Genomic DNA, 55,543 nt, shown 5'->3' on the forward strand with positions numbered 1-55,543 from the left:
CGACGGACGTCGGCGACGAGCCCGCCGACCTGGCGAACCTGGCCGCCACCGGTCCCACCACCGCGGGCGGCACCCCGACCGAGGCCGTGATCGAGTCGGTCGCCGTCACCGAGGCGGGCACCGCACCCGCCCCGAGCAGCACCAACACCCCCGAGAAGAAGGCCGCCGGTCCGGCGGCGCGCAAGGCCGCCGAGGCGGCCGAAGAGGAGACGTCATGAGCGAGCCGAAGACCAACCGCATCCCCGCCCCGATCTACGCCGCCGCAGGCGCCGGTGAGTTGGCCATCGAGCAGCTTCGTAAGCTGCCCGCCGTGGTCGGCGGCCTCGGCACCCGCGTCGTCGCCGACCTGGGTGGTCGGGCCGTGCTGACCGGCTACGAGCTGCGGCAGAAGGCCAACGAGTTGGACCTGGCCAAGCTCCGCGAGTCGGCTGACCTGGCCAAGCTGCGCGAAGCCGCCGACCTGGCGAAGCTGCGCGAGGTCGCCGACCTGGACAAGCTGCGGGCCGCCGCGACCCGCAACGCCGCCATCGTCATCGCCGGAGCCCAGGTCGCCCAGGAACGGGCCTTCGCCGCGTACGGCGCGCTGGTCGCCCGTGGTGAGCGGGTCGTCGGCGCTGGTGTGCTGGAAGCCGCCGACACGGTCAACGCCGACATCGAGGCCACGCGGGCCGTGACCCCGGCGGAGACCACCCCGGCGGCCACCACCACCGCCCCGGCCGAGGTGCCGACCCCGGCCGACGTGGCCGAGATCGCCGAGGCCAAGCCGGCCGCCGTCAAGAAGGCCGCGCGCGCCCCGAAGACCGCGAAGCCGGCCGCCACCCCGTCGGCGAAGCTGCCCCGGGCCACCAAGCGGACCCGCCCGGCGGCCGAGTAACAACCCTGTCGACGACCCCGGCGGCGTCCTTGTCGGACGAAGCCGGGGTCCTCGACATAAGCTTGCCGGCATGGCCAACGCCGCGCCGATCTTCGCGTTCGAAGTCCGCTACGTGATCGAGCTGATCCTGCTCGTCTTCGCGCTGATCGTTCAGGGCGTCGCCCTGGTGCACGCGATCACGCAGCGCTCCGACGCCTTCCCCGCCATCGGGACGCTTCCCAAGGGTGGCTGGATCGCCATCCTGGCGGTCTGCCTCGTGCTGACCCTGCTCGGCTTCGGGCCGATCAGCCTCTTCGGACTGATCGGCATCGCCGCCGGTCTCATCTACCTGCTCGACGTCCGGGTCGGTCTGCGTGACCTCAGCGACGGCAAAGGGTTCTGGTGAGAGGTTTTCGCTGGCCCCCACCACCGGACAGCGGGCCCCGCACCTGGGGGCCCGGCCCGGGTGGGCCGCGCACCGGCCGCCCCGCGCTCCCGGAACCGGACACCGACCTGGTCGCCACTCCGCACGGCGTACAGCTCGAACGGCTGATCACCGGCACCGGTGATCCGGTGACCGTGTTCGCGCACGGGCTGGGCAACGGCATCGCCACCACCCGTCCGTTCGGCAGTGGGGTGACCGGCCGCAAGGTGTTCTTCCAGTTCCGTGGGCACGGCCGATCCGAGGCGCCGGACGGGCCGTGGACGTACTCCGACCTGGCCCGCGATCTCCGGGCGGTCGCCGACCTGGGCGGTGCCAGCCGCGCCTTCGGCGCGAGCCTCGGCGCCGGTGCCCTCTGCCGGTTGCTCGCGGAGAGCCCGGACCGTTTCGAGAAGCTGGTCTTCTTCCTGCCCGCGGTGCTCGACCAGCCGCGCGGCCCGGCGGCCGGTGACCGCATCACCGACCTGTTGGAGGCCGTGGAGAGCGGAGACGCCTCGGTGGTCGCCGACGTCGTCACCCTGGAGCTGCCCGCAGCGGTGCGCAACACCCCCGCCGGCTGGGCGTACCTGCGGCAGCGACTCGACCAGCTGCTCCGCGACGGACTCGCCGGCAGCCTGGCCAGCCTCGCGGACCAGACGCCGCTGCGCGCCACCAGCGACCTCGCGGCGGTCACCGCGCCGGCGCTGGTCATCGCCAACGCGGGCGACGAGCTGCACCCGGTCGACGTCGCCGAGCGGCTCGCCGCCGCACTACCCCAGGCCACCCTGCACGTGTACGACCGACCCGGCGTCCTCTGGTCGGAACGCACCGACCTGCGGGACCGGATCGCCGGCTTCCTCAACGAGTAACGTGCCCTGTCACGGGCGTAGCGCAAGGGCCGGGCCAACCGCCGGGTCCGCGTCCGCCCGGTGGACTGACAGTTCGGTAATTCGGACGGCGGTTGTCAGGTATCGCTGACAACCTCGCGGGTATGACACAACCGCTCGTAGGAAAGATCGCGCTCGTCGCCGGTGCCACGCGAGGCGCCGGACGGCAGATCGCCGTGCAACTCGGGGCGGCCGGCGCCACCGTGTACGCCACCGGCCGCAGCACCCGGGCGGGCCGCTCGGAGATGGACCGGCCGGAGACCATCGAGGAGACCGCCGAGCTGGTCACCGAGGCCGGAGGCACCGGGATCGCCGTCCAGGTCGACCACCTGGTGCCCGAGCAGGTCCGCGACCTCGTCGCCCGGATCGACGACGAGCAGGGCCGACTCGACGTGCTGGTCAACGACATCTGGGGTGGGGACCCACTGGTCACCTGGGAGAAGCCGGTCTGGGAGCAGCCGTTGGACGCCGGCTTCCGAACCCTTCGACTGGCCATCGACACCCACATCGTCACCAGCCACTTCGCCCTGCCGCTGCTGATCCGCACGCCCGGCGGCCTGGTCGTGGAAATGGGCGACGGCACCAAGGCGTACAACGACGACAACTACCGGCTGTCGCTCTTCTACGACCTGGCGAAGGTGTCGGTCAACCGGCTCGCCTTCATCCAGGCGCACGAGCTGAAGCCGCACGGCTGCACGGCCGTCGCGCTCACCCCGGGTTGGATCCGTTCCGAGGCGATGCTGGAGCACTTCGGCGTGACCGAGGACAACTGGCGCGACGGCGCCGCGACCGACCCGAACTTCCTCATCTCGGAGACCCCGGCGTTCGTCGGCCGCGCGGTGGCCGCGCTCGCCGCCGACGAGGACCGGGCCCGCTGGAACGGCCAGTCCGTCGACGCCGGCACGCTGTCCAAGGTGTACGGGTTCACCGACCTCGACGGCAGCCAACCCGAGGGCTTCCGCTACATCACCGAGGTGGTCGACGCGGGCAGACCGTCGGACGTCACCGGCTACCGGTAGAGGGCCTGGAAACGTCCGGCTGCGTCGGCGAACAGCCGACGGAGCGCGGGCGGGTCGAGGACCTCCACCTCGGGGCCGAGCCCCAGCAGTTGGTGGTACGCCACCTCGACGGACTCGACGGGCAGCCGGGCCACCACCCAACCCTGCCCGTCGGGTTCGCCGGCGGCGGCCACCACCTCGTCGTACACGAAGGGGGCATCGACCAGGTGCCGGAGCCGGCGCAGACCCGCCGGGCTGAGCCGGACGGTGGCCTCGGCCCGCAGGATGGTCCGCAGGAACGACCCGGCCTGCTCGCGCCAGTGCCCGGCCAGGTCGAAGCCCTCGTCCCGGTCGAAGCCCTCCTCGCCCACCTCGACCCCGGTGACCCGGTCCACCCGGTAGGTGCGGGTGTCGTCGCCGACCCGGCCGACCAGATACCAGGCCCCACTCTTGAGCACCAGTCCGTACGGCTGGACCCGGCGGGTCACCTCCCGGTCGCCGCGCCGGTAGCGCAACTCCACCACCCGGTCCTGCCAGACCGCGCGGGCCAGCTCGGTCAACCACGGCGGCGGGGTCGTCTCCCGGAACCAGCCCGGCACGTCCAGGTGGAACCGCTGCCCAGCGCGGGCGGGGGCGTCCCGCAGGGCCGGTGGCAGGGCGGCGAGCACCTTCAACTCGGCGGCCGCGACCGCGTCGGCGAGCCCCATGTCACCCGCCGGTCCGGGCAGCCCGGAAAGGAAGAGCGCCTCCGCCTCGTCCCGGGTCAGCCCGGTCAGTCTGGTGCGGTAACCGCCGAGCAGCCGGTATCCGCCGTCCCGGCCCCGGTCGGCGTAGACCGGCACCCCGGCGGCCGAGAGCGCCAGCACGTCCCGGTAGACGGTCCGCTCGGAGACCTCCAGCTCCCGCGCCAGCTCGCCCGCCGTCATCGAGCCGCGGGCCTGCAACAGCAGCAGCAGTGAGATCAGTCGGGAGGCGCGCACCAACCCATCCTGCCTCGTACCGCTCGCCGCCCGGCGGATTCGATCACCGGTCGATAGGCTGCTCGATCGTGGACGCCAGCAGAATCACCAGCCCGGTGACCGGGGCCGTGGGCCGCTTCCTCTCCGGGGCGGGGCTGCTCCTGCGAGGGTTCGGTCTCTATGTCCGCAGCCCGGGGTTGATGCTGCTCGGCATCGTGCCGGCGCTGATCTCCGGTGCCCTCTTCGTGGGTGCGTTCGCCACCCTGGTGTACTTCGTGGACGACCTCGCCGCGCTGGTCACCCCGTTCGCCGACGACTGGTCGAAGACCGGCCGCAGCCTGGTCCGGGTGGTCGCCGGGCTGGCCTTCCTGGGGCTCGGCGTCCTGCTCGCGGTGGTCAGCTTCACCGCCGTCACCCTGGTCATCGGGGACCCGTTCTACGAGAAGATCTCCGAGCAGGTCGAGCAGCGGTACGGCGGCACGCCCGGCGCGGTGGACGTGCCCTTCTGGTCGTCGTTGCGCCGCAGTTCCGCCGACTCGGTACGCCTGGTGGCGCTCGCGGCGCTGGTCGGGATCCCGCTCTTCCTCGCCGGCTTCATCCCGGTGGTCGGTCAGACGGTCGTCCCGGTCATCGGGGCGGCTGTCGGCGGCTGGTTCCTCGCCGTGGAGCTGGTCGGGGCACCGTTCTACCGGCGTGGGATGCGGATGCCGCAGCGCCGGACGATCCTGAAGGCCGACCGGCCCACAGCGCTCGGCTTCGGGGTGGCGGTCTTCCTCTGCTTCCTCATTCCGCTCGGCGCGGTACTGATCATGCCGGCTGCGGTCGCCGGTGCCACCCTGCTGGCCCGCCGCTCGCTCGGTCAGCCGATCGAGGAGAGCTGACATGGAGATCACCCTGGTCGAGGGCGACATCACCACCCAGCAGGTGGACGCCATCGTGAACGCCGCGAACTCGTCCCTGCTCGGTGGCGGTGGGGTCGACGGGGCCATCCACCGGCGCGGCGGGCCGGCCATCCTCGCGGAGTGCCGGGCGCTGCGGGCATCCCACTACGGCCGAGGGCTGCCGACCGGGCAGGCGGTGGCGACCACTGCCGGTGAGTTGCCGGCCCGTTGGGTGATCCACACCGTCGGGCCGGTCTGGTCGGCCAGCGAGGACCGGTCGGCGCTGCTGCGCGACTGCTACGCCAACAGCCTGCGGGTGGCCGACGAACTGGGCGCGTCAACAGTGGCGTATCCGCTGATCTCCGCCGGGATCTACGGCTGGCCGATCGACGACGCGGTCCGCCAGGCCCTCACCGTGCTGCGCTCGGCCACCCCGACCGCCGTCAGCGAGGCCCGCCTGGTGCTGTTCGGGTCGGATACCTACGCCACGGCACGGCACGTCCTCGACGCCGGCTGATCGGGTAAGGGCTGTCCATGATCATGTGATGGGAAGTAGTTGTCTGGAGGTGTTCTGAACCACTTGTCAACACATGATCTTCGAGTAGATGCGGGTGCGGCTACGCCGGGCGGGCGTCGACCGCTCAACGGCCCTTTGAGGATGACTGCTGATCAGGTCAGGTCGGCCAGGCAGGTCCACTGGGAGGCCTCCGGGCGATAGCCCAGCCGGGTGTTGATCGCCAGCATCGGCCCGTTCGCCTCGTCGTTCGAGGTGTACGCGATCCGAACCCCGTCGGCGGCGGCCTGGTGCAACGCCGCCGTCTTGGCCAGTCGGGCCAGCCCCCGCCCCCGGTACGCGGGGATGCTGCCGGTGAAGTCCGACCACATCCGGTCCCCGTCCCGCTTCACCAGACTGAAGGCCACGATCCTGCCGTCGACCTCGACCGCAGTGCTGGACGCCTTGTCCAGACCGAGGTTGTCCCAGACGTCGTACTGCCAACTCTCGTAGCTGATCGTGTCGACCGGCACATCGCTCGGCTCGTCGGCCGCCGACGCCACGTCCGCCTCGTACAGCAGTCGCGGGTCCAGGTCGGCGATCGGAAGCATCCGTACGCCCGGAGGCAACTCGGGCAGCGCCGGAGCCGTGCTCAGGTCGAGCGCTGAGTAGCGCACCTCGCGGCTCGGCTCGTACCCGTGCCGGCGGGCGAACGGCAGCGCGTCCGGCAGGGCCGTGGCGCGGACCCGGCGGATGCCCAGCGGACGGAGATGATCGGTGGCGGCGGTCAGCAGGGCCGTGCCGACGCCTCGTCGCCGGTGCTCCGGATGTACGTGCAGTGTCGAGATGTCGCCGAAGTCCGGGGTGGACGTCCAGCTGGCGCACTGCGCCGACACCCACCCGACCACCTGGGCGTCGACCTCGGCCACGAAGGCCGCCCAGCCCTCCTCGGGTGGTGGCTCGGCGAGCATCTTGCGGGTCGACTCGACCCCGCGCACCAGGTAGGGGTGGACGACCGCCCGCAGGGCCACCACGGCTGGCGCGTCGTCCGGCTGCGCCACACGGATCCGCATGTCAGGCCCCCGTCCGTACGGCCGCGACGGCCTCGACCTCGGCGAGCTGGTCGGTGTAGCCGAGCACGGCCACCCCCAGCAGGGTGCTGGGCGGATCGTGGTCGCCGAAGAAGTCCCGGACCACCTGCCCGGCGGTCACCAGGTCCTTCTGCTGCGACGACGCCACGTAGACGGTGGTCTTGACGACGTCGGTGAGGGCGGGGACGTGATGCAGCGCGACAGGATCCGGCATGCCGGCGAGGCTAGCGACGATCTCCGCCACGAGCGACGCATTAACCCGGTCAGGCGGAGGCTCGGCGGATCAACTCGGTGGGGAGCATGACCCGCTGCTCGATGGTCTCGCCGGCGGCCAGCCGGAGCAGTTGGCGGGTCATGGCGCGGCCGAGTTCCACGATCGGCTGCCGGACGGTGGTCAGCGGCGGCTCCGTGTACGCGGCGGTCTCGATGTCGTCGAAGCCGATCACCGCCACGTCCTCCGGCACCCGCCGGCCGGCCTCGCGCAGCGTGCGCAGGGCGGCGTGTGCCATCAGGTCGGAGGCGGCGAAGACGCCGTCCAGGTCGGGGTGCTCGGTGAGCAGGCGCCGCATCGCCGCCGCCCCGGACTCCCGGGTGAAGTCGCCGACGGCGATCAGCTCGGGCAACCCGGCGTCGGCGACGGTGCTGCGGTAGCCGCTGAGCCGTTCGATGCCGGCGACCATGTCCTGCGGCCCGGCGATGGTGGCGATGCGTCGGCGACCACTGTCGATGAGGTGTCGGACGGCTGCGGTCACTCCGGCCACGTGGTCGACGTCGACGTACGGCACCGGCACGTCGCCGAGCGGCCGACCGCTGACCACCACCGGGATGCCGAGGCGGGCCAGCGTGCCGGGCAGCGGGTCGGCGCCGTGCAGCGAGGCGAACAGCACCCCGTCGACGTGCCGGCCGGTCGTGTAGCGCTCGACCCGTTGATGCCCGGCGGGCGAGCCGGCGAGCATCAGCACCAGTTGCTTGTCGGCCGCCTCCAACTCCTGGCTGACGCCCCTGATGATGCCGGGGAACACCTGGTCGTCGGAGAAGACCCGGGTGGCGGCCTCCGGCATGACCAGGGCGATCGAGTCGGTGCGTTGGGTGACCAGGCTGCGGGCGGCGAGGTTGGGCACGTACCCCAACTCGGCGACGGCCCGGGTGACCGCCTCCCGGATCGGCTCGGCGACCGTGGTGGAGCCGTTGACCACCCGGGACACGGTGGCGCGGGACACCCCGGCCCGCGCCGCCACCGCCTCGAGCGTCGGCCGCTGCGCCGTCGTCATCGCGCCTTCCCCCCGCTCGTCACAGCCCGTTCCGGGAGATCACCTCCTGGTACCACCGGGCGCTGGCCTTCGGTGTGCGCCGCTGGGTCAGGTAGTCGACGTGCACGATCCCGAACCGCTTGCGGTAACCCTCCGCCCACTCGAAGTTGTCCAGTAATGACCATACGAGATAACCGCGCAGGTCTACGCCCCGGGAGATCGCCTCGTGCGCCGCGCGCAGGTGCCCGTCGAGGTAGGCGATGCGATCGGTGTCGATCACCTGGGCCGCTCCGTCGGGCGAGTCGACGCCGGGCTTGTCGGGGAACGCCCCGCCGTTCTCGGTGATCAGCAGCGGCACGCCGGGGTAGTCGGTGGCGATCCGCTCCAGCAGCCGGGTCAGCCCGGCCGGCTCGATCATCCAACCCATGTCGGTCAGTGGCCCGGTCGGCGGCACGAAGTGCACGGTGCCCTCGGTGCCCGGGTACGCGCTGTTGCCGGCGCCGTCGGGTCGACCTGCCACGTAACCCGGCGCGTAGTAGTTGATGCCGAGCAGGTCGATCGGGGCGGCGATCAGCTTCTCGTCACCGTCGCGGATGAAGGTCGGCTCGACGATCCGCGCCACATGCTCGCGGACGTCGTCCGGGTAGCCGCCGGCCAGCAGCGGGTCGAGGAAGATCCGGTTGTGCAGGCCGTCGACCAGGCGGACCGCGGCGGCGTCCACCGCGCTCTCCGGGTCGGCCGGGCGTACATCAGCGGGGTTGAGGGTGATGCCCACGGTGCGCGCGCCGGCCGCCCGCAGCGCCCGCGCCGCGAGGCCGTGCCCCAGCAGCAGATGGTGTACGGCGCTGAAGGCCGCCCCCGGGTCCTGCTCGCCGGGGGCGTGTATGCCGTTGGCGTAACCGAGGTAGGCCGAGCACCACGGCTCGTTGAGGGTGGTCCACGTGTCGATCCGGTCGCCGAGCCGGGCGTACACGGCCGTGGCGTACGTGGCGAAGTGCTCGGCGGTGTCCCGGTTGGTCCAGCCGCCCCGGTCGCCCAGGGACTGGGGCAGGTCCCAGTGGTACAGGGTGACGATCGGGTCGATTCCCCGATCGAGCAGCGCGTCGGTGAGCCGGTCGTAGAAGTCCAGGCCCCGCGGGTTGGCCGGGCCGGTGCCGTCCGGTTGGATCCGGGGCCAGGCGACCGAGAAGCGGTACGCCCGCAGGCCCAGCTCGGACATCAGCGCCACGTCGTCGGCGTACCGGTGGTAGTGGTCGCAGGCGACGTCGCCGGTGTGGCCCTGGTACACCTTTCCCGGCGTACGGCTGAAGGTGTCCCAGATGGACGGTCCGCGACCGTCGTCGCGGGCCGCGCCCTCGATCTGGTACGCGGCGGTGGCCGCGCCCCAGAGGAAATTGTCGGGAAAACGGAGTTCGTTGACGCCACCGCTTTGCTCGCTCACGCCTTGACCGCACCTTCCATGATCCCGCCGATGATCTGCCGGCCGAACAACACGAACACCAATAGCAGGGGCAACGTCGCGATGGCTGTCCCGGTGAACACCTGCGACATGTCCTGGTAGTACCCGTCCGACAGTGCCCGCAGGGAGAGTTGCACCGTTGGATTCGCCGGATCGTTCAGCACAGCGTACGGCCACAGGAAGTCGTTCCAGGTGGTCATGAACGTGAGCAGGCCGAGGACGGCGGCGGCGGGACGCAGCGCGGGCAGGACGACGTGCCACCAGATCCGGGCGGTGCCGCAGCCGTCCATCCGGGCGGCCTCGATCAGCTCGTCGCTGACCGCCTGGCCGGCGTACTGCCGCATCATGAACACCCCGAAGCCGGTGACCAGCGCCGGCACGATGACCGCGGGGAGTCGGTCGTTCCACTCCAGCTTGGTCATCAGCAGGTACAGCGTGATCACGCCGAGCTGGGTCGGCACCATCATGGTCGCGATGATGACCAGCAGCAGCGCGTTACGCCCCCCGAACCGCAGTTTGGCGAAGGCGAACCCGGCCAGGCTGGAGAACAGGACCACGGAGATGGTGACAGTGGTGGCCACGATCGTCGAGTTGATCAGGCCGGTCAGGAAGTACGCGTCGGTGTTGTCGAACAGTCGGGCGATGTTGGCCCCGAGATTCCCGCCGGGTGTCATCGGCGGTGGCAGTTGCCCCATCGCGTCGCTGGACCGGCTGGCGACCACGAACATCCACCAGATCGGAAAGACCGACAGGCCGCCGGCGACGATCAGGGCCAGGTAGGTGAGCGGGCTGGCCCGCCAGAGCCGGCTCATCGGGCCGCTCCCTTCCGGGTTCCGGGGCCCGAGTCGCCGCCGAGACGGCGGAGAACCAGGACGTTGACCGCCGCGACGATCGCGATGAGCGCGAAGAGCAGCCAGGCCACGGCCGAGCCGTACCCGAAGTTGTAGTGCGGCGCGAAGGCGTTCTCGAACATGTACATGGTCAGCGTCTGCGACTCGCGCATCGGCCCACCCCGGATCGGGTTGGTGCCGGAGTGGAACAGGCGCGGTTCGGTGAAGAGCTGCAATCCGCCGATGGTGGCGATGATGGCGCAGAAGATGATCGTCGGCTTGAGCAGTGGCACGGTGATGGACCAGAACTGCCGGGCCCGGTTCGCGCCGTCGATGGACGCCGACTCGTACAGGTCGCGGGGGATGGCCTGCATGGCGGCCAGCAGGATCAGCGCGTTGTACCCGGTCCACCGCCAGTCGACCATGGCGGAGATGGCCACCCAGGAGGCGAACCGGTTGGACTTCCAGCCGATGGCGTCCACCCCGACCATGTCGAGCAACCAGTTGACCATGCCGAAGTCGCGGCCGAAGATCACCCCGAACACGATCGCCACCGCGGCGGTGGACGTGACATTGGGGACGAGCACTGCCATCCGCCAGGCGGTACGCGCCCGCAGGCCCCGGTTGAGCAGGTTGGCCAGCCAGAGAGCGGCGAGCAACTGCGGCACCGTCGAGATGACGAAGATCCCGAGCGTGTTGACCAGCGCGTGCCAGAAGTCGACGTCGGCCAGCAGCCGGGTGTAGTTCTCCATCCCGACGAACGGGTGGTCGCTGCCCAGCAGGTCCCAGTCGTGCAGTGAGACCCAGAAGGTGTACGCCAGCGGGTAGGCCCCGAAGACGGCGAAGAGCAGGAAGAACGGGGCGATGTAGAGGTACGGCGAGAGCCGGGTGTCGAGTCGGCTGAGGCGACCCGTCGAAGGTTTCGGTGCCGGTGCGACCGGCGGACGGGCGTCGAGCTGGACGGTCATGCCCGGGAACTCCTTTCCGCCGTGCGGGCGGGACTCCGGTCGCCGGAGCCCGCCCGCACGCTGGGTTGGGCTACTTGGCGGCGGCCTTCTTCGCGTTGGTCACCGCGTCGGCCCAGCCCTGCCCCGGGTCGCGCTGGCCCAGTTCCACGGTCCGCACGGCGTTCTCCACCTCGGTGCGGACGGCCTGGTTCTTCGGGCCCATGTAGACCGGCTTGAGGCTCTTCGCGCCGGTGCCGAAGATGGTGCCGACCGGCGCCCCGGAGAAGTACGCGTTGGTCGCGCCGGCGATCGCCGGGTCGTCCAGCGCCTGCGGCGAGGAGGGCAGCGGACCCTTCGCCTTGAACGCCCCGATCTGACCCTTGGCGCTGGTCAGGAACTTCGCCAGCTCGATCGCCTCGGCCTGGTGCTTGCTCTGCTTGGGCACGGCGAGGTGTGAGCCACCCCAGTTGCCGCCGCTACCGGGCACCCGGGCGATGTCCCACTTGCCCTGGGCGGCCGGGCCGGCGTTGCCCTCGATCACCCCGGTCATCCAGGCGGGGCAGGCGATGGTGGCGAACTTCGACTGCTTGAACGCGGAGACCCACTCCTCGGACCACGAGCCGTACCTGCCGGAGAGGCCCGAGTCGACGATGTCCATCGTGGTGTCCCACGCCTGCCGTACCGCCGGGTTGCTGTCGACGACGAGGTTGCCGCTGGTGTCGTAGTAGCTGTAGCCGGTGGTGTTGCCGGCGGTCTGGAGCAGGATGGTGTTGAAGGTGTTGGTGGCCCCGTCGAGGAAGGACGGGCCGGTCTTGGCCGCGACGAACTTCTCGCCGGTGGCGATGTAGTCCTGCCAGGTCGGCCAGAGCTGGGAGACGGCGTCCCGCTCGGTGGGCAGGCCGGCCTTGGAGAAGAGGTCCTTGCGGTAGCACATGGCGATGCCGCCGACATCGGTGCCGAGGCCGATGAGTTGCTTGCCGTCGGCGGTGAGCCCGGCGTTCCACTTCCACTCGAGGAAGTTGCCCTTGAGGTCGGCGGCGCCGTGGTCGAGCAGGTTGACGAAGTTGCCGGGGTTCGCCTTGTACTCGACCAGCAGGCCCTCCTCGATGGCCACGACGTCACCGGCGCCCCGGCCGGCGGCGAGCCACTGGGTCAGCTTCGGCGAGTACTCGTCGAGGTTGGTGCCGGTGCCGCGCTCGACGATCTTCACGTCGGGGTTAGCGGCCATGTAGTCCTGGTAGAGCTGCTCGTAGCCGAACTGGCCGAAGACGTCGACGGTGAGGGTGACCGGACCGTCCCCGCCCTCTTCGCCGCCGCCGCAGCCGGCGGTGACGAGCAGGGCGGTGGTCGCGGCGAGGGCCACCGCGGCGAGGCGGCGGCGCGGGAAGACAGCCATGGGTTTCGACCTCTCTCAAGGTGGTCGGTGATGATCGATAGGCAAGAGAGCGCTCTCACGACAGGGTGGTGGGCACTCAACCCGGTGTCAAGAGAGCGCTCTCTTTGATATCCCGACGTGACCCACGACGGACGCGAGGGCGTCACCCGTCGACGGGTGACGCCCTCGCGGAGCGGTAGAGCCGGTCAGCCGGTACGCAGACCGTTCAGCAGGTTGGGATCGCCGGCCACGTCCAGCGTCTCGAAGCTCACCCGGCCCCACAGAGCCAGCAACAGGTCGCTGGCGGTGCCGCTGACCTGCGCGCGGGCATGGTGGTCGTCGTGGTCGAAGATGGTCGCCGTGTCGAGCAGCGCCACCCCCTCGCCGCGGAGCCGCAGATACCAGTCCTGGGCCGCGTCGGTCGCGGAGAGCTGCACCACGCCGTGCCAGTCACCCGGCACCTGCCGCCGGCCGGCCGGCAGCCAGGTGTCCAGCACCTCGCTCACCCCGTCGGCCGCGAGCTTCGCCTCGACCGGGTCACCCGCACCGATCGCGAGCTGAGCGTCCCACCGGTGCACGGCGGTCTCGTGCGCCATCCGACGCGGCCAGAACCCGGCCTTCTTCGGCTGCGGCGCCCAGTTCCAGGCCGGCGCCTCCGGGTCCAGGCCGTCGAACACGGCCAGCAGCCGGTCGTACCCCTGCTGCCAGAGCTGGAGAGGGCTCACGCCCGGCTCCGCCTCAAGGGGGACCCGGCGGGCCGGCTGGGTGGCCGAGCCGGAGCCGACGAACGACGAAACCCAGTGGTAGATGCCGGCGAGGTGCAGTGTGACGTCGTTGACCGTCCAGCCCGGACAGGACAGCACCGGTGTCTCCGGCGGCGCCTCGGCGACCGCCGCCGCGAAGGCCGGACCCTCCGCCCGGAGCGCTCCGATCCAAAAATCCTTGCCGCCCTGCACTCTGCTCATCGCCATCCTCCCGGGGGTGCCGGGCGACCAGTGGGTGCCACGGCTATCAGTCAGCCTAAGGTGAAGGGCGTGCCAGACGCCTCCGCCCAGCCGACAACCGCAGCCGATCGTGCCATGCCCGGTCCACTGGCCGGCTACACGACCCTAGGGACGGGTGGGACGCCCGCGCGGATCGTGGCCGCCGGCAGCGCCGACGAGATCATCCAGGCGGTCCGGGCCGCGGACGAGCCGGTCCTGATCCTGGCCGGTGGCAGCAACGTGGTGATCGGCGACGCCGGCTTCCCCGGCACCGTCGTCCTGGTGCGCTCCCGTGGCTTCCGTGTCGTCGCGGAGGACGCCGGTTCGGTCACCGTACGCGTCGACGCCGGCGAACCGTGGGACGACCTGGTGGCCGCCACCGTCGCCAACGGCTGGGCCGGTCTGGAGTGCCTCTCCGGCATCCCCGGCTCGACCGGCGCCACCCCGATCCAGAACGTCGGCGCGTACGGCCAGGAGGTCGCCGAGACGATCACCGGCGTCGAGGTGTACGACCGGGTCGACGGCACCCGCCGGATCATCCCCGCCGCCGAATGCGGGTTCGCCTACCGGGGCAGCATCTTCAAGTACGCGGACCGCTGGGTGGTGCTCTCCGTCGACTTCCAGCTCACCCGGTCTCCGCTCTCCGGGCCGGTGCGCTACGCCGAACTCGCCAGGGCCCTCGGTGTCGAGGTCGGCGACCAGGTGCCGCTGGCGGACGCCCGAGCGGCGGTGCTGCGGCTGCGGGCCGGCAAGGGCATGGTGCTCGACGCCACCGACCCGGACACTCGTTCGGTCGGCTCGTTCTTCACCAATCCGGTGCTCGACGGTGCGACGTACGAGCTGCTCCGGGAGCGCACCGCCGACCTGGGCGACCCGCCCGCCTGGCCCGGGGTCGACGGCATGGTCAAGGTCAGCGCCGCCTGGCTGATCGACAAGGCCGGCTTCACCAAGGGGCACCCCGGGCCGGGTGGCACGGCCATCTCCAGCAAGCACACCCTCGCCCTCACCAACCGCAGCGGCACCGCCCACACCGCCGACCTGCTGGCCCTGGCCCGCGACATCCGCGACGAGGTCCACGCCCGCTTCGGCGTGACCCTCCACCCCGAGCCCGTCCTCATCAACTGCACCCTCTAACCCACCCCACCCCACCCCACCCCACGCGCCCTCACGACCCCCCCTCGGCCGGTCGATCATGGAGTTGTGGTGGGGACAAACAGTGCTGCCGGGGTGAAAACGGCCACCACTACTCCATGATCGACCGGGACGGGCTGGGGGTTACTGACGCCCAGGGGAGGGTTATCTCGCCCTGACGCCAGCGGGTGGGGCTGTTCAGGATCGGCCAGCCGGTCTCGCGGAGGCGGCCCACCGCTCTCAGCCACCGTTGGCGGGGGCCGAAGGTGGCGTACGGAGCGGCGGCCTGCCAGGCGTCGTCCAGGGCGCGGATCAGGTCGTGCACCGGTTCACCGGGCACGTTGCGGTGGATCAACGCCTTCGGTAGCCGCTCGGCCAGCTCCGCCGGGCTGCCCAGCGTGGTGAGCTTCGCGGCGAGGGTCAGCGTCCGAGGGCCGTCGGAGTCGATCAGCAGCCAACTGGCGAGCCGGCCCAACTCGTCACAGGTGCCCTCCACGAGCGCGCCACCCGGGGCGAGCGCACTGGTCATCGTCTGCCAGGCGTGCTGCACCTCGCTCTCGTCGTACTGCCGCAGCACGTTGAACGCGCGGACCAGCACGGGCCGGAGCCCGGCCAGCTCGAACCCACCCCGGGCGAACGTGAGGCCGGGTGGGTCGGCGGCCGGGGCCGCCGCGGCCACCCGGGCCGGGTCGATCTCCAATCCGACCAGTCGGACGTCCGGACGGATCCCGGCCGCCAGCCGGGCGCGCAGCTCCACGGCGGTCACCGGCGTGGCACCGTAGCCCAGGTCGACCACCAGCGGATCGGGCGCCGCCCGCAGTCGATCGGCGCAGGTGGCGACGATCCAGTTGTCCACCCGACGCAGCCGGTTCGGGTTGGTCGTGCCCCGGGTGACCACGCCCAGGGGGCGGCGTCGTGGAGCCCCGCTCATGCGACCCGGTCCCGAGTCAGGAGACCCGGTGCACCTTGTGCTGGGCGGCCTGCGCCCGCGGCCGGACCACCAGCCGGTCGATGTTCACGTGCTCCGGGCGGGTCGCGCACCAGGCGATGCAGTCGGCGACGTCCTCGGCGACCAGCGGCCCCGGCACCCCGGCGTAGACGGCCGCGGCCCGCTCCGCGTCGCCCTCGAAGCGCACCAACCCGAACTCTTCGGTCTTCACCATGCCCGGGTCGATCTCGATCACCCGCAGCGGCCGGCCGCACAACTCCAGGCGGAGCGTGCCGGCGATGGCGGTCTGCGCGTGCTTCGCCGCCGTGTAGCCACCCCCGCCCTCGTAGACGGTCAGGCCGGCGGTGGAGGAGACCACCACGATGGTGCCCGAGCCGGACGCCTCCAGCGCCGGCAGCAGCGCCTGGGTGACCCGCAGGGTGCCGAGCACGTTGACGTCGTACATCCACTGCCAGTCGGCGACCGAGCCGGACTCCACCGGGTCCAGTCCGCGCGCCCCGCCGGCGTTGTTGACCAGCAGGGTGACCGGTCCGGGTGCCTGGGCGGCGGCCTCGGCCAGCCCGGCCACCGACTCGTCGGAGGTGACGTCGCAGGTCACGGCGGTGGCCTGCCCGCCGGAGGCGGTGATCTCGGCGACGAGGTCGGCGAGCCGATCGGCTCGCCGGGCGGCGGCGAGCACGTGGAAGCCCTCGGCGGCGAGCCGGCGGGCGGTGGCCGCGCCGATTCCGCTGGACGCTCCGGTGACGATGGCGACAGAGGTCATCCCCGCATTGTCCCCCCGGCCACACGGCCCGCCCCGACCGGGCGTGGGGCAGCCATCGACGGCGTCCGGTGATGAGGTCCGTCACGCGCGGAGGCCGCGCTGGGGAATTTCCGATGCCCGATGGGGAAGATGACACCCGGCGTACAGGTTGACCGAGAAGCGCCGGTCGTGCGGGGCGGCATCAACCGTGAAAAAGGAGCGGATGTGGCGGAAATGCACACCGGTGTCGGACGGCAACGAGGTGCCCGACCGTGGCCCCGGCCCCGCCGCATCGCCACCCTCTCGGTGCACACCTCCCCGCTGCACCAGCCCGGCACGGGCGACGCCGGTGGAATGAACGTCTACATCCTCGAAGTCGCCCGGCGGCTCGCCGAGGCCAACGTCGAGGTCGAGATCTTCACCCGGGCCACCTCCGGTGACCTTCCCCCGGTGGTCGAGATGGCACCCGGCGTGCAGGTCCGGCACATCACCTCCGGCCCCCTGGAGGGCCTCACCAAGGAGGAGCTACCCGGGCAGCTCTGCGCCTTCACCGCCGGGGTGCTGCGCGCCGAGGCGTCGCGCCCACCCGGGCACTACGACCTGATCCACTCCCACTACTGGCTGTCCGGCCAGGTCGGCTGGCTGGCCAAGGAGCGGTGGGGGGTGCCGCTGGTGCACACCGCGCACACCCTCGCGAAGGTCAAGAACGCCCAGCTCGCGGCCGGTGACCGGCCGGAGCCGAAGGCCCGCGTCATCGGCGAGGAGCAGGTCGTCGCCGAGGCCGACCGGCTGGTCGCCAACACCCGGGTCGAGGCCAGCGACCTCCTCGCCCGCTACGACGCCGACCCGACCCGGGTGTCCGTCGTGCAACCGGGAGTCGACCTGGACCGGTTCCGGCCCGCGCCGGGCGACCGGTCCGTGGCTGCCCGCCAGGCCCGCCGCCGGCTGGGGCTTCCCGCCGACGGGTACGTTGTCGCCTTCGTCGGTCGGATCCAGCCGCTCAAGGCCCCCGACGTGTTGATCCGCGCGGTCGCCGCCCTGCGGGAGCGTGACCCGGCACTCGCCGACCAGGTGACAGTGGTGATCTGCGGCGGGCCCAGCGGAAGTGGGCTGGACCGGCCGACCGCGCTGATCGAGCTGGCCGCCACGCTCGGGGTCGCCGACGGGGTGCGGTTCCTGCCACCGCTCACCGGTGACGACCTGCCGGCGCTGTACCGGGCGGCCGACCTGGTCGCGGTGCCGTCGCACAACGAATCGTTCGGGCTGGTCGCCCTGGAGGCGCAGGCCTGCGGTACGCCGGTGCTGGCCGCCGCCGTCGGAGGACTGGTCACCGCCGTGCGGGACCAGGTCAGCGGCGTACTCATCGACGGCCACGACCCGGTCGACTGGGCCCGTGCGCTGGGCCACCTGCTGCCGGACCGGGCCCGCCGGGCGACACTGGCCCACGGCGCCGCGCAGCACGCCCGCCACTTCTCCTGGGACCGCACCGTCACCGGTCTACTCGGTGTGTACGGCGAGGCCATCGCCGGGCACCGCGCTCGGCTCGCGGCTGACCTGGCGTGTGATCCCGCGCTCTCCTGCTCCTGGTGACCCCGGGTGCCGGTCGCCGACAGGTGCGTCGGCCAGGTCGGTCGTAGAGTGGGTCCGGTGAGCCCGAAGAGCGATCTTGCGACCCTGATCGAGTCGGTCTGCGCCGAGCGGGACCTCGCCTGGGAGTCGACCGGCCCCGACTCGTACGCGGTGACCCTGCCGGGCACCCACAAGCTCAAGACGATCTGCAACCTGATCGTCGGCGAGCACGCGCTGCGGATCGAGGCGTTCGTGATGCGCCAGCCCGACGAGCGGCGCGAGGAGTTGTGGGCCTGGCTGTTGCAGCGCAACGCGCGGATGTACGGCGTCTCTTTCTCCACCGACGCCGTCGGCGACGTCTACCTGACCGGGCGGGTCAACCCGGCCGGGGTGGACGCCGACGAGTTGGACCGGCTGCTCGGGTCGGTGCTCACGTACGCCGACGAGTCGTTCGACACGATGCTGGAGATCGGCTTCGGCAGCTCGATCCGGCGCGAGTACGAGTGGCGGGTCAAGCGCGGCGAGTCGACGGCCAACCTGGCCGCGTTCGCCCACCTCTTCGAGCCCTCCGGCGCCGGCCCCGACCCGGCCTGACGGCCCGCCCACCGACCCCCGGTGCCGCGCACCCTGGTTCGGACCGCTCCTGACGGGTATGCCGCACCGCGCGGTGCGGCAAGGGACCCCCGCGCGCCGAGGACGGAGTTCAAGGAGCGGAGCGTCCCATGGCTCAGCGGAACAGCTCAGGTCGCGGCGCGACTGCGACCAGGACCAAACGGCAGGCCGGCAACCAGACGCCGGGCACCCCGGGGGTCTCCGAGTCGGAGATCTCCCGGATGCGGGTGGAGGACATCCGCGGGCAGCTACGCAAACGCGGGGTCTCCGGGATCTCCGCGCTGCGCAAGCCCGAGTTGGTGAAACAGTTGGTCCGCTCGCTGCGGTCCGGTGCCTCTGGTGCGGCCCGGCGCAGCACCGGACCGGCTGGCCGGGCCACCGGCACCAGGGCGTCGGCCGGTCGGGCCGCCGCGACGAAGAAGTCGGCGTCGAGGGCGGCACCGAGTCGCGCGAAGGCCGCACTGGCGAACAAGAGTGCACCCGCCAAGCGGGCCGCCGCGAAGAAGACGACGGCCGCGAAGAAGACGACGGCCGCGAAGAAGACGACGGCCGCGAAGAAGACGACGGCCGCGAAGAAGACGACGGCCGCGAAGAAGACGACGTCCGCCCGGAAGGCGGCCTCCGCGCGGAAGGTGGCGGCCAAGAAGGCACCGGCCAAGAAGGCGTCGGCGCGGCCGGCGGCGAAGCGTGCGGCGCCTGCCAAGCGCACCGCGCCTCCGGCGGCCGGCGGGATCCGGACCGGGCGGGGAACCGGGCGGTCGGTCCGAAGCTCGCAGGTGATCTCGTCGACGATGGATCGGCCCGAGCGGCCCGGACGGAGTTTGATCACCGCGAATCACGAGGTGATTCAGCGGTGGGCCCGGGCTCGGGGTGCCAAGCCGGCGACCATCGCCGGCACCGAGCGGGACGGCCGGGCGGGTGTGTTGACCTTCAACATCCCCGGATACCGGGAAAGTAGCCGAATCCGGGAAATCACCTGGGATGAGTGGTTCTACACCTTCGACCTGCGCCGGTTGAACCTGATTTACCAGGAACAGTTGCGGGACGGTCGGCCGAGCAACTTCTTCCGGACCGAGTCACCCGATCGGGAAGACGGATGAGGTGTTTGCGGGAATGGCTGGCGGGTACGCGGCTGTTGCCAAAGACCGAGGCCGGAGCAGCGGATACTCGTCAGTTGTGACCGGCGAGACAGCCGTTCTGGGTTGAATCCAGAATCCGGGCGAACTAGCTTTATTGCGCCGCGTCACGCTTGGAAACGTTCGGGGGAGCGGCGGATCGATCAGATCCGTGCACCAGGCGAGACGCGAGGGGACGGGTGGATTAGCCGTTGGGGGACGGTGACCACCTGTTTGGACCGGCGGCGTGAGCGGGCGATGCTTACGGGGGTGAGTGTTGCCCGCCGCCGCCGGCCCCACCGGCGGGTGCCCACCACAACCTTCGGGTGGTGGTGGGCGCTTTGCGTTATTGCGACAGTTACGACGCCGATATCCGGTCTACGGGTGTGGGCGGCTCCGCGGCTTTCTGCAGTGCGGCGACGTGCCGTTCCCGGGGCGGCCCGGCCAGCAGGTGCCCGAGTGCGGCCAGCAGGCCCAGCCCACCCACGATCAGCCAGTGGTGGTCGCCGAGGTGTTGGAGGCTCACCCCGCCGAGGGTGGGGGCGACGAATGCCGCGGCCGGGAACGTCAGGTAGAAGACCGACTGGTAGCGCGCCCGTAGCTCAGGCGGTGCCAGGTCGGCGTTGATCTGCGCGTTGGGCGGTGCGGCGATCATCGAGCCGACCGTCCAGACCACCGCGGCGCCGAGGTAGACGGCCAGCTCGTCGGCGACGGCGAGCACCCCGAAGCCGAGCGCCAGCAGCGCGGTGGAGGTGGCCAGCACGACGTCCTTGCGGTGCCGGTCGATCAGCCGGGGTACGAACAGCTGCCCGATCACGATCAGTGCGCCGCCGAGCGCGACCACCAGCCCGTACGCCGATGGGCCCAGACCGTCCGCGCGCATGGCCAGCGGCATGATCGTCGACGTCTGCATGGTGAGTACGGCCAGGACGAAGGTGAGCCCGACGAAGACCAGGAAGGTGCGGTCGGTGAGGGCGGTGTGCAGTCCGGGCCGGCGGGTCCGGAGGGACCTCGCTGCCGGACGGGCGGTGGGTTCCTGGTCGGTTGGCGACGTGGCCAGGTGCAGGGTCTCCGGCACCTTCCAGCCGATGACGACGGCAGCGGTCAGCGTGGCGGCGGCGTCGACCAGGAACAGGGCGGTGAAGCTCGCCTCGGCCAGCACCCCGGCGAGCAGCGAGGCGACAGCCATGCCCAGGTTGAACGCCCAGAACTGGAGGTTGAACGCGCGCGAGCGACGTTCGGCGGGCACCACGTCGACGATCGCCGCGACGAAGGCCGGACCGGGCATCGAGTGGACCACGCCGACCAGCGCGGCGAGCACCGCGATGAGGAGGAGGGACTGGCTGAAGGCGAGCGCCACCATGAGTGCGGCGGTTGTCAGGTGCGCGGCGAGCAGCGTCGCCCGTCGGCCCCACCGGTCGGCCAGCACCCCGCCGAGCAGCACGCCCGCCGCGCCGCCGGCCCCGTACAGGCCGACGACGGTGCCGGCGAGCCCGACGCTCGCTTCGCGTACGTCGGTGAGGTAGAGCGAGAGGAACAGCATGGCGAAGGCGCCGGCCCGGTTGATCAGCAGGCCGACCCAGAGGTACCAGAAGGTGGCGGGGAGCCCGCCCGCGGTGTCGTGCCACCAGCGCCGCACGGCGTGCAACCGTCCTCCCGACAGTTCGGTTTCTTAACCGTTTCCTCTGCACGGTAGAAAACTCGAGCCGCGTCGCGCCAGTCCAGGTCTGATCTCTGGGCAAGTCGTCAGGCGACGGCCTCGGCCGGCTGGGCTGCCCGGTCGACCGTGACCGGCGTCAACGCCTCGCCGGAGCGACGCAGCTCGGTGGCACGCCGCTCCCGGGCCGGACCGGACACCAGGTGGGCCACCGCGGTCAGGGCGCCCAGCGCGGCGCAGCCGTACCAGAGCGCGTCGTTGCCCGCATGCTCGCGCACCAGGCCGCCGAGGATCGGCGCGCTGGCTCCGGCGATCTGCCAGGAGAGGGAGAACACGCCCTGGTAGCGACCGCGTAGCTCGGCCGGGGACAGCTCGGCGATCAGCGTGGAGTTGGACGGCGAGTTCAGCATCTCGCCGACCGTCCAGATCAGCACCGTCAGCCCGTAGAACCAGGCGGTGCCGGCGAACGCCGTCAGCCCGAACCCGACGCCCATCACCACGGACGCCAGGGCCAGCACGTGTGAGCGGCTCCGACCCCGGATCAGTCGGGGTACGAAGAGCTGGCCGACCACGATGAGGATGCCGTTGAGCGCGATGACCGAGCCGTAGGTGGCGGGGCTCAGGCCGTCGTCGCCCATGGCGATCGGCAGCATCGAGATGTGCTGGAGGAAGACCAGCGCGGCGAACAGGTTGAGTGCCACGAAGCCGAGGTAGACCCGGTCGGTGAGGATCGTGCGCAGGGCCCCGCGCGAAACCTTCGCGGCGGTGGCGGTGGACGCGCCGGACTGCCGGGTCTCCGGCACCTTGACGAAGATGATCAGCGCGGTGACCAGCATGGTGCCGGCGTCGACCACGAACAGCAGCAGGTAGTCCGCCTGCGCGGCGAGACCGGCGAGGATGGCGGCGCAGGCGAAGCCCAGGTTGAGGGCCCAGTAGTTGAGCGAGAACGCGCGCAGCCGGTCCTTCGCCGGCACCACGTCGATCATCATCGCGCCGAACGCGGGCCGGGCCGCCTCGGCGAACATGCCGAGCAACAGGGCGCCCAGCGCCACGGCCCAGAGGTCCCGGGCCAGCCCGAGCGCGAGCATCATGGCGGCGGCGCCAACGTGTGCGGTGAGCAGCGTCGGTCGCCGACCCCACCGGTCGGCGAGGGTGCCACCCGCTGTGGTGCCGAACGCCCCGCCGACGCCCCACAGGCCGATCACGACACCGGCCTGGGAGGCGGAGAAGCCGCGTTCCTGGGTCAGGTAGATGGCGAGGAACACGAGGACGAACGAGCCGAGTCGGTTGATCAGGGTCCCTGACCACAGGTACCAGAAGCTGGTCGGTAGGCCGCCGGTGGTGTCCCGGAACCAACTCCGCATCGTCCGCATATGAAGCCCCGTTTGTATGTAATGACCGATGTGACTGTCGTGCCTTACAACCCTAGTGGCGGGCGGAGTCGCTGGTCATCCGCATTTTCACGTGGTGGTCGTCACGACGGGTGCCCGCGTGTCCACCCGGCGGTTGAGGCAGGATGATCCGCATGACTGCGAGCGAAGGGCCCACCGTCGGGACGCTGGTCCTGCTGCGACACGGTGAGAGCGACTGGAATGCCAAGAACCTCTTCACCGGCTGGGTGGACGTCGACCTGACCGAGAAGGGCGAGGGCGAGGCGAGGCGTGGCGGCGAGCTGCTGCGCGAGCACAGCCTGCTGCCGGACGTCGTACACACCAGCGTGATGCGCCGGGCGATCCGCACCGCCGAGCTGGCGCTCAACGCCGCCGACCGGCACTGGATCGCCGTGCGCCGGTCGTGGCGGCTCAATGAGCGGCACTACGGCGCCCTGCAGGGCAAGAACAAGAAGCAGACCCTCGACGAGTACGGCGAGGAGCAGTTCATGCTCTGGCGCCGGTCGTACGACACGCCGCCGCCGCCGATCGACGACAACGACGAGTGGTCGCAGGTGGGCGACCCGCGCTACGCGCTGCTGCCGACCGAGCTGATGCCCCGGACGGAGTGCCTCAAGGACGTCGTCGACCGGATGCTGCCCTACTGGTACGACTCGATCGTGCCGGACATCCTGGCCGGCCGTACGGTGCTGGTGGCCGCGCACGGCAACTCGCTGCGTGCTCTGGTCAAGCACCTCGACCAGATCTCCGACGAGGCGATCGCCAAGCTGAACATTCCGACGGGCATCCCGCTGCGCTACGACCTCGACCCGCAGCTGCGTCCGCTCAGCCTCGGCGGCACGTACCTCGACCCGACGGCGGCGAAGGAAGCCGCCGCCGCGGTCGCCAACCAGGGCCGCTGACCAAGAAGAAGGGCCCCCGCGCCGCGGGGGCCCTTCTTCTTCGCCTCAGTTGGTGCTGGTGGGGCTGTTCTCTCCGGTGATCAGGTAGACCACGTGCTCGCCGGCGTTGACCGCGTGGTCGGCGAAGCGCTCGTAGAAGCGGCCCAGCAGGGTGGCGTCGATGGCGGTCTCCACCCCGTACGGCCAGTCGTCACCGAGCAGCACCGCGAACAGGTTCTTGTGCAGCTCGTCCATGGCGTCGTCGTCACCGTCCAGCTCGCCGGCGAGGTCCGCGTCGGGCTTCGCCAGCACCGAGCCGATCTTCACGGCCATCCGGTCGGCGATCTCGGACATCTCGGTGAAGACCGACCGAAGCTCGGCCGGGACGGCGGGCGAGGGGTGCCGGCGCAGCGCGGTCTTCGCCACGTGCTCGGCCAGGTCGCCCATCCGCTCCAGGTCAGCGGCCACGTGTAGCGCGGTGATCATCGCGCGGAGGTCGGAGGCGACCGGCGCCTGCCGGGCGAGCAGGTCGCAGACCCGCTCCTCGATGTGCCGGTAGAGGTCGTCGATCTCGGCGTCCCGCTCGATGACCGTCTCGGCGGACTGCCGGTCGGCGGTGAGCAGGGCCCGGGTGGCCTGGCGCATGGCGGCGCGGACGCCCTCCGCCATGTCCACCAGCAGTTGGCTGACGATCTGGAGGTCGGCCCGGAACTCGTCGCGCATCATCACGTCCTGTGGTCGGTCGCCGCCGACGGGTGCCGGCGCAGGGGGTTGAGCAGGTGTGACGCCAACGGTAGGTCGCGCGGACGGACCCCCGATGAACCACGGTGAACGACGCTGGACGTGGGGGTGAACACTTTCGGAAGCGAGGGTAGTTCGTCCCGATCTGTGTGGTAGCCAGGTTAACAATGCCCCTACGATCGCCGGGTGGAGTGGGCGGTGGCGGTCGTGGTGGCCGTGGCGTTGGTGGCCGGAGTGGCCGCCGGTTTTCTGCTGCCCCGGATCATGGGGAGGCCCGCGATAGCCGACGAGCAGCAGACCGGGCTCGGCCGCCGGACGATCGACTCGCTCCGTGCCGGTGTCGTGGTGCTCGACAACGACGACGTCCCCGTGCTGATCAATCCGGCTGCCCGCGCGATGGGGCTGCTCCGTACCGGCAGCACCCCCGGCTCGATCGCCGCGCACCCGCTGATCCGTACCCTCGCCGGCCAGGTGCGACGCACCGGCGTGCGGCGCGAGATCGAGCTGGACCTGCCCCGGGGCCGCGACGGCGCGGGGGAGAATCCGCTGGGCGTGCACCTGCGGGCGATGGGCATCGGCAACGGTTTCATCGCGGTCGAGGCGGTCGACGTGACCGAGGCACACCGGCTGACCCGGGTACGCCGCGACTTCGTGGCCAACGTCAGTCACGAGCTCAAGACCCCGATCGGGGCGCTGCAACTACTCGCCGAGGCGTTGCTGGACGCGACCGAGCCGGCCGACGCCGCGGCACCCGACCTCTCCGAGGACCTGGTCGCCGCCCGCCGGTTCGCCGAGCGGATCCAGCACGAGTCGACCCGGCTGGGCCGCCTGGTGCAGGAGTTGCTGGAGCTGACCCGCCTGCAGGGCGCCGAACCGCAGCCGCCACCGGAGCCGGTCGCGCTGGACTGGGTGATCGCCGAGGTGGTCGACCGGACCCGCACCACGGCCTCCGCCCGGGGGGTCGAGGTGACCGTCGACGGTGAGCGCGGCCTCACCGCGTACGGCAGCGACTCCCAACTCGCCACGGCGGTGGCGAACCTGGTCGAGAACGCCATCAACTACTCGGGTGAGGACACCACGGTCCGGGTCACCCTCCGCGGCGACGACGAGCACGTCGAGGTTGCCGTCGCTGACCAGGGCATCGGCATCGCCCCGACGGACGTGGACCGGATCTTCGAGCGGTTCTACCGAGCCGACCAGGCCCGCTCCCGTGCCACCGGCGGCACCGGGCTCGGACTGGCGATCGTGAAACACATCGCGAGCAACCATGGCGGACGGGTCGAGGTGTCAAGCACTCTTGGTGGTGGGTCGACGTTCACCCTCCGGTTGCCTGCCAGTCCACCGGACGACCTTCTGGCGACACTGCCGCCGGTTGGGATCGACTCCGGTCCGGCTGGGCTACGGCAGGTCTGACAGCAATGGAAAGGAAATCCCCGTTGAGCCGCGTTCTGGTGGTCGAGGACGAGGAGTCGTTCTCCGACGCCTTGTCGTACATGCTCCGTAAGGAGGGTTTCGAGGTTTCGGTCGCCGCGACCGGGACCGACGCCCTCACCGAGTTCGACCGGACCGGCGCCGACATCGTGCTGCTCGACCTGATGTTGCCCGAGATGTCGGGCACCGAGGTCTGCCGGCAACTGCGGCAGCGGTCGGCCGTGCCGATCATCATGGTCACCGCCCGGGACAGCGAGATCGACAAGGTGGTCGGGCTGGAGATCGGCGCCGACGACTACGTCACCAAGCCGTACTCGCCGCGCGAGCTGGTCGCCCGGATCCGGGCGGTGCTGCGCCGGCAGAGCCCGGAGGTGGCCGAGGCAGGTGCTCCCACCCTGGCCGCCGGGCCGGTGCGGATGGACATCGAGCGGCACGTGGTGACCGTCGACGGTGGGGCCGTGCAGCTGCCGTTGAAGGAGTTCGAGCTGCTGGAGCTGCTACTGCGCAACGCGGGCCGGGTGCTCACCCGGGGGCAGCTCATCGACCGGGTCTGGGGTGCCGACTACGTCGGTGACACCAAGACGCTTGACGTGCACGTCAAGCGCCTGCGCTCCAAGATCGAGCCGGAGCCGTCCGCGCCCCGCTTCATCGTCACCGTCCGGGGGCTGGGCTACAAGTTCGAGCCGTGATCGGCGTACGCGAAGGGGGTCTGCGCCCGGCGCGGGCCCCCTTCGGCGTGTGCGCTCCCGCTCTTCGGGCCGGCTGTCGAGAGCTGAACGGCTGCGCGGCGGGGGGACGGACGTCTGTCGGTGCTCCTTTGGAGCTGATGTCGCAGACGAATCACCGGCGGACGGCGGAGAGCCGGCGTCTGTGGAGCCGACGTGATCGAGCCGAGTTCGTAGTGGGGGATACAAACCCACCGCTCCGGCCGGCACCCGCGCTGCCGAAATCCCCTCAACCAACGACGGGCATCGCCTCGATCCACTCCGGTTCGCCGATATCGCGGTATCCGAGCGATGGGGATACCCCGAGTTCGGCGAACTGGAGTGGATCAACTTGCAAGCGAGGCAGGCTCTGTTTCGTACGCCCCAGAGCGCCCTGGGTGTGCGCGAACTCCCGCAGCACGTGTGCGGTTCGCCCTGATTGGTCCCGATGGAATCGAACGCCCACGCCTCGACTCGGGGCCACCTCGACCCGCCGACGGAACCGTCCATCTGCCGATGTCACAAACGAGCCGATGTCGCAAACGAGCCGATGTCACAAACGAGTCAGCTCCAAAGGCGTCTCGTCACATGTGTCCGGCTCCTCTGTGGCTGTTCTGGCGTCGCTCTCCAGGCGGGCGGCAGCGTCGCCGCCGCAGTGGTTGCTGCCGGGGCCGCTAGAGCTCGTCGGCGGGGTGCGGGGCGACCATGCCCTGCCGGGTCCGGGCCGCGCACAGCTCGGCCAGCCGCTCGTATGCGGCAATGCCGATCAGCGCGGTCAGCTCCGGCCCATACGACAGGTACATCGGCTCGGCGCCGACGTGCGCGTCCGTCGAGGAGGTGCACCACCAGTCCAGGTCGTGCCCGCCGGCTCCCCAACCCCGCCGGTCGAACTCCGACAGGGTGGAGACCAGCACCTTGGAGTTGTCCGGCCGCGTGACCCAGTCCTGATCTCGGCGGATGGGCAGTTGCCAGCAGACGTCCGGCTTGTATTCCAGCGGGTGGACGCCGTCGCGCAACGCCTGGGCGTGCAGGGCGCAGCCACCACCGCCGGCGAAGTCGGCGTCGTTGAGGAACACGCACGGACCCTCGGTGCCCTGGGTGGCGGTGCGGCGGGCCGGGTTCTTGCCGTCGATGGTGTCCTCGTCGGTCCAGTTCTTGAACCCGCGCCGGAAGTGCTGCCAGGTCGCCGGGGTGAGCCGCTTGACGGCGCTGCGGACGCGCTTCTCGTCGTCCGAGTCGGTGAAGAACGCCCCGTGTGAGCAGCAGCCGTCGGCGGCACGGCCGGCGATGATGCCGTGGCAGCCCTTGCCGAAGATGCAGGTCCAGCGGGACAGCAGCCAGGTCAGGTCGGCCCGGATCAGGTGCGTTGGGTCAGCCGGGTCGGCGAACTCGATCCACTCCCGGGGGAAGTCCAGTGGCACCTCGCGGCTACGGGGATCGCCCGGGTCGTCCACCAGCACACGGAGCTCCATCGTCACCCGGCCCAGCGTACGCGCGGTGTGGTCGGCAGGCCGGCGAGCCGCGCAAACGTGTTGCGCCTAGGGTCTTCATCATGCGACTGGGTGTCCTCGACGTCGGATCCAACACGGTTCACCTCCTCGTGGTGGACGCGCATCACGGCGCGCACCCGTGGCCCGCGCACTCGGAGAAGGTGGTGCTCCGGCTGGCCGAGCAGATCGGCCCCGACGGCGCGCTGACCGAGGCGGGGGCGGACGGCCTGGTCAAGGCCGTTGGCATGGCCAAGGCGGCGTCCGCCGGGTTGGAGGCCGACGACCTGATCGCGTTCGCCACGTCCGCGGTGCGGGACGCCACCAACGCGGCCAACGTGCTGGCCCGGGTCCGCGACGAGACCGGCGTACGCCTGGCGGTGCTCTCCGGGGCGGACGAGGCGCGCATGACGTTCCTGGCGGTCCGGCGTTGGTTCGGCTGGTCGGCGGGGCGGCTGCTGGTGCTGGACATCGGCGGCGGCTCCCTGGAGATCGCGGCCGGGATCGACGAGGACCCGGACGTCGCGATCTCGCTGCCGCTCGGCGCCGGCCGGCTGACCCGGGAGCGGCTGCGGGTCGACCCGGCCAGCGCGGTGCCGCCGTCGGCGGAGGCCGTCGAGAAGCTCCGGGAGTACGTCGAGGGTCGGTTGGACAAGGTGGCCGACCAGATCACCCAGGTCGGCTGGGACCGCACCGTGGCCACGTCGAAGACGTTCCGCACCCTGGCCCGGCTGGCCGGGGCGGCGCCGTCCGGTGCCGGGCTGTGGGTGCGGCGCAGCCTGACCCGCGCCGGGTTGCGGCAGGTGATCGGGTTCATCCGGCACATCCCACCGGCGCAGCTCATGGAGTTGGAGGGGGTCAGCGCCGCGCGGGCCCACCAGTTGCTGGCCGGTGCGGTGGTCGCCGAGGCGGTGATGCGCCGGCTGGACATGGACTCGCTGGACATCTGCCCGTGGGCCCTGCGGGAGGGGGTCATCCTCCGCCGGCTCGATCAACTCGAACCGATCTGATCGAAGTTCCGGTTTCGGGCGGTTTGCCGGCGCTCGTCACGATGTCCTGAGCGCCCCCGGGCTACGCTGGCTGATGTGACTTCCCGCGTTCCCGTGCTTCTGTCCAGCTCGTCGGTCTTTCCCGAGCCGACCGCGGCGGCGTTCCAACTGGCTGCGGCGCTCGGGTACGACGGCGTCGAGGTGATGGTCTGGACCGACGTGGTCAGCCAGGACGCGGGCGCGTTGCGCGGCCTGTCGGAGCACTACGGTGTGCCGGTGCTCTCGGTGCACGCGCCCTGCCTGCTGGTCACCCAGCGGGTGTGGAGTCCGGACCCGTGGGAGCGGCTGCGCAAGGCCGCCGAGCTGGCCGAGACGTTGGAGGCGCCGACCGTCGTGGTGCACCCTCCGTTCACCTGGCAACGGGACTACGCCCGCAACTTCGCCGAGGGGTTGGCAGGCGTCGGGGACCGGTTCCCCGGGCTGCGGTTCGCGGTGGAGAACATGTACCCGGTGCGGATGGCGGGACGGCAGTTCGTCCCGTACGTCCCCGGCTGGGATCCCACCGACACCGGCTACCCGGCGTACACCCTGGATCTTTCGCACTGCGCGGCCTCGCACAGCGACCCGCTGGAGATGGCCGACCGGATGGGCGCCGGGCTGGCGCACGTGCATCTCGGTGACGGCACCGGCGAGGGCCGCGACGAGCACCTGGTGCCCGGTCGGGGCACCCAGCCCTGCGGTGAGCTGCTCTCCTCGCTGGCCGGGCGTGGCTTCACCGGGGCGGTCGCGGTGGAGGTGGCCACCCGGGGCGCGAAGAGCCGCGCGGTACGCGAGGCGGACCTGCGTGCCGCGCTGGAGTTCGCCCGCCAACACCTGACCGCGTCGTCCCCGGTCGACGCCTGACCGGTCCGCCCGAAAAGGGTGGTGTCAGCTGACCGGCGAGAGCGACTCGACGCCGCCGGTCGGCTGCGGCGCGACGGTCACCTGCTCACCGACCGCCGCCCGCTTGCGGGCCCGGTGCGCCGCCACGTGCGAGCGGGTGGCGCAGCGCTCGGAGCAGAACCGTCGGCAGCAGTTGGACGACGTGTCCAGGTAGACGTTGCCGCAGCGCTCGTCGGCGCAGACCCCGAAGCGGGCGCTGCCGTACTCGCAGAGCCACACCGACAACCCCCAGGCCGCGCCGGCCAGGTATTCCGCGCTGACCGACGCGCCCCGGCTGGTCACGTGCATGTGCCAGTCGCTGGAGTCGTGCCCGGAGATGCGCGGCTGCACCGGGAACGCCTCCAGCAGCGCGTTCAGCTCGGTCACCGCCTCGGCGTCGCGCCCCGAGGTGCCGTACTCGAAGACGTCCCGCAGGCGCTTCTGCGCCCGCCGGAAAATCGCCACATCACGTTCCACGACCTCGTCGCTCATCCAGGAGTGGTCCTCGGTGAAGAGGGCACGCAGGTCGTCGAGGTCGTCCAGGCGGGCGTTGACCAGGTCAACACCGGTCCGGGCGTACGCGTCGAAGTTCACGCCCCCAACGGTAGACGACTCACGGGGCGCGTGGCGCGTCGATGTAGTGCGGTAGGAACCGCGCGTAGCCGTCGGTGATCAGGCTGGCGCTCTCCCGCACCCCGACCCCTGCCGACTCGCCGTCGACGATCCAGCTGCCCAGCACCACCCGGTTGCCGGCGAACTGCGGCAACGCCCGGAACTCCTGGTAGCACCAGCCCTCGTCACCGTAGATCCCCGGATTGTGGATCTCCTCGTCGGCGGTGACGATGCGTACCGAACCGCCCTCCCGGCCCAGCAGCGGCTTGGCCACGTACTCGGGCATGCCGCGCGGCGAGTCGAGGTAGGCCGGGAGCAGGTACTCGTGGTCGGGGTAGAGCTCCCAGAGGACGGCGAGCAACGCCTTGTTGGACAGCAGCAGCTTCCAGGCCGGCTCGATCCAGGTGGTCGGGGTGCCCGGGGCCAGCGCCGCCGGCCCGTACGGCTCGGCCAGCATCCACTCCCACGGGTAGAGCTTGAAGCACGTGGTCACCGGTTGGTCGTCGGCGTCGACGAAGCGCCGGCCGTCCCAGCCGATCTCCTGGATGGGCTGCAACGTGACGCTCAGGCCGGCCTGTCGGGCCGTCTCGGCGAGGTAACCGGCGGTCATGTGGTCCTCGCCGGACTCCTCCTCGTTCGACCAGAGCACGTGCACCCGGGGCTCGTGCAGACCGGCACCGATCTTCGCCCAGGTGCCGACCAGCCGCTCGTGCAGGCTGTTCCACTGGTCCAGTTCCGGCCGGCTCTGCTCCAGCCAGTACCACTGGATGATGCTCGCCTCGACCAGCGCGGTCGGGGTGTCCGCGTTGTACTCCAGCATCTTCGGGGGCCAGGTGCCGTCGTACGCCAGGTCGAAGCGCCCGTAGAGGGTGGGTGGCGCCTCGCGCAGCGACCGGGCCACCGCGTCGGCCGCCCAGGCCGGGATGCCGAACTCGGCGTACCGGCGGTGGGCCACCACGTGTTCGGCGGCGGCCACCGACATGCGGTGCAGCTCCTCGGTGGCCTCCTCCAGCCGCAGCACCTCGTCCAGGTCGAAGGCGTAAGCGGCGGTCTCGTCCCAGTACGACATGATCCCGCCGTCGGGCAGTTCGGTGTCGACGTAGATCAGGCCCTGCTCCCGGATGCTGGTGCTCCAGTCGGGTCGCGGGGTGACGGTCTCGCGGCGCATCTCAGCCGCCGCAGGCGGCGAGGTGGGTGCCGAACCCGCCGCGATCGGGCAGGGCGGCGGTGGTCGGCTCCGGGGCGGCGCGACCGGCGGCCGGGTCGGGGACGCGCATCGCCAGCGCGACGGTGTCGCCGCCACCGACCGGCCCGAGGGCGCAGTCGTCGTCATCGTCGTCGTCCGAGGTCATGTTGCAGCCGGAGAGGGCGAGCGCGAGAGCGGTGAGCGCGCCGAGCTGCACGGAGGCCGACCGGAGCCGGCGGCGGGGGCGTTGTTCCACGGCATCGTTGTAGCTGATGCGCGCCAGCGCCGCAGCCCCGGCCGCCCCTCGGCGGGGGGCCCGGCAGGGGCGTTACGCTCGGCTCATGCTCCGTTCCCTCATCCTCGCCGCCTCCCGGTCATCCCAGGTCGAGCGGCTCGTCGCGACCGCCCCGTACACCCGGGACGTCGTTCGCCGGTTCGTCGCCGGCGCTGCCACCGACGACGCGTTGCGCGCGACCCGCGGGCTCGTCGACGACGGTCTCGCGGTCACCCTCGACCACCTCGGCGAGGACACCGTCACCCCCGAACAGGCCATCGCCACCCGTGACGAATACCTGAAGTTGCTGAAGTTGCTCGCCGCTGCCGGGCTCACCCCGGCCGCCGAGGTCAGCGTGAAGTTGTCCGCCCTCGGCCAGATGTTCGACGAGCAGTTGGCGTACGACAACGCGCGGGCGATCTGCGCGGCGGCCGACGCGGCGGGCACCACCGTCACCCTGGACATGGAGGACCACACCACCACGGACTCGACCCTGGAGGTGCTGAGCCGGTTGCGCAAGGACTTCCCGTCGACGGGCGCGGTGCTCCAGGCGTACCTGCGTCGGACCGAGTCGGACTGCCGGGAGCTGTCCTCGGCCGGGTCGCGGGTGCGGCTGTGCAAGGGCGCCTACAAGGAGCCGGAGTCGGTGGCGTACCAGTCGGCCCGTGAGGTGGACAAGTCGTACGTGCGGTGCATGAACATCCTGATGTCCGGAGACGGTTATCCGATGCTGGCGACCCACGACCCGCGGATGATCGCCATCGGTGAGGACCGGGCCCGCTGGTTCGACCGGGGGCCGGAGCGCTTCGAGTTCCAGATGCTCTACGGCATCCGCCCGGAGGAGCAGGCGCGCCTGGCCGGCGAGGGTTACACGGTGCGCACCTACGTCCCGTACGGCGACGAGTGGTACGGCTACCTGATGCGCCGGCTCGCCGAGCGCCCGGCCAACCTGGTCTTCTTCGGCCGGGCTCTGATCTCCAAGAAGTAACCCGGATCCGGTCGACGGGCCGGCGGTGACCCCTGTGGTCCCGCCGGCCCGTTCGCGTCTGCGGGTTGACGATGTTGGCTAAGTGGGTTAGCTTTACGGCTATGACAGCTAGCCAGGTTCGCCGCGACGGCGGACACATCGCGTACGAGGTACACGGCGAGGGCCCTCTGGTCGTCCTCGCGCACGGCATGGGCGAGAACCGGGCGAGCTACCGGCACCTCGTGCCGCTGCTGGTCGCGGCCGGTCACCGGGTCGCCTCGGTCGACGTACGGGGCCACGGCGAGTCGAGCGTCGGCTGGCCGACGTACGCACCGGCCGAGGTCGGCGCGGACCTGCTGGCCGTGGTCCGTGACATCGACGCCGGCCCGGCCGTGCTGGTGGGCAGCTCGTCCAGCGCGGCGGCGGTGGTCTTCGCCGCGACCGACGCGCCCGAGTTGGTCAGCGGCATCGTGCAGGTCGGCGCGTTCGTCGGTCAGCCCAAGCTCAACCCGTTGGTGCGGATGGCGATGTGGTCGGTGCTGCACAGCCCTCGACTGTTCGGGATGTTCCACAGGACACTGTTCCCGGTGCACCGCCCCGCCGACGACGCCGCGTACCGCAGGTCGATGGTGACCAACCTGCGCGAGCCCGGCCGGATGGCCGCGGTGCGCGGTGTGATCGTGCCGGTCGAGCCGCACTGGACGGCCCGTGCCCCGCAGGTGCGGCAGCCGGTGCTGGTGCTAATGGGCGCCAAGGACCCGGACTTCCCCAACCCGGGGGCCGAGGCGCGAGCCGCCCGGCGGCTCTTCCGCACCGCCGAGGCCCGGATGATCGAGGAATCCGGCCACTACCCGCACGCCGACCGGCCGCAGCGCATGGCCGACGAGCTGCTCGGCTTCCTGGCGGTGTGCACCCGTGCCTAGGGTCGGTCTCAACCAGCAGACGGTGGTGCGGGAGGCCGCCCGGCTGGCCGACGAGGTCGGCTACCAGCAGCTCACCCTGGCCGCGCTCGCCGGCCGGCTCGGGGTGGCGCTGCCCAGCCTCTACAAACACGTGCGGGGTGCGGACGCACTGGCCCAGAAGCTGTCCGCCCTGGCCACCGCCGAGCTGGCCACCGAGCTGACCACCGCCGCCGTCGGTCGCTCGGGTGGGGACGCGTTGCGGGCGATGGCCGACGCCTACCGCGCCTACGCCCACCGGCATCCCGGCCGCTACCCGGCGACCCAGCAGGTGCCCGACCCGACCGATCCGGAGCACGTCGAGGCGGGCGAGCGGGCGGTCGGCGCGATCTTCGCGGTGCTGCGCGGGTACGGGCTCACCGGCGACGACGCCGTGGACGCGACCCGTGCCCTGCGCAGCGCCCTGCACGGCTTCGTCGCCCTGGAGGCCGCGGGCGGCTTCGGCCTGCCCCGTGAACTCGACCGCTCGTACCACCAACTGGTCGCCAGCATGGACATCTCGTTCCGCTCCTGGCCGGTCACGGACGCGTGAACGGACCGGCACCGGGGCGGCCTCGCCCCGCTCAGGTAATGGTCGTACCCTTCGGCGGGTGACTGACGGGGTGCAGCAACGGCCAGCACCACGGCGGCTCTGGCCGCTGTGGACGGTGTTCCTGGTGGTCGTCGTGCTGCTGGGCTGTGGCGTGCCGGCGGTGCTCGTCGTCGGGGTGATCCGGGAGAACGGCCCCCGAGCCACGTTCAGTCGGGCCGGCGTCTCGACGGCCGACGATCCCGCCACCGTGGCGGCCCGGGCGCTCGCCGACCGGATGACCGCTCAACTCAACCGGCAGTCCACCGCGCTGCTCGGCGGGGACCGCGCCGGTTTCCTCGCCGTCGCCGACCCCGTGGCACACGGTGACCTGCGCCGACGCTTCGCCGCGCTCCGCGAGCTCAAGGTGACCGTCTGGCGGGCCGAACCGAGCGGTCTGCCCGCACCGGTCGTCGGCAAGCCGGGGGAGTGGCGGCTCCTCGTGCGCTTCCAGTACTGCTTCGTCGCGCCGGACTGCCGGCCCAGCCCGGTGCTGATCGGCACCCGGTGGCGGGACAACGGCGACCAGCCCCGCCTGGTCGCCGTTGAGGAATCCAAGTCGGTGGAGACCGGCACCCGACCGTGGGAGATCAGCGATCTGGCCGTGGCGGTCGGCGCGCGGACCATCGTCGCCACCACCCCCGCGTTGCGCGGCAAACTGCCCGGCCTGCTCACCCAGGCCGAGGCGGCGGCCAAGGTCGCCGACGGGTACGCGCTGACCGGGTCGCCGCCGGACCGCTACCGGATCTTCTACGCCGGTCCCGCCGAGTGGCAGCGGTGGTACGGCGGCGACCGGCCGGAGTGGACCGGCGGGTATGCGGTGACAGTCGGCGGCGGTCACCACGAGGTGGTGCTCAACGCCGAAGGGCTCTCCAGCAGTGGCACCGACGACCTGCTCCGGCACGAGCTGACCCACGCGGCGTCGTTGCCCGAGCGCGGCTACCCGGGCAAGACGACCTGGTGGCTGGTGGAGGGGCTGGCCGAGCTGGCGGGTGCCGGTGGTCAGGCGGTCGACAGGTACGAGGGCATCCCCGAGGTGCGCAAACTGGTCCGGGGCGGTTGGGACGGTCAGTTGGCGGGCGTCAACCCCGCCGACGACGCCTCGGCCGAGCGGGTCGCCGGCAGTTACGGCGTCGGCTACCTCGCCGTCCGACACCTCGTCGACAGGTACGGGCCGCAGTCGTTGCTCGCCTTCTTCAAGGCGGTGGTGCACGAGCGCGACACCCTCGACGTGGCCGCCGAGCAGGCGTTCGGCGAGAAGTGGTCGACGCTGCACGACGAGTGCGTCGCGTACGTCCGCGCTGCCAGCGCCTGACGGTCCCGGTGGGCGGTGTGACGGTCGGTCGTACCATCGATGGGTGCGCCGCCCCCAGTTGCCGCAGCCGGTCGGCACCACGCGGCCCCGCCTGCTCGTCGCCCTGACCGCCGTCGCCGTCCTCACCGCCACCACCGCCGCCTCCTGCGGCGACGACGCCCCGGACCTCGCGTTGGCGTCGGCGGCCCGCAACCCGGTCAGCGAGGTGGTCGACGCGCCGGCGACGGTGACCGCCCGGGCCGCCGCCACCCTCACCGCTCCCGCCGACGGCACGCTGGCGAGCCTGCGCGTCCAGCCCGGCCAGTCGGTGCAGCGCGGCCAGGTCCTCGCCGTGGTCGACTCGCCGTCGGCCCAGCAGCGGCTGCGGCAGGCGAAGGAGGCCCTGGACGCGGCGAAGCGCGCCGGGCGAGGTGTCTCCACGGGTGACCTGACCAGCAGTCGCCGCGGCACCGACCGGGCCGCGAACGAGGCGTTCGACGCCGCCCGCGAGGCCGCCGAGAAGATCGCCGACCCCGAGGTGCGCGATGCGCTGCTGACCCAGGTGACGTCCGCCCAGCGGCAGTACACTGCCGCCGCGCGCAGCGCCGACCAGGCGGTCCGCGCCGTCCAACGCGGCATCAACGGGTTGAGCTCCGCCGTCGGCGCGCTCTCCGCGGCGCAGCGGCTCCAGGCCCAGCAGGGGTACGACCTGGCGAGGTCGACAGTGGACGCGTTGACCCTGCGGGCTCCGATCGCCGGTGTGGTGCAGCCGGGCGGCACCCGGGCCGGCAGCAGCCCGACCGGTGGTTTCGCCGGGCTCTTGGAGCAGGCCGGTGTCGCCCAGGCCGCCGGCCTCGACCCGTCCGCGCTGGCCTCCGGTCAGGGCGGGCCGCCGGCCGGGGTGGACGACGCGGTGGCGGTCGGCGGTCGGGTCACCGCCGGCACACCGGTTCTGACCGTTGTCGACACCGGGCAGCTGGGGCTGCTCGCCGAGGTGGACGAGACCGACGTGCTGCTGGTCAAGGCCGGCGTGACCGCCACCGTCGAGTTGGACGCCGTCACCGGGGCCAGCTACGACGCCACCGTCCGCTCGGTCGACGTGCTGCCCACCAACTCCGCCCAGGGCGGGGTCACCTACCGGGTGCGCCTCACCCTGGGCGCCGGGAAGCTGGCCGAGGACGAGCCGGCGCCCACGCCCCGCCCCGGCATGAACGCGATAGTCCACCTGCGGGTACGCGAGGCGGCCGACGCGGTGACGGTCCCCGCCTCGGCGGTGTTCTCCGCCGACGGCCGGGACGCGGTGTGGGTGGTCCGCGACGGCAGGGCCGGGCGGGCGGCGGTGACGGTGGGCGTCCAGGGGGCCGATCTCGTCCAGATCCTCAACGGTGTCCAACCCGGTGACCGGGTCGTGGTGCGCGGCACCGACCAGGTCCGCGACGGCCAGGAGGTGCGGTGACCGCCGCCCCGCCGGCGATCGAGGCGCTGGACGTGTCCCGGACGTACCACCTCGACGGGGTGTCCGTCGAGGCGCTACGCGGGGTGTCGCTGGTCGTGCGGCCGGGGGACTACGTGGCCCTGGTCGGCCCGTCCGGCTCGGGTAAGTCCACGCTCATGCACCTCCTCGGCGGGTTGGACCGCCCCACCGGTGGCCGTCTGGTCATCGGGGGGCGGGACGTCAACACCCTGGCCCCGCCGGAGATGGCCACCCTGCGCAACGAGACGATCGGTTTCGTCTTCCAGGCGTTCCACCTGCTACCGCGTACGTCGGCGGTGGAGAACGTGGCGCTGCCGCTGGTCTACCGGGGTGTGTCGGCCCGGCGACGCCGGGAGCGGGCGGCGGCGGTGCTCGGCCGGGTCGGTCTCGGGCACCGCCTGGACCACCGGCCCAACCAGATGTCCGGTGGCGAGCAGCAACGGGTCGCGATCGCCCGCGCGCTGGTCACCGAGCCGACCGTGCTGCTGGCCGACGAGCCCACCGGCAACCTGGACAGCGTCACCGGCGCGGCCGTGCTCGAACTGCTGGAGCGGTTGAACGCCGAGTCCGGGGTGGCGCTGGTGATGGTCACCCACGACCAGGAGGTCGCGGCGCGTGCCCGCCGCCGGATCACCATGCGCGACGGGGTGGTGGTGGCGGACAGCGACGACACGCTCTCCGCCCATGATCGACCGCCGTCCGTCGACCACGGTCGACCTGCGACACTGGTCCCCGCTCCCAGCGCGGAGCCCCGGTCCGCGTCCGGAAGCGGCCCGGGGCACCCACCCGGTGGCTCCGGTGGCGCCGCCGGAGCCACCGGGTGCCTTCCGCGCGAGGTCGAGCAACGTGACGCCGCCGCTGGTCAGCCCGACACCGAGCGGCCGGGCGGCGCGGCATGAGGGTCGCCGAGGCGTGGCGGGTCGCGCTGGACGCCCTCCGCGCCAACCGACTTCGCAGCGCCCTCACCATGCTCGGGGTGATCATCGGGGTGGCCTCGGTCGTCCTGCTGGTGGCCATCGGCACCGGCACCAAACAGAAGGTCGAGCAACAGGTCGAGGGCCTCGGCTCCAACCTGCTGCTGGTCGTCCCCGGCCGGATCGAGGTGGGCAACGCTCCGGTGGTGTCGCCGCTGACCCTGCGCGACGTGGACGCCGTCACCCGGGTGGTCGGCGACCCGGACCGGGTGGCGGTCACCGTCGCCTCCGGGGCGACCGCCCGAGCTGGCAACCGCTCCGACTTCACCACCGTGCAGGGGGTGCTGGAGACCAGCCCCGCGGTGTTCGCCCGATCGCTGGCCCGTGGTCGCTACCTCACCGGCACCGACGTGGACACCAGCCGACGCGTCGCGGTGCTCGGCGACTCGGTCGCCCGGGCGCTCTTCCCCGACCGGGACCCGCTCGGCCAGCAGGTGACGCTGGCCGGGGTGCGGTTCCGGGTGATCGGCGTCTTCGCGCCCCTGGGGCAGAGCCTCGGCGTCGACCGGGACGCCGAGGTGCACGTGCCGGTGACCGCCGCGCAGCGACTCTGGGGCACCCAGCGGGTGGACGGCATCGCGGTGAAGGCACCCGACCGGGAGCGGATCGACGAACTGGGCGAGCGAATCGTCGCCGAGCTGAACCGCCGCCACCCCGACACCGAGTTCAGCGCTGTCACCCAGCAGCAGATCCTCGGTGTGCTCGGCGACATCCTCGGCGTCCTCACCGGCGTACTGGCCGCCATCGCCGGCATCTCCCTGCTCGTCGGCGGCGTGGGTGTCTCCAACATCATGCTGGTCAGCGTCCGGGAACGGACCCGGGAGATCGGTCTGCGCAAGGCGGTCGGCGCGCGTCCCCGCGACATCGGTGTGCAGTTCCTGCTGGAGGCGGTGCTGCTCACCACGATCGGCGGGCTGACCGGAATGGCGTTGGGAGTGGGGACCGCCCTGCTGGTCGACGCCCTGTCGCCGATCCCCGCCGCGATCACCTGGTGGTCGCTGGCGCTCGCGTTCGGCGTGTCAGCTGTGGTCGGCATCGTCTTCGGGGTTGTTCCCGCGCAGCGCGCCGGCCGCCTCGATCCGGTGGTGGCGCTGCGCGCCGAGTGAGCAGCGGCGGAACAGACCGGACGGCGGCCCCAGGTGGGCGGAGACCGGGAGCGCGGACCGGGTGAACGGCGAGGAGAAACATGATCAGTTGCACGAAGGGATCGCGCCGGTCACAACCGCCCCGCTACCGTACTGGTAACACGCGCGTCGTCGGCCCGGCCCGGAGCATCCGTCGGGTTGGCACGCGCCGGGCATGGGATGGGTCGGTGAGCCATGGCCGGGTCGCAGTCCGACGGACGGCTGTCGGAGGTCAAGTTCCTGACCGTTGCCGAGGTGGCGACGGTCATGCGGGTGTCGAAGATGACGGTCTATCGCCTGGTGCACAGCGGTGAGCTCACCGCGGTCCGGGTCGGCCGCTCATTCCGGGTGCCGGAGCATGCGGTGCACGAATATCTCCGGGGTGCTTTTCAGGAGACCGCCTGAGCCACCGCCCCGCCCTCCGAGTGCCACCTGATCGGCATCGGTGAGCGCGAGGAGTGAGCTTGCGAGCCCCGCAGTCGCGAGCGAAGGGCGGCTCCGACGGGGGCGCGTTGGTCCGGCTGACGCTGTCCAGCTACCCTGGAGTCCGACCGAGACCCCACCGGTGCGCCCCGCCGCCCAGACTGGTCCGGTCCGTTGTCCGCAAGCGGTCGCCGTCGCCACCTGCGTGGTGTCATCCGGTCCGCCCCGCACGTTGTATCGAAAGGCTGTCGTATGGGCTCGGTGGTCAAGAAGCGCCGTAAGCGCATGGCTAAGAAGAAGCACCGCAAGCTGCTGCGCAAGACCCGCGTCCAGCGTCGCCGTCTCGGCAAGTGATCGCCGCCGGGCTCAATGCCCGGCGCTCGGCGTCACTTGCCTAACTGTCGATCCCCGGAGGCTCAGGTGATCAGGCCGTGGTCGTCCCGGCTCGGTCCTCCCTGCCGGGGTAGGTGCGTCAGATGACCCCCGGTAACACCCCAGGTGTGCCGGGGGTCGTCGTCGTCACCGGGGTGGGCCGTTACCTCGGCGCCCACGTGGCGGCCCGACTGGCCGCCGACCCCCGGATCGAACGGGTCATCGGGGTGGACGCCCCGGACTCGGGCACCGAGTTCACCGATCTGCTGGACCGGGTCGAACGGATCCGCCTCGACAGCGACTCGCTCGGCGGCCTCCTCGCCGATCTGGACGTCGACGCGGTGGTGCACCTCGCGCTGGTCAGCGCCCCCGACCAGCAGCACGGTGGTCGGCCAGCCATGAAGGACCAGAACGTCATCGGCACCATGCACCTGCTGGCCGCCTGCCAACGGGCACCCCGGCTGCGCAAGCTCGTGGTCCGTTCGTCGACCGCCGCGTACGGGGTCTCGTTCCGGGACCCGGCGGTCTTCACCGAGGAGACCGAACCACGCGAGGTGCCGCGCGGCGGTTTCGGCCGCGACATTCTCGACCTCGAGGGGTACGTTCGCGGCTTCCGCCGCCGCCGGCCCGACGTCACCGCCACGGTGCTGCGCTTCGCGCCGTTCATCGGTTCGACCGCCGACACCACGTTGACCCGCTACTTCGCGCAACCGTTCGTGCCGACCGTCTTCGGCCGGGACCCCCGCCTGCAGTTCCTGCACTTCGACGACGCGTTGGAGGTGCTGCACCGGTCGATCGTCGAGGACCATCCCGGCACCTACAACGTCGCCGGTCCGGGGGTGCTGTCGCTGTCGCAGGCGATCCGCCGGGCCGGTCGGGTGGCTGTGCCGGTGCTCGAACCGGGTCTGTCCGGTGCCGCAGCACTGGCCCGCACCATGGGCTTCGGCCGTTACGGCCTGGACCAGGTCGACCTCTTCGTGCACGGCCGGGTGGTCGACACCAGCCGGCTGGAGCAGGAGTACGGCTTCACGCCGCGCTCCACAGCCGAAGCGTTCGCAGACTTCATCCGCGCCCACCACGGTGGTGTGGTGGTCACCCGGGACCAGTTGGCAGTCGCCGAGAAGCTCGTCCGGGACGGCATCCGGCAGGTCCGCGCAGCCGTAACGGAGCGCAGGCCGTGAGCGCGAGGAGTGAGCCGGGTTTGCGAGCCCCCCAGTCGCGAACCGAGGGGGCACCGTGACGGGGCCGGCGGAGGGGCGTGACCCGCAGGGGGTCGGGCGTTTCGACGTACCGCAGCAGTCGCCCGCGCCGGACGCGGAGCCGGCGCGGCGGAACGGGCATCGGCCGGTCGCGCGGCTCGCGCCGCCCCCGATGCCGCCCGTCGACGAGGTCGACACCGCCGCCACCGACGAACCCGTCGCGGAGTCGGGCAGTCCGGCGGGAGCCGGGTCGCCGGGCGGCACCGCACCGGCCGTGGCGGATCGGCCGGGGGACCACTGGGACCGCAAGGTGGCGAACGGTCTGGCGTTCCTGCGCCGACGGCTGTCCGGTGACTACGAGGTCGACGAGTTCGGCTTCGACTCGGAGTTGACCGACGCGGTCTTCCACCCGCTGCTGCGGCTGCTCTACCGGGACTGGTTCCGCACCGAGGTCAGTGGTGTCGAGCATGTGCCGGTGGACGGGCCCGCCCTGGTGGTCGGCAACCACTCGGGGACGGTGGCGCTGGACGCGTTGATCCTCTCGGCGGCGCTGCACGACAAGCATCCCGCGCACCGCTACCTGCGGCTGCTCGGCGCCGACCTGGTCTTCCGGATGCCGGTGGTCTCGGAGATCGCCCGCAAGACCGGCGGCACGGTGGCCTGCAACCCGGACGCGGAGCGGCTGCTCGGCGCGGGTGACCTGGTCGGCGTGTTCCCCGAGGGCTTCAAGGGGATCGGCAAGCTCTACGCCGACCGGTACAAGCTGCAACGGTTCGGGCGGGGCGGTTTCGTCTCGGCGGCGCTGCGCACCGGCACGCCGATCGTGCCGGTCGCCATCGTGGGTGGCGAGGAGATCTACCCGATGCTCGCCGACATCAAGCCGCTGGCGCGGCTGCTCAAGCTTCCGTACTTCCCGGTCACGCCGACCTTCCCCTGGCTCGGGCCGTTGGGTGTGGTGCCGCTGCCGAGCAAGTGGCTGATCGAGTTCTGCCCGCCGATCCCGACCGCCCACCTGACCGATTCGGCGGACGACCCGCTGGTGGTGTTCAACCTCGCCGACCAGGTGCGGGAGACCATCCAGCAGACCGTGCACACGCTGCTGGAGCGACGGCCCGACCCGTTCGGCCCCTGAGCGGGCGCGGCGGCGTGGCGGGCGTCAGCCGGCGCGACGGCGTCGCTGGAGGGCCAGGCCGGCGGTGACCGCCCCGGCGACCAACCCGGCTGCTGCTGTCGACGGCACCGCGATCTTCACCGCCCGGCGGCCGGTGCGGAAGTCCCGCACCTCCCAACCGTGCCGGCGGGCCTGCCGCAGCAGGCTGCCGTCCGGGTTGACGGCCACCGCCCTGCCCACCGCGGAGAGCAGCGGCAGGTCGTTGGCGGAGTCGCTGTAGGCGGCGCAGCGGGTCAGGTCGAGCCCTTCCACCGCGGCGAGCTGGGTGACCGCCTCGGCCTTCGCCGGCCCGTGCATCAGGTCACCCACCAACCGCCCGGTGTACGCCCCGTCCCGCACCTCGGCCACCGTGCCGATGGCACCGGTGAGACCGAGCCTGGCGGCGATCACCCGGCCGATCTCCACCGGGGCGGCGCTGACCAGCCACACCCGCTGGCCGGCGTCCAGGTGACGTTGTGCGAGTTGGTGGGTGCCGGCCCAGATCCGGGGAGCCATCGTCTCGTCGAAGATCTCCTCCGCGAGGTGCTCCACCTCGTCGACCCGCCAGCCCTGCACGAAGGCCAGCGCGGCCTCCTTGGCGAGTGACATGTCACCTGCGTGCTCCCGGGCGAGCAGCCGGAACCGGAGTTGCTGCCAGGCGAATCGGGCCAGGTCACCGGTGGTGAGGTAGTTGCGGGAGGCGAGCCCACGGGCGAACCAGTAGATCGACGCGCCCTGCATCATCGTGTTGTCCACGTCGAAGAACGCCGCGGCCGTCGTGTCCGGTGCGGTGGCCGGGGCCAGGTCGGTCTCCGCCCAGCCCGCAGTGTGTCCCTCGGCGTCGGTGCTGACCGTCACCTTACGGCTGCGCGCCACGCGACTCCCTTCCTCACCGGTACGACGGATGCCTCCCAGCGAGGGTATCCGCCGCAGACGGTCGACCGGCCGGGCACACAACGAACTGTGGCGCGGCCGGTCGCACGTGCGGTATAGGGATCAGCGGGATCCGGGGCAGGCCTTCGGGGCGGGCCCGAGGGCGTCGCTGGGGGTCGGGGCCGGGAGGCCGCAGGCGATCGCCGCGCGCAGCGAGTCCGAACGTTCCCGGATGTCGTTCAGGAGGAGCAGCGACCGCTGGGTGCGTTCGCGGTCGGCGCGGGTGCTCCCGTCGAGCAGGCTGCTCACCGCGCGACGTTGACCGGCGACGAAGGTGTTGAGGGTGTCCAGGCTGCCCGGCTCGGCCCGCTGCACCGCGGCGGAGGTGAGCAGGCGTACGCCCTGCCGGGTGTCGGCGTCCATGTCGTCCAGGACCGCGCTGTAGCCGATCCGGTCGCCGCGCAGTTTGGCGGCTTCGCCGAGCCTGGTCCGGGCGAAGTCGAGGAAGAGCTGGCCGCGGCTGATGTCCGAGCTGGCCAGGGCGAGCTGGGCGCGTTCGGTCGAGCGCTTCATGCCGTAGAGCGCGTCGCCGGGCACCGCGTTCTCGCTGGCGGCGGAGATGCCGGAGACGGCGATGGCGCCGGCGGCGACGCCGACCAGGATCGCGCCCCGGGCGCGGGCCCGCCGCGCGGTGACCGCCGGTAGCAGCCGCCCACGGGTCGTGGTGGTGGCCGGTTCGCCGGCCGCCGGTGCGGTGCCCAGCCCTTCCCGTTCGGCCGTCGCGAGCAGCATCGCCCGCAGGCCAGTCCGGAACTCGGGGTTCACCTCGACAGCCGGGGGATCGGCGCTGAGACGCTGGCCCACCGCCACGAGGGGGGCGAGTCCGGTGTCCATCCGCGATCGCACGTGGTGCCGCCGAGCGCCGTTGGCCTCGTCGAGAAGCTGCGCGAAGCGGTCGGCGCGCCGGCGGGAGAAGAGGATGTCGTCCACCGCAGGCATCTCCTCTCGCTGGTCACGGCCGGTCGGCCGCCGTCGTTGCCAACGACCGGGCGGCAGTGTGACACCACGGAGGTGAGGTGCCGCCGGCGTACCGGTGGGACCTCGGTGCCCGGGCCTGCCGGGACCTCCACCGGTCGCACCCGGAGAAACGCGGCGGACCGGGCACGGGTTACGGGCCAGGCGGGGCGGAAATTACACAAAGTGATGGTTGTCACCGGACTGCACCGGCTCTGAGCTGGGCAGACGTTGATCGACATCCATCGGTTTCTCGAAACAATCTACGGTTGGAAGCCGTCCGGGAGGAGTCGGGCCAGGGCGCGGACGGCCCGGTACTGGAGGGCCTTGATGGCGCCCTCGTTCTTGCCCATGGCGCGGGCCGTCTCGGCGACGGAGAAGCCCTGGAGGAAGCGGAGAACGATGCACTCCTGCTGCTCCGGGTTGAGTTGCTTCACGGCGGTGAGCAGCGCGACGTTGGTGATGTGCTCCACCACCGCGGCCTCCGGGCTGCCCTCGGGGCCCCGGTCCTCCCGGTCGGCGTCGAGCACGTCGCCGGTGGTCACCTCCAGCCGGTACCGACCCGACTTGAAGTGGTCCGCCACCAGGTTGCGGGCGATCGTCACCAGCCAGGCGCCGAGGTCTCGGCCCTGCCAGGTGAAGCTGCCGATCCGTTTGAGCGCGCGCAGGAAGGTGTCCGAGGTGAGGTCCTCGGCGAGTTGGCGGTTGCCGACCCGGAAGTAGACGAACCGGAAGACGGTGTCCACGTACCGGTCGTAGATCAGGCCGAACGCCTCGGAGTCGCCGGCCTGGGCCCGCTCGATCAGCGTCCAGACCTCGGTGGCCGGGTCGGACGGGTCGGGGCGGCTCGGGAACCCGGTCGGGGTGGTCGCGGGTTCGGCCGGCACCGCCGGGATCACCGCGGTCTCCGCCGGCACCGCCGGGATCACCGCCGTCTCGCCCGCCGCCGGGTCGGTGGTCACCGTCGGCGTGTCGCTGCCCCGTCGGCCCTGCGCGGGCAACGGCCGGGAGGGTACGCCGACCCGACCCCCGGGCGTCTTCGTGTTGCCGCCGGGCACCGACGGGCGCGGTGTGGGTTCGTTGGGGTGGGGCCGACTGCGGATCCGGTGCGCCGCGCCGTCGCCCCGCACGGCGGTGCCGTGTGGATCGTCCAGCGGGGAACGGGCCGTGGGTCGCTCGTTGACGTGGGAGCGGGCCGGCTGACCGGTCAGGCCGAGCGGGCGTTCCGCGTAACCGAAGGTGGTCACCGGGCTGCCCCCGCCCCGTTGGTCGTCGGATGGGTCGGTCCGTGGGTCGTCGGGACGGGCCGACCGGGCTCCCGGTCGGGCAGAACGGTCGCGGGGGTTGCCGGCGGACGGCAATTCCCCTGGAGGTGCTGGTCCAATGCGCTCACAGGCACGGGGGCCTCCTCGGGCTGAGGGGTGTCGACTCACGGCAAATGGGGTGACCCGACCCGAGTGATGATAGGGCCAACGTCACCCGCGCGTGGCAAGTCCGTTACACAAGGCGGAAGTATTTCCCGCTCCGTCGCACCAATGCCGGACCGGTTGTCCGTCGTGTGCGTTTGACTTTCCGCTGGCGCGCTGATCCACGATGGATCACCTGATCGGAGGGCATGCCGGACGTTCGGTCGGCCCGCACCGTCGGGCAGTCGTACCGGCGTGCCGAAGCGCTTGCGGACCCCGCCGCCCGTCCCATCGGCAGGACCCGGTCGAACCGCCGGTGGCACATCAGGCAGTCCCGTGGATGGGACTCTCGTCGGAGTCGCCACCCGGGCGCTCGGTCAGCTGACGGGCGTGGCCCGTCGTCGCCCGCTGTGACAGACTCGATCACCGTGCAGGACGCCTCGGTACACCCCGCGCCGAACCTCGCCGACCGGGTCCGCCGGGCGGCACACGACCGCGCCGACCGGGCCGCGCTGCACTGGCGCGACCAGACGCTCAGCTGGTCCGACCTGGACGCCGCTGTGGACGCCGCCGCGCGTGGCCTCTCCACCGTCGCCCCGCACACCGACCCCGGCGGTACGCCACCACGCGTCGCGATCGCGCTGCCGAACACCATCGACTTCGTGGTCACCTGGCTCGGCGCCCTGCGCGCGGGCCTGGTCGCCGTGCCGGTCAACCCCGGGTTCACCGCACCGGAACTGCGGCACGTGTTGTCCGACTCCGGCGCGTCGGTGCTCGTCGCCACCGACCGGGTCCGAAGCCTCGTCGCCGACCTGACCGCCGAGCTGCCCGCGCTCGTCGCCGTGCACGGCACGCCGCCGACAGCCGACTCGCCCGGCCCGGCCCGCCCGCGCCGAGGCGGCACCGACCTGGCCGTACTGCTGTACACCTCCGGCACCGAGGGGCGGCCCAGGGGCGCGATGCTCTCGCACCGGGCGCTGCTCGCCAACCTCCAGCAGGTCGACGGGATCGAACCCCCGGTGGTCGGGCCGGCGGACACCGTGCTGCTCGCGTTGCCGCTGTTCCACGCGTACGGGCTCAACTCGGGGCTCGGCGCGGTCATCGACAACGGCGCGACCGGGGTGCTGCTCGACGAGCCGGGCCCGACCGCCGGGCTAGACGACATCGCCCGGCACCGGGTCACCGTGCTGGTCGGCGTACCGTCGATGTTCCTGACCTGGGCCGACGCCCCCACGGCCCGCGCGGCGACCGCGTCGGTGCGGGTGGCGGTCTGTGGCGCGGCGCCGCTGGAACCCCCGGTCGCGGCGCGCTTCACCGAGGCCACCGGGCATCAGGTGCACATCGGGTACGGCCTCACCGAGACCGCCCCGGTGCTGACCTCCACCCTGGTGGGTGGTGTAGCCAAGGCCGGCTCGATCGGCCGTCCCCTGCCCGGGGTGGGGTTACGCCTGGTCGGCGCCGACGGGACGGACCTCTGGCGCGACGGGGTCGCCGTACCCGACGACGACCCGGACGAGCTGGACATCTCCGAGATGACGCCGGGCACCGACCCGGGGCAGATCGTCGTGCGTGGCCCCAACCTCTTCGACGGCTACTGGCCCGACGGTCGGGGTGGGCCGGGTGCCGACGGCTGGTGGGGCACCGGGGACATCGCCTACGCCGACGAGGACGGGGACCTCTTCCTGGTCGACCGGCTCGGCGAGCTGATCCTGGTCAACGGGTTCAACGTCTATCCGCACGAGGTCGAGCTGGTGCTCGCCGGGCACCCCCGGGTGGCCGAGTCGGCGGTACTGGGTGTGCCGCACCCGCGGACCGGCGAGACTGTGCGGGCGTACGTGGTGCCGAAGCCGGGGCGACCGGTGACCAGCGACGACCTGCTCGCGCACTGCGCACGGAACCTCGCCCGCTTCAAGTGCCCGACCGCCGTCGAGATCGTCGACGCCCTGCCCCACTCGGCGATCGGCAAGGTACGCAAGACTGATCTCCGGTCGGCGGCCCCGGCCGGCCGGCCCGCACCCGCCGACACCCGCACGGAGGTACCCGATGGCCACTGACGCCCGGCTCGCCCTGATCACCCGACCCGGCTGCCACCTGTGCGACGACGCCAAGGCGGCGCTCGACCGGGTGGTGGCGGTCACCGGCGACAAGTGGGTCGAGTGGGACGTCACCGGTGACGACGGCCTGGAACGGGAGTACGGGGACCGGCTGCCGGTGGTGATGCTGGACGGCAAGGAGCACGGTTACTGGCGGGTCGAGGAGGACCGGCTGCTGCGGGACCTGACCACGCCGCAGCTCTGAAACGGGGCCTAGGGTGCTCTGATGACCACCGCGCACCCGCATCTCGTCTGGGACTGGAACGGCACCCTGCTCAACGACCTCAGCCTGGTGGTGTCCGCCACCAACGTCGTGTTCGCCAGCCTCGGCGGGCCGACGGTCACCCCTGACGAGCACCGGGTGCGGTTCCGCCGGCCGATCGCCGAGTACTACGCCGAGGTGCTCGGGCAGGCCGTGGACGCCGACGAGTTCGGCCGACTCGACCGGATCTTCCACGACGCGTACCGCACCGGCCTGACGACCTGTGAGCTGGCCGCCGACGCGCGCGCGGCGATGGCCGCGTGGCCCGGCAGCCAGAGTCTGCTCTCCATGTGGTTCCACGAGGAGCTGGTGCCGGCCGTGCACACGTACGGGTTGACCGGCCACTTCACCCGGGTCGACGGCCTGCGGGCCACGGTCGGCGGCGACCGTAAGGCCGAGTCGCTCAAACTGCACCTGGCCGAGCTGGGCCTGGACGGCACCTCGGTGGTGCTGATCGGTGACTCCATCGACGACGCGGACGCGGCGACCGCCGTGGGCGGCCGGGCGGTCCTCTACACCGGCGGGTTCACCGACCCGGCCCGGCTGCGCGCCTCCGGTCACCCGGTGGCCGACACCCTCACCGACGCGGTGACCCTGGCCCGGCAGGTCAGTTCCGCAGATAGGTGAGGACGGCCAGCACCCGACGGTGCTGCTCGGTGTCCGGTGGCAGGGTGAGCTTGGTGAAGATGTTGCGCACGTGCTTCTCCACCGCCCCGTCGCTGACCACCAGGGCACGCGCGATGGCGGTGTTCGAGCGCCCCTCGGCCATGAGGGCGAGCACCTCGCGTTCGCGGGGGGTCAGCTCGCGCAGCGGGTCGTCCCGGCGACGTCGGGCGAAGAGCTGACCCACCACCTCCGGGTCGAGCACCGTGCCGCCGGCCGCCACCCTGCGCAACGCGTCCAGGAACTCGTCGATCGCGGCCACCCGGTCCTTGAGCAGGTAGCCGATCCCACCACCGGAGCCGCCGGTGGTGGCGAGCAGATCATCGGCGTACGAGACCTCGACGTACTGGGAGAGCACCAGGATCGGGGTACGCGGCACCAGCCGGCGGGCCTCCACCGCCGCCCGCAGCCCCTCGTCGGTGTGTGACGGCGGCATCCGGACGTCGACGATCGACACGTCGGGCTGATGCTCCACCACCGCACCGACCAGCGCGTCGCCGTCCCCGACGGCGGCCACCACCTGGTGTCCGCTCTCGGTCAGCAGCCGGACCAGCCCTTCGCGGAGCAGGACGGCGTCGTCGGCGATCACGATGCGCATGGCTGTGTTGTCTACCACGTCGGGGCCGCCTCTCGGTGGGTTCACAGCGGCAGGTCGGCGCGGACCTCGGTGGGGCCGCCGCTCGGGCTGACCACGGTCAGCTCACCGCCGGCCGCCCGTACCCGATCGGCGATCCCGGCGAGACCGTGACCCTTGGCGAGGTGTGCGCCGCCCTGCCCGTCGTCGCCCACCCGCACCTCGAGGTGGGCGCCGTGCCGGGCGACGGCCACCGTGGCCTCGGTGGCCCGGGCGTGCTTGGCGACGTTCGTCAGCGCCTCGGCCACCACGAAGTACGCGGTGTTCTCCACCGCCGGGTCGAGCCGCCCGGCCGGGGTGCCGAGCTGCGGATCCACCTGCAACTCGATCGGGATCAGCCCGCGGGCGGCGATGGCGGCCAGGGCGCTGGGCAGGCCCCTGTCGACCAGGATCGGTGGGGCGATGCCCCGGGACAGCGCCCGCAGCTCGGCCAGCGTGTCCCGGGTCTGGTTGACCGCCTCGTCGATGGTCCGGCCGGCCGCCTCCGGGTCGGAGTCGAGCTGCATCCGGGCCCGGCTGAGGTCCATCGCCAGCCGGACCAGTCGCTGCTGGGGGCCGTCGTGGATGTCGCGTTCCAACCGGCGCAGCGCGGACGCCTCGGCGGACACGGCGGCCCGCTTCTGCTCCTCCAGCACCGTGATCCGGTCCCGCATCTCGGCCACCCCGGTCAGCATGGCCTTGGCGAAGCTGGCCTGGAGCAGCGCGCAGCCCCGGACCACGATCGGCAGGGTGATCAGGAAGAACACCCCGAGCGCGGTGTGCAGGCCGATCCGGGCGGTGGTCGAGTCCCCCAGGCCGAGCAGTTGGGCCAGATCCTGGTCGCCCTCCCCGGACGGGTGGGGAATGGCCCAGTCGTAGGCCCAGTAGAGGGAGCCGGCGATCGCGGCGGCCCACCAGACCGTGGTCACCACGAAGGTGCCCACCCCTGCGACCAGCCGCAGGATGCCGTGCGCCAGGTCGAGCCACGACTGGGCGTCCCGGATCGGCACGAAGATCCGGCGCCAGGCGTTCGCGCCCGCCTCGGGCATCCGGTAGTTCGGCCGGATCCGGGGCTGCCGGAGCACCGCGGCCATCCGCAGCCGCTCGATGTCGGCCAGGCCACGGGCGGTGTACAGGGTGCCGCTGAGGATCGGGATGCCGATCACGGTGACGACCAGGCCGATGCTCACCGAGAGGCCGACGACGAGGACGACGAAGCTGGCCAGCCCCAGGGGCAGGCCGAGCAGCACGTAACCGGAGTCGACGAGGAGCTGGCGAGGGATGCTCGGTGCCAGCGGCGGCCGGGCGCTGGTGGCGGCAACGGTGGTCATGTCAGAAGGCTAGGCAGCGGAACACGCCGCCCCCATCCCGAAACCCCGCCTCTCCGTCGTAGTGCTGCCCCTACCACCGCCGGAAGGGCCCGGATCCGGGTCGGCGCGGGATTGGTCAGAGAAGTCGGGATTGAGCAATAATCGCCCGGGCGGCGCGCGGGCGGACCCGCCGGATCGATCTTGCGGAATGGAGGTGCTGGTGAAGTTGCGTGACGCAGCGGCAAGATCGCGATTTGTGCACGTCTTCACAAGCGCCTACGCTGTGACTCCGACGCGCCCTGCTAGCACAGCCGGCAACCTCGGTCGCCAGCGGGAGTCCATAAGCGGCCGACCAGCGGAGTTGGCCGAGGATCGCACCGCACGGAGTCTCATGAGTCAGCACCGTCACCCAGGCGCGCCCGGCCGCGCCGGTGCCGTACCAGCGCTCCCGGACCTGCCCGAGGCGACCGTCGCTCGGCTCCCGGAATACCTGCGCGCGCTGCACAACCTCGCCGATGGCGGGCACGAGACAGTCTCCAGCGAGGGTCTCTCCGCCGCCGCCGGGGTCAACTCCGCGAAGCTCCGCAAGGACCTCTCCCACCTCGGCTCGTACGGCACCAGGGGAGTCGGCTACGACGTCGCGCTCCTGATCGAGCAGATCGAGTATGTGCTCGGGCTCACCCAGCGACGGGCTGTCGCCCTGGTCGGCGTGGGTAATCTCGGTCACGCCCTGGCCGGCTACGACGGCTTCGCCAGCCGAGGCTTCCGGATCGCCGCACTGCTCGACGCCGATCCCTCCCGCGTCGGCGAGGAGATCAACGGCCTGGTCGTCCGGCATGTCGACGACCTGCCCACCGTCGCCGCGGAGGAATCCCTCGCGATCGGCGTGATCGCCACCCCGGCCGCCGCCGCCCAGCAGGTCGCCGACCAACTGGTCGCCGTGGGCGTGACGAGCATCCTCAACTTCGCGCCGTGCGTACTCTCGGTTCCGGAGGGGGTCGACGTGCGCAAGGTCGACCTCGCCATCGAGCTGCAGATTCTGTCCTTCCACGAGCACCGCAAGGCATCGCTGACCGCGCTGCCCGCCGCCGGCGGGTCCGCTTTCACCGCCCTGCCGGGCGGGTTCGCGGCCCCCGACACCCAGGAGGCGATCGGCACGTGAAACTGCTCGTCGTCGGCGCGTCCTACCGGACCGCCCCGGTCGCCACGCTGGAGCAGCTGGCCGTGCCCCCCGCCGACCTGACCCGCACCCTGGACCGCCTGATCGCCCAGCCGTACGTCTCCGAGGCGGTGATCGTCTCCACCTGCAACCGGGTGGAGGTGTACGCCGCCGTGTCCGGTTTCCACGGCGGGCTCGGCGACGTCTGCGCCGTCCTGGCCGACCAGGCCGGCAGCCCGCCGGCGGCGCTCGCCAGCCACCTGTACGTGCACTACGACACCGCCGCCGTGGACCACGTCTTCCGGGTCGCCACCGGCCTGGACTCGATGGTCGTCGGCGAGGCGCAGATCCTCGGGCAGTTGCGCGACGCGTACCACTGGGCCACCGGCGCCGACTCGGCCGGCCGGCTGCTGCACGAGCTGATGCAGCAGGCGCTGCGGGTCGGCAAGCGGGCCCACGCCGAGACCGGCATCGACCGGGCCGGCCAGAGCGTCGTCACCGCCGCGCTGGAGTTGGCCGCCGGATACCTCGACGGCGACCTCGTCGGCCGCCCGGCCCTGGTGGTCGGCGCCGGCGCGATGGGCTCGCTCGGAGTGGCCACGCTGTCCCGACTGGGCGCCGGGCCGCTCACCGTCAGCAACCGGGGCGCCGACCGGGCCGTCCGGCTCGCCGAGTCGTACGGGGCGAGTGCCGCGCCGATGACCGAGCTGGCCGACACCCTCTCCACAGTGGACATCGTAGTGGCCGCCACCGCGTCCACCGAACCGGTCCTCACCCGTACGTTGGTCAGCGCCGCGCTGGCCGAACGGGACCCGGCCCGGGGCCCGCTGGTCCTGCTCGACCTGGCCGTACCGCGCGACGTCGAGGAGGGCGTCGCCGAGCTGCCCGGCGTCGAGGTGATCGACATCGACCGGATGGCGGCACTGCTCGCCGACGGTCCGGCCGCCGCCGACGCCGCCGCCGTCGAACGGATCGTGCTGAGCGAGGTGGAGGGCTTCCTCACCTGGCTGCGCGGTGCCGACGTGGCACCCACGGTGGCCGCGCTGCGCGGTCGCGCCGACGACGTCGTCACCGCCGAGCTGCGCCGACTCGCCCAGCGTCGCCCCGACCTCGGGGACGACCTGCGAGCCGAGGTCGCCCGCACCGTGCACCGGGTCGTACAGCGGCTGCTGCACCAACCCACCGTCAAGGTCCGGCAGTTGGCTGCCGAGCCCGGCGGCGACCAGTACGCGGCCCTGCTGCGCGAACTGTTCGACCTGGAGGTCCCGCAGACCTCGCCGGTGGACACCGTTCCGGACGTGCTCACGCCCGACCCCGGCCTGCCGTTGCCCGGCACCGACCCGATGCCCCGGGTCGACACCGCCGAGCCGACCCCGCCCACCGGAGGTGCGCGATGACCGCCCCCCTGCGCCTCGGCACCCGGGGCAGCGCCCTGGCGATGGCCCAGTCGGGCCAGATCGCCGAAGCGTTGACCGCCGCCACCGGCCGTCCCGTCGAGCTGGTCGAGGTCGTCACGGCGGGCGACCGCTCCACCGCGCCGGTGCACCGGCTCGGCGTCGGGGTGTTCGTCTCCGCGCTGCGCGACGCCCTGGCCGCCAGGACGATCGACTTCGCTGTGCACTCCTACAAGGATCTGCCCACGGCTGCCGACGGCGGGCTGCACATCGCGGCGGTGCCGGCCCGGCAGGACCCGCGCGACGCGCTGGTCGCCCGCGGCGGTCGGACGCTCGCCGAGCTGCCGCCCGGGGCCACCGTCGGCACCGGCGCGCTGCGCCGGATCGCCCAGTTGCACGCCCTCGGCCTGCAACTGGAGGTCACCCCGATCCGCGGCAACGTGGACACCCGACTGGCGCGGGTGCTCGGCCCCGACGCCGACCTCGACGCTGTCGTCCTGGCCCGGGCCGGGCTGGCCCGACTCGGCCGGCTCGACGTGATCACCGAATCGCTGGACCCGATGCTCATGCTGCCCGCCCCCGCCCAGGGGGCGCTCGCTGTGGAGTGCCGGGCCGACGACCAGAACCTGGTCGAGCTGCTCGCGGTGCTCGACCACGCACCGTCGCGTGCCGCGGTCACCGCGGAACGCGCGTTTCTGGCAACCCTGGAGGCCGGGTGCAGCGCACCCGTCGCCGCCTATGCCGAGCTCGCCGAAGGCGAGACCGGCGATGAGATCTACCTGCGCGGGGCGGTGATCAGCCCGGACGGCACTCGTGACCTCCGGCTGTCCCGCACCGGAACGCCCGCCGACGCGGCGGAGATCGGTAAGGCACTCGCCGCCGAACTCCTCGACCTCGGCGCCGACTCGATCCTCGGCCACGAAGGACACACCGGCCCGGGGACCCAGCAATTTGGGAGCACAGAATGACCCGCACCCGTAAGCCCGTCGGCCGTATCGCGTTCGTCGGGGCTGGCCCCGGTGACCCGGGCCTGCTGACCCGCCGGGCGCACGACGCCCTGGTCGACGCCGACCAGGTGATCTACGACCGGGGTGTCCCGGAGTCGTTGCTCGCCGTCGTACGCGCCGAAGCCAGGGACGACGCCGAGTTCACCCCCGCCGAAGGCGCGCCGGGGGACGTGGCGAAGGTGCTGATCTCCGCGGCCCGTTCCGGGTTGAACGCGGTGCACCTGGTCGCTGGTGACCCGTTCGGCCACGACTCGGTGGTCAAGGAGGTGCAGGCGGTGGCCCGCACCGCCGCCCACTTCGAGGTGGTGCCCGGCGTCGGCCAGGCCGAGGGTGTGGCCACCTACGCCGGTGTTCCGCTGCCGGGTGTGCGTACGGCTGCCGACGTCGAGGACGTCAGCGCACTGGACTTCGAGGCGCTCGCCACGGCCGTCGGCCGGGGTTCGCTCGCGCTCGCCGTGGACGCCGGCGATCTCGCCGCCGTCCGGGACGGGCTGCTCGCCGCCGGGGTCGACGGCACCACCGGTGTCGGCGTGACCGGCGACGGCACCGGCGAGACCCAGTACACGACCACGTCGACAGTGGACAGCTTCGTGGCCGCCGCGCTCGGCTTCACCGGCCGGGTGGTGCTCACCGTCGGTGTCGGCGTGGGTCAGCGCGACAAGCTGAGCTGGTGGGAGAACCGCCCGCTGTACGGCTGGAAGGTGCTCGTCCCCCGCACCAAGGAGCAGGCCGGTGCGATGAGCGCCCGACTCCGCGCGTACGGGGCGATCCCGTGCGAGGTGCCGACCATCGCGGTCGAGCCGCCGCGTACTCCGGCGCAGATGGAGCGGGCCGTCAAGGGCCTGGTCGACGGCCGGTACGCCTGGGTGATCTTCACGTCGGTCAACGCGGTCCGGGCGGTCTGGGAGAAGTTCGCCGAGCACGGCCTGGACGCCCGGCACTTCGGTGGCGTCAAGATCGCCTGCATCGGTGAGGCCACGGCGGACGCGGTCCGCGCGTTCGGCATCCAGCCGGAACTGATCCCCGCCGGGGACCAGTCCTCCGAGGGGCTGCTGGCCGAGTTCTCCCCGCACGACGAGATCCTCGACCCGGTGGGCCGCGTGCTGCTGCCGCGCGCCGACATCGCCACCGAGACGCTCGCCGCCGGGCTCACCGAGCGCGGCTGGGAGGTCGACGACGTGACCGCGTACCGGACGGTGCGCGCCGCGCCGCCGCCCGCCGAGATCCGGGACGCGATCAAGTCGGGCGGGTTCGACGCGGTGCTCTTCACCTCGTCCTCCACCGTTCGGAACCTGGTCGGCATCGCCGGGAAGCCGCACGCCCGCACCGTTGTTGCCGTCATCGGGCCCAAGACGGCGGAGACCGCGACGGAGTTCGGCCTCCGGGTCGACGTCCAGCCGCCGCACGCCTCGGTGCCCGACCTGGT

56 protein-coding genes and 1 pseudogene (2 of these 57 only partly in view) are annotated in these 55,543 nt (G+C 72.0%); 34 read left to right on the forward strand and 23 right to left on the reverse strand.

The annotated features are described in order from the left end of the window. The 5 genes from GA0070612_RS08565 to GA0070612_RS08585 all read left to right on the forward strand — a co-directional run. Positions 1–218, forward strand: partial view of a helix-turn-helix domain-containing protein gene (locus GA0070612_RS08565; RefSeq protein ID WP_088987426.1) — the 3' portion only. The gene continues 415 nt to the left of window position 1, outside the view; 218 of the gene's 633 nt are visible here — the last part of the coding sequence; its start codon lies off the left edge, out of view; the stop codon is at positions 216–218. Continuing rightward, positions 215–874: a hypothetical protein gene (locus GA0070612_RS08570; RefSeq protein WP_088987427.1), complete on the forward strand. Its 660-nt coding sequence runs from the start codon at positions 215–217 to the stop codon at positions 872–874. Before GA0070612_RS08565 ends, GA0070612_RS08570 begins: the two co-directional genes overlap by 4 nt. Positions 875–944: 70 nt before the next feature. Next, positions 945–1,259 carry a DUF2516 family protein gene (locus GA0070612_RS08575; protein ID WP_088950380.1) on the forward strand — a complete coding sequence of 105 codons (315 nt, stop codon included), beginning with the start codon at positions 945–947 and terminating at the stop codon, positions 1,257–1,259. Continuing rightward, on the forward strand, positions 1,256–2,143 hold the full coding sequence (locus GA0070612_RS08580) for an alpha/beta fold hydrolase (RefSeq protein WP_088987428.1): 888 nt from the start codon (positions 1,256–1,258) through the stop codon (positions 2,141–2,143). Before GA0070612_RS08575 ends, GA0070612_RS08580 begins: the two co-directional genes overlap by 4 nt. A 122-nt stretch (positions 2,144–2,265) precedes the next feature. After that, entirely contained in the window at positions 2,266–3,180 is a 915-nt protein-coding gene (locus GA0070612_RS08585; RefSeq protein WP_088987429.1) for an SDR family oxidoreductase, read from the forward strand. On the opposite strand, the gene GA0070612_RS08590 is transcribed toward GA0070612_RS08585, so the two are convergent. Further along, positions 3,171–4,139 carry a helix-turn-helix transcriptional regulator gene (locus GA0070612_RS08590; RefSeq protein WP_088987430.1) on the reverse strand — a complete coding sequence of 323 codons (969 nt, stop codon included), beginning with the start codon at positions 4,137–4,139 and terminating at the stop codon, positions 3,171–3,173. The genes GA0070612_RS08585 and GA0070612_RS08590 overlap by 10 nt on opposite strands. Before the next feature lie 68 nt (positions 4,140–4,207). Between GA0070612_RS08590 and GA0070612_RS08595 the strand changes: the two genes are divergently transcribed. Both GA0070612_RS08595 and GA0070612_RS08600 read left to right on the forward strand, forming a co-directional pair. Further along, complete coding sequence (locus GA0070612_RS08595) at positions 4,208–4,999, forward strand: EI24 domain-containing protein (RefSeq protein ID WP_088987431.1); 792 nt, start codon at positions 4,208–4,210, stop codon at positions 4,997–4,999. Position 5,000: 1 nt separating this feature from the next. Continuing rightward, a complete protein-coding gene (locus tag GA0070612_RS08600) occupies positions 5,001–5,516 on the forward strand; it encodes an O-acetyl-ADP-ribose deacetylase (RefSeq protein ID WP_088987432.1) in 516 nt (171 codons plus the stop codon). 152 nt (positions 5,517–5,668) lie between these two features. Here the strand turns inward: GA0070612_RS08600 and GA0070612_RS08605 are convergent, their stop codons facing one another. The 8 genes and pseudogenes from GA0070612_RS08605 to GA0070612_RS08640 all read right to left on the reverse strand — a co-directional run bounded on the left by GA0070612_RS08605 (position 5,669) and on the right by GA0070612_RS08640 (position 13,409). After that, positions 5,669–6,565, reverse strand: a complete 897-nt coding sequence (locus GA0070612_RS08605) for a GNAT family N-acetyltransferase (RefSeq protein ID WP_088987433.1) — start codon at positions 6,563–6,565, stop codon at positions 5,669–5,671. 1 nt (position 6,566) lies between these two features. Beyond that, positions 6,567–6,761, reverse strand: a pseudogene (locus tag GA0070612_RS08610) (RidA family protein); the annotation flags it as partial. An 85-nt stretch (positions 6,762–6,846) separates the two neighbouring features. Continuing rightward, positions 6,847–7,854: a LacI family DNA-binding transcriptional regulator gene (locus tag GA0070612_RS08615; RefSeq protein ID WP_088987434.1), complete on the reverse strand. Its 1,008-nt coding sequence runs from the start codon at positions 7,852–7,854 to the stop codon at positions 6,847–6,849. A gap of 19 nt (positions 7,855–7,873) precedes the next feature. Continuing rightward, positions 7,874–9,274, reverse strand: coding sequence for a GH1 family beta-glucosidase (locus tag GA0070612_RS08620; RefSeq protein ID WP_088987435.1), 1,401 nt, complete (start codon positions 9,272–9,274; stop codon positions 7,874–7,876). After that, positions 9,271–10,104 (reverse strand): carbohydrate ABC transporter permease, encoded by an 834-nt coding sequence (locus GA0070612_RS08625; RefSeq protein WP_088987436.1) that lies wholly within the window; start codon positions 10,102–10,104, stop codon positions 9,271–9,273. The genes GA0070612_RS08620 and GA0070612_RS08625 overlap by 4 nt, the downstream gene beginning before the upstream one ends. After that, positions 10,101–11,090, reverse strand: a complete 990-nt coding sequence (locus GA0070612_RS08630) for a carbohydrate ABC transporter permease (protein WP_088987437.1) — start codon at positions 11,088–11,090, stop codon at positions 10,101–10,103. Before GA0070612_RS08630 ends, GA0070612_RS08625 begins: the two co-directional genes overlap by 4 nt. Positions 11,091–11,160: 70 nt before the next feature. Beyond that, positions 11,161–12,465, reverse strand: coding sequence for an ABC transporter substrate-binding protein (locus GA0070612_RS08635; protein ID WP_088987438.1), 1,305 nt, complete (start codon positions 12,463–12,465; stop codon positions 11,161–11,163). A gap of 185 nt (positions 12,466–12,650) precedes the next feature. Then, on the reverse strand, positions 12,651–13,409 hold the full coding sequence (locus GA0070612_RS08640; protein WP_088987439.1) for a maleylpyruvate isomerase family mycothiol-dependent enzyme: 759 nt from the start codon (positions 13,407–13,409) through the stop codon (positions 12,651–12,653). Positions 13,410–13,523: 114 nt separating this feature from the next. Between GA0070612_RS08640 and GA0070612_RS08645 the strand changes: the two genes are divergently transcribed. Then, complete coding sequence (locus GA0070612_RS08645) at positions 13,524–14,561, forward strand: UDP-N-acetylmuramate dehydrogenase (RefSeq protein WP_231924608.1); 1,038 nt, start codon at positions 13,524–13,526, stop codon at positions 14,559–14,561. Positions 14,562–14,670: 109 nt separating this feature from the next. Here the strand turns inward: GA0070612_RS08645 and GA0070612_RS08650 are convergent, their stop codons facing one another. Together GA0070612_RS08650 and GA0070612_RS08655 are read right to left on the reverse strand one after the other, a co-directional pair. Beyond that, positions 14,671–15,489, reverse strand: coding sequence for an SAM-dependent methyltransferase (locus GA0070612_RS08650; RefSeq protein ID WP_088987441.1), 819 nt, complete (start codon positions 15,487–15,489; stop codon positions 14,671–14,673). 16 nt (positions 15,490–15,505) lie between these two features. Then, positions 15,506–16,270: an SDR family oxidoreductase gene (locus GA0070612_RS08655; RefSeq protein WP_088987442.1), complete on the reverse strand. Its 765-nt coding sequence runs from the start codon at positions 16,268–16,270 to the stop codon at positions 15,506–15,508. A gap of 204 nt (positions 16,271–16,474) precedes the next feature. Here GA0070612_RS08655 and mshA point away from each other — a divergent pair, with 204 nt between their 5' ends. The 3 genes from mshA to GA0070612_RS08670 all read left to right on the forward strand — a co-directional run bounded on the left by mshA (position 16,475) and on the right by GA0070612_RS08670 (position 19,530). Further along, entirely contained in the window at positions 16,475–17,839 is a 1,365-nt protein-coding gene (mshA, locus tag GA0070612_RS08660) for a D-inositol-3-phosphate glycosyltransferase (RefSeq protein WP_088987443.1), read from the forward strand. A gap of 57 nt (positions 17,840–17,896) precedes the next feature. Continuing rightward, positions 17,897–18,412, forward strand: coding sequence for a type III secretion system chaperone family protein (locus GA0070612_RS08665; protein WP_088991363.1), 516 nt, complete (start codon positions 17,897–17,899; stop codon positions 18,410–18,412). Positions 18,413–18,651: 239 nt separating this feature from the next. Next, positions 18,652–19,530, forward strand: coding sequence for a hypothetical protein (locus GA0070612_RS08670; RefSeq protein WP_231924609.1), 879 nt, complete (start codon positions 18,652–18,654; stop codon positions 19,528–19,530). Positions 19,531–19,903: 373 nt separating this feature from the next. Here the strand turns inward: GA0070612_RS08670 and GA0070612_RS08675 are convergent, their stop codons facing one another. Next, positions 19,904–21,193: an MFS transporter gene (locus GA0070612_RS08675; RefSeq protein WP_088987445.1), complete on the reverse strand. Its 1,290-nt coding sequence runs from the start codon at positions 21,191–21,193 to the stop codon at positions 19,904–19,906. Positions 21,194–21,291: 98 nt separating this feature from the next. After that, positions 21,292–22,575 (reverse strand): MDR family MFS transporter, encoded by a 1,284-nt coding sequence (locus GA0070612_RS08680; RefSeq protein ID WP_088987446.1) that lies wholly within the window; start codon positions 22,573–22,575, stop codon positions 21,292–21,294. 152 nt (positions 22,576–22,727) lie between these two features. Here GA0070612_RS08680 and GA0070612_RS08685 point away from each other — a divergent pair, with 152 nt between their 5' ends. Then, positions 22,728–23,495, forward strand: coding sequence for a phosphoglyceromutase (locus tag GA0070612_RS08685; protein ID WP_088987447.1), 768 nt, complete (start codon positions 22,728–22,730; stop codon positions 23,493–23,495). 45 nt (positions 23,496–23,540) lie between these two features. Here GA0070612_RS08685 and phoU read toward each other — a convergent pair whose 3' ends face one another. Next, positions 23,541–24,197, reverse strand: coding sequence for a phosphate signaling complex protein PhoU (phoU, locus tag GA0070612_RS08690; RefSeq protein WP_088991364.1), 657 nt, complete (start codon positions 24,195–24,197; stop codon positions 23,541–23,543). Positions 24,198–24,479: 282 nt separating this feature from the next. Here phoU and GA0070612_RS08695 point away from each other — a divergent pair, with 282 nt between their 5' ends. Both GA0070612_RS08695 and GA0070612_RS08700 read left to right on the forward strand, forming a co-directional pair. Further along, entirely contained in the window at positions 24,480–25,628 is a 1,149-nt protein-coding gene (locus GA0070612_RS08695; protein ID WP_408630560.1) for a sensor histidine kinase, read from the forward strand. Positions 25,629–25,651: 23 nt separating this feature from the next. Further along, positions 25,652–26,335, forward strand: coding sequence for a response regulator transcription factor (locus tag GA0070612_RS08700; RefSeq protein WP_030329696.1), 684 nt, complete (start codon positions 25,652–25,654; stop codon positions 26,333–26,335). A gap of 689 nt (positions 26,336–27,024) precedes the next feature. Here GA0070612_RS08700 and GA0070612_RS08705 read toward each other — a convergent pair. Further along, entirely contained in the window at positions 27,025–27,822 is a 798-nt protein-coding gene (locus GA0070612_RS08705; RefSeq protein ID WP_088987449.1) for a hypothetical protein, read from the reverse strand. A gap of 80 nt (positions 27,823–27,902) precedes the next feature. Between GA0070612_RS08705 and GA0070612_RS08710 the strand changes: the two genes are divergently transcribed. Continuing rightward, positions 27,903–28,847 carry a Ppx/GppA phosphatase family protein gene (locus GA0070612_RS08710; protein WP_088987450.1) on the forward strand — a complete coding sequence of 315 codons (945 nt, stop codon included), beginning with the start codon at positions 27,903–27,905 and terminating at the stop codon, positions 28,845–28,847. Positions 28,848–28,922: 75 nt separating this feature from the next. After that, positions 28,923–29,729: a sugar phosphate isomerase/epimerase family protein gene (locus GA0070612_RS08715; protein ID WP_088987451.1), complete on the forward strand. Its 807-nt coding sequence runs from the start codon at positions 28,923–28,925 to the stop codon at positions 29,727–29,729. Between the two features lie 24 nt (positions 29,730–29,753). On the opposite strand, the gene GA0070612_RS08720 is transcribed toward GA0070612_RS08715, so the two are convergent. From GA0070612_RS08720 to GA0070612_RS08730, 3 genes are read right to left on the reverse strand one after another with little or no spacing between them, the layout of a single operon-like run. After that, positions 29,754–30,341 carry a CGNR zinc finger domain-containing protein gene (locus tag GA0070612_RS08720; protein WP_088987452.1) on the reverse strand — a complete coding sequence of 196 codons (588 nt, stop codon included), beginning with the start codon at positions 30,339–30,341 and terminating at the stop codon, positions 29,754–29,756. 19 nt (positions 30,342–30,360) lie between these two features. Beyond that, on the reverse strand, positions 30,361–31,527 hold the full coding sequence (locus tag GA0070612_RS08725) for a glutathionylspermidine synthase family protein (RefSeq protein ID WP_088987453.1): 1,167 nt from the start codon (positions 31,525–31,527) through the stop codon (positions 30,361–30,363). A gap of 1 nt (position 31,528) precedes the next feature. After that, entirely contained in the window at positions 31,529–31,801 is a 273-nt protein-coding gene (locus GA0070612_RS08730) for a hypothetical protein (RefSeq protein WP_231924511.1), read from the reverse strand. Between the two features lie 85 nt (positions 31,802–31,886). On the opposite strand from GA0070612_RS08730, the gene GA0070612_RS08735 reads away from it, so the two are divergent. From GA0070612_RS08735 to GA0070612_RS08785, 11 genes are all read left to right on the forward strand, one after another. After that, positions 31,887–32,807, forward strand: coding sequence for a proline dehydrogenase family protein (locus GA0070612_RS08735; protein WP_088987454.1), 921 nt, complete (start codon positions 31,887–31,889; stop codon positions 32,805–32,807). 101 nt (positions 32,808–32,908) lie between these two features. Next, positions 32,909–33,709, forward strand: a complete 801-nt coding sequence (locus GA0070612_RS08740) for an alpha/beta fold hydrolase (protein WP_088987455.1) — start codon at positions 32,909–32,911, stop codon at positions 33,707–33,709. Next, positions 33,702–34,277 (forward strand): TetR/AcrR family transcriptional regulator, encoded by a 576-nt coding sequence (locus GA0070612_RS08745; protein WP_088987456.1) that lies wholly within the window; start codon positions 33,702–33,704, stop codon positions 34,275–34,277. Before GA0070612_RS08740 ends, GA0070612_RS08745 begins: the two co-directional genes overlap by 8 nt. Positions 34,278–34,335: 58 nt before the next feature. Continuing rightward, on the forward strand, positions 34,336–35,628 hold the full coding sequence (locus tag GA0070612_RS08750; protein WP_088987457.1) for a hypothetical protein: 1,293 nt from the start codon (positions 34,336–34,338) through the stop codon (positions 35,626–35,628). Positions 35,629–35,671: 43 nt separating this feature from the next. Further along, positions 35,672–37,063 carry an efflux RND transporter periplasmic adaptor subunit gene (locus tag GA0070612_RS08755; RefSeq protein WP_088987458.1) on the forward strand — a complete coding sequence of 464 codons (1,392 nt, stop codon included), beginning with the start codon at positions 35,672–35,674 and terminating at the stop codon, positions 37,061–37,063. Further along, positions 37,060–37,980: an ABC transporter ATP-binding protein gene (locus tag GA0070612_RS08760; protein WP_088987459.1), complete on the forward strand. Its 921-nt coding sequence runs from the start codon at positions 37,060–37,062 to the stop codon at positions 37,978–37,980. The genes GA0070612_RS08755 and GA0070612_RS08760 overlap by 4 nt, the downstream gene beginning before the upstream one ends. After that, a complete protein-coding gene (locus tag GA0070612_RS08765; protein ID WP_088987460.1) occupies positions 37,977–39,161 on the forward strand; it encodes an ABC transporter permease in 1,185 nt (394 codons plus the stop codon). Before GA0070612_RS08760 ends, GA0070612_RS08765 begins: the two co-directional genes overlap by 4 nt. A 213-nt stretch (positions 39,162–39,374) precedes the next feature. Next, positions 39,375–39,584, forward strand: a complete 210-nt coding sequence (locus tag GA0070612_RS08770; protein WP_007465625.1) for a helix-turn-helix domain-containing protein — start codon at positions 39,375–39,377, stop codon at positions 39,582–39,584. Between the two features lie 270 nt (positions 39,585–39,854). Next, complete coding sequence (locus GA0070612_RS08775) at positions 39,855–39,956, forward strand: 30S ribosomal protein bS22 (protein WP_007465623.1); 102 nt, start codon at positions 39,855–39,857, stop codon at positions 39,954–39,956. A gap of 122 nt (positions 39,957–40,078) precedes the next feature. After that, positions 40,079–41,155 carry an NAD-dependent epimerase/dehydratase family protein gene (locus GA0070612_RS08780; protein WP_088987461.1) on the forward strand — a complete coding sequence of 359 codons (1,077 nt, stop codon included), beginning with the start codon at positions 40,079–40,081 and terminating at the stop codon, positions 41,153–41,155. Between the two features lie 190 nt (positions 41,156–41,345). Then, a complete protein-coding gene (locus tag GA0070612_RS08785) occupies positions 41,346–42,305 on the forward strand; it encodes a lysophospholipid acyltransferase family protein (RefSeq protein ID WP_231924610.1) in 960 nt (319 codons plus the stop codon). Between the two features lie 24 nt (positions 42,306–42,329). Here the strand turns inward: GA0070612_RS08785 and GA0070612_RS08790 are convergent, their stop codons facing one another. The 3 genes from GA0070612_RS08790 to GA0070612_RS08800 all read right to left on the reverse strand — a co-directional run bounded on the left by GA0070612_RS08790 (position 42,330) and on the right by GA0070612_RS08800 (position 45,457). Beyond that, complete coding sequence (locus tag GA0070612_RS08790; RefSeq protein WP_088987462.1) at positions 42,330–43,199, reverse strand: HAD family hydrolase; 870 nt, start codon at positions 43,197–43,199, stop codon at positions 42,330–42,332. A 120-nt stretch (positions 43,200–43,319) separates the two neighbouring features. Further along, the gene (locus GA0070612_RS08795; RefSeq protein ID WP_088987463.1) at positions 43,320–44,195 is read right to left on the reverse strand and encodes a DUF5667 domain-containing protein; all 876 of its coding nucleotides are present in this window, start codon (positions 44,193–44,195) and stop codon (positions 43,320–43,322) included. Positions 44,196–44,473: 278 nt separating this feature from the next. Continuing rightward, the gene (locus tag GA0070612_RS08800) at positions 44,474–45,457 is read right to left on the reverse strand and encodes an ECF subfamily RNA polymerase sigma factor, BldN family (RefSeq protein WP_088987464.1); all 984 of its coding nucleotides are present in this window, start codon (positions 45,455–45,457) and stop codon (positions 44,474–44,476) included. Between the two features lie 587 nt (positions 45,458–46,044). On the opposite strand from GA0070612_RS08800, the gene GA0070612_RS08805 reads away from it, so the two are divergent. From GA0070612_RS08805 to GA0070612_RS08815, 3 genes are read left to right on the forward strand one after another with little or no spacing between them, the layout of a single operon-like run. Further along, positions 46,045–47,670 carry an AMP-binding protein gene (locus GA0070612_RS08805; protein ID WP_088991367.1) on the forward strand — a complete coding sequence of 542 codons (1,626 nt, stop codon included), beginning with the start codon at positions 46,045–46,047 and terminating at the stop codon, positions 47,668–47,670. Next, entirely contained in the window at positions 47,660–47,914 is a 255-nt protein-coding gene (locus GA0070612_RS08810) for a glutaredoxin family protein (RefSeq protein ID WP_088987465.1), read from the forward strand. Before GA0070612_RS08805 ends, GA0070612_RS08810 begins: the two co-directional genes overlap by 11 nt. A 21-nt stretch (positions 47,915–47,935) precedes the next feature. Further along, positions 47,936–48,598, forward strand: coding sequence for an HAD family hydrolase (locus GA0070612_RS08815; protein WP_088987466.1), 663 nt, complete (start codon positions 47,936–47,938; stop codon positions 48,596–48,598). Here the strand turns inward: GA0070612_RS08815 and GA0070612_RS08820 are convergent. Together GA0070612_RS08820 and GA0070612_RS08825 are read right to left on the reverse strand one after the other, a co-directional pair. Beyond that, entirely contained in the window at positions 48,579–49,232 is a 654-nt protein-coding gene (locus GA0070612_RS08820; RefSeq protein WP_088987467.1) for a LuxR C-terminal-related transcriptional regulator, read from the reverse strand. The two genes, GA0070612_RS08815 and GA0070612_RS08820, sit on opposite strands and share 20 nt — an antisense overlap. A 41-nt stretch (positions 49,233–49,273) precedes the next feature. After that, complete coding sequence (locus tag GA0070612_RS08825) at positions 49,274–50,578, reverse strand: sensor histidine kinase (RefSeq protein WP_088987468.1); 1,305 nt, start codon at positions 50,576–50,578, stop codon at positions 49,274–49,276. A gap of 370 nt (positions 50,579–50,948) precedes the next feature. Here GA0070612_RS08825 and GA0070612_RS08830 point away from each other — a divergent pair, with 370 nt between their 5' ends. The 4 genes in view from GA0070612_RS08830 to GA0070612_RS08845 are tightly spaced (each overlapping or abutting the next) and all read left to right on the forward strand, a layout consistent with a single transcriptional unit that may run on beyond the window. Beyond that, complete coding sequence (locus GA0070612_RS08830) at positions 50,949–51,719, forward strand: redox-sensing transcriptional repressor Rex (protein WP_088987469.1); 771 nt, start codon at positions 50,949–50,951, stop codon at positions 51,717–51,719. Continuing rightward, positions 51,716–53,113 (forward strand): glutamyl-tRNA reductase, encoded by a 1,398-nt coding sequence (locus GA0070612_RS08835; RefSeq protein ID WP_088987470.1) that lies wholly within the window; start codon positions 51,716–51,718, stop codon positions 53,111–53,113. Before GA0070612_RS08830 ends, GA0070612_RS08835 begins: the two co-directional genes overlap by 4 nt. Further along, a complete protein-coding gene (gene hemC, locus GA0070612_RS08840; protein WP_088987471.1) occupies positions 53,110–54,078 on the forward strand; it encodes a hydroxymethylbilane synthase in 969 nt (322 codons plus the stop codon). The genes GA0070612_RS08835 and hemC overlap by 4 nt, the downstream gene beginning before the upstream one ends. Continuing rightward, positions 54,075–55,543: the 5' portion of a bifunctional uroporphyrinogen-III C-methyltransferase/uroporphyrinogen-III synthase gene (locus GA0070612_RS08845; RefSeq protein ID WP_088987472.1), read on the forward strand. 112 nt of this gene lie beyond the right edge of the window; the window shows 1,469 of its 1,581 coding nt (coding positions 1–1,469); its start codon is at positions 54,075–54,077; its stop codon lies beyond the right edge, outside the window. The genes hemC and GA0070612_RS08845 overlap by 4 nt, the downstream gene beginning before the upstream one ends.

This window comes from Micromonospora chokoriensis, from assembly GCF_900091505.1.
GTDB classification, from domain to species: Bacteria; Actinomycetota; Actinomycetes; order Mycobacteriales; family Micromonosporaceae; genus Micromonospora; species Micromonospora chokoriensis.

What these genes read in the sequence shown, in the direction of transcription:
- GA0070612_RS08645 (WP_231924608.1), top strand. Translation starts at nt 13,524, where the DNA reads ATGCCCGGTCCACTGGCCGGCTACACGACCCTAGGGACGGGTGGGACG.
- GA0070612_RS08815 (WP_088987466.1), top strand. Translation starts at nt 47,936, where the DNA reads ATGACCACCGCGCACCCGCATCTCGTCTGGGACTGGAACGGCACCCTG.
- GA0070612_RS08585 (WP_088987429.1), top strand. Translation starts at nt 2,266, where the DNA reads ATGACACAACCGCTCGTAGGAAAGATCGCGCTCGTCGCCGGTGCCACG.
- GA0070612_RS08830 (WP_088987469.1), top strand. Translation starts at nt 50,949, where the DNA reads ATGAGTCAGCACCGTCACCCAGGCGCGCCCGGCCGCGCCGGTGCCGTA.
- GA0070612_RS08780 (WP_088987461.1), top strand. Translation starts at nt 40,079, where the DNA reads ATGACCCCCGGTAACACCCCAGGTGTGCCGGGGGTCGTCGTCGTCACC.
- GA0070612_RS08725 (WP_088987453.1), bottom strand. Translation starts at nt 31,527, where the DNA reads ATGCGCCGCGAGACCGTCACCCCGCGACCCGACTGGAGCACCAGCATC.
- GA0070612_RS08820 (WP_088987467.1), bottom strand. Translation starts at nt 49,232, where the DNA reads ATGCGCATCGTGATCGCCGACGACGCCGTCCTGCTCCGCGAAGGGCTG.
- GA0070612_RS08710 (WP_088987450.1), top strand. Translation starts at nt 27,903, where the DNA reads ATGCGACTGGGTGTCCTCGACGTCGGATCCAACACGGTTCACCTCCTC.
- GA0070612_RS08765 (WP_088987460.1), top strand. Translation starts at nt 37,977, where the DNA reads ATGAGGGTCGCCGAGGCGTGGCGGGTCGCGCTGGACGCCCTCCGCGCC.
- GA0070612_RS08775 (WP_007465623.1), top strand. Translation starts at nt 39,855, where the DNA reads ATGGGCTCGGTGGTCAAGAAGCGCCGTAAGCGCATGGCTAAGAAGAAG.
- GA0070612_RS08670 (WP_231924609.1), top strand. Translation starts at nt 18,652, where the DNA reads ATGCGGGTGGAGGACATCCGCGGGCAGCTACGCAAACGCGGGGTCTCC.
- GA0070612_RS08615 (WP_088987434.1), bottom strand. Translation starts at nt 7,854, where the DNA reads ATGACGACGGCGCAGCGGCCGACGCTCGAGGCGGTGGCGGCGCGGGCC.
- GA0070612_RS08650 (WP_088987441.1), bottom strand. Translation starts at nt 15,489, where the DNA reads ATGAGCGGGGCTCCACGACGCCGCCCCCTGGGCGTGGTCACCCGGGGC.
- GA0070612_RS08605 (WP_088987433.1), bottom strand. Translation starts at nt 6,565, where the DNA reads ATGCGGATCCGTGTGGCGCAGCCGGACGACGCGCCAGCCGTGGTGGCC.
- GA0070612_RS08785 (WP_231924610.1), top strand. Translation starts at nt 41,346, where the DNA reads ATGCCGCCCGTCGACGAGGTCGACACCGCCGCCACCGACGAACCCGTC.
- GA0070612_RS08695 (WP_408630560.1), top strand. Translation starts at nt 24,480, where the DNA reads ATGGGGAGGCCCGCGATAGCCGACGAGCAGCAGACCGGGCTCGGCCGC.
- GA0070612_RS08680 (WP_088987446.1), bottom strand. Translation starts at nt 22,575, where the DNA reads ATGCGGACGATGCGGAGTTGGTTCCGGGACACCACCGGCGGCCTACCG.
- GA0070612_RS08630 (WP_088987437.1), bottom strand. Translation starts at nt 11,090, where the DNA reads ATGACCGTCCAGCTCGACGCCCGTCCGCCGGTCGCACCGGCACCGAAA.
- GA0070612_RS08685 (WP_088987447.1), top strand. Translation starts at nt 22,728, where the DNA reads ATGACTGCGAGCGAAGGGCCCACCGTCGGGACGCTGGTCCTGCTGCGA.
- GA0070612_RS08640 (WP_088987439.1), bottom strand. Translation starts at nt 13,409, where the DNA reads ATGAGCAGAGTGCAGGGCGGCAAGGATTTTTGGATCGGAGCGCTCCGG.
- hemC (WP_088987471.1), top strand. Translation starts at nt 53,110, where the DNA reads ATGACCGCCCCCCTGCGCCTCGGCACCCGGGGCAGCGCCCTGGCGATG.
- GA0070612_RS08635 (WP_088987438.1), bottom strand. Translation starts at nt 12,465, where the DNA reads ATGGCTGTCTTCCCGCGCCGCCGCCTCGCCGCGGTGGCCCTCGCCGCG.
- GA0070612_RS08770 (WP_007465625.1), top strand. Translation starts at nt 39,375, where the DNA reads ATGGCCGGGTCGCAGTCCGACGGACGGCTGTCGGAGGTCAAGTTCCTG.
- GA0070612_RS08740 (WP_088987455.1), top strand. Translation starts at nt 32,909, where the DNA reads ATGACAGCTAGCCAGGTTCGCCGCGACGGCGGACACATCGCGTACGAG.
- GA0070612_RS08810 (WP_088987465.1), top strand. Translation starts at nt 47,660, where the DNA reads ATGGCCACTGACGCCCGGCTCGCCCTGATCACCCGACCCGGCTGCCAC.
- GA0070612_RS08795 (WP_088987463.1), bottom strand. Translation starts at nt 44,195, where the DNA reads ATGCCTGCGGTGGACGACATCCTCTTCTCCCGCCGGCGCGCCGACCGC.
- GA0070612_RS08655 (WP_088987442.1), bottom strand. Translation starts at nt 16,270, where the DNA reads ATGACCTCTGTCGCCATCGTCACCGGAGCGTCCAGCGGAATCGGCGCG.
- GA0070612_RS08705 (WP_088987449.1), bottom strand. Translation starts at nt 27,822, where the DNA reads ATGGAGCTCCGTGTGCTGGTGGACGACCCGGGCGATCCCCGTAGCCGC.
- GA0070612_RS08825 (WP_088987468.1), bottom strand. Translation starts at nt 50,578, where the DNA reads ATGACCACCGTTGCCGCCACCAGCGCCCGGCCGCCGCTGGCACCGAGC.
- GA0070612_RS08575 (WP_088950380.1), top strand. Translation starts at nt 945, where the DNA reads ATGGCCAACGCCGCGCCGATCTTCGCGTTCGAAGTCCGCTACGTGATC.
- GA0070612_RS08735 (WP_088987454.1), top strand. Translation starts at nt 31,887, where the DNA reads ATGCTCCGTTCCCTCATCCTCGCCGCCTCCCGGTCATCCCAGGTCGAG.
- GA0070612_RS08570 (WP_088987427.1), top strand. Translation starts at nt 215, where the DNA reads ATGAGCGAGCCGAAGACCAACCGCATCCCCGCCCCGATCTACGCCGCC.
- GA0070612_RS08600 (WP_088987432.1), top strand. Translation starts at nt 5,001, where the DNA reads ATGGAGATCACCCTGGTCGAGGGCGACATCACCACCCAGCAGGTGGAC.
- phoU (WP_088991364.1), bottom strand. Translation starts at nt 24,197, where the DNA reads ATGCGCGACGAGTTCCGGGCCGACCTCCAGATCGTCAGCCAACTGCTG.
- GA0070612_RS08625 (WP_088987436.1), bottom strand. Translation starts at nt 10,104, where the DNA reads ATGAGCCGGCTCTGGCGGGCCAGCCCGCTCACCTACCTGGCCCTGATC.